The sequence below is a fragment of the Kamptonema formosum PCC 10802 genome, assembly GCF_000332335.1.
Classification (GTDB): domain Bacteria; phylum Cyanobacteriota; class Cyanobacteriia; order Cyanobacteriales; family Oscillatoriaceae; genus Oscillatoria.
In genome coordinates, this window is record NZ_KB235948.1 from 4580835 (window position 1) to 4637214 (window position 56380).

Consider the following 56380-nt stretch of genomic DNA (forward strand, 5'->3'; position numbering starts at 1 on the left):
ACCATGAATGTTCTGCAAGCCTGTCGTCAAGCAGGTGTGCGTCGGCTAATTGTAACTTCTACGAGTGAGGTTTATGGTACTGCTCGTTACACCCCTATAAATGAAGTTCATCCGTTGCAAGCGCAATCTCCATATGCTGCGAGCAAAATAGCAGCGGATAAGCTAGCTGAATCTTATTTCTGTAGCTATGGTCTACCTGTCGTAACCCTCCGTCCATTCAACACCTATGGGCCTCGTCAATCTGCCCGTGCTATCATTCCAACGGTGTTGACTCAGGCTCTCGCCGGAGTTGAAAAAATCCGCCTCGGAAATCTAGAACCTAAGCGTGACCTAACCTTTGTTTCGGATACTGTGCGGGCGTTCTTGCTAGCAGCTGAAACGCCAGGGATTGAAGGAGAAACAATTCACTTTGGGCAAGGCACAGCAGTGAGTGTGGCAGAGATTGCTCAACGGTGTCTGAGCGTGGTTGGCAGCAAGGCTGAAATTGTGAGTGTGACTGAACGACAGCGACCCCAACAGAGTGAAGTTGAACTACTCTTGTGCGATGCGTCTAAGGCCCAACGAATATTGGGATGGAAACCGACAGTCTCACTAGAGGAAGGATTGTCTCGAGTAGCTAATTATGTGCGAAGCTACTCTGAGCAATATCGCTATACAGACTATGTAGTATGACTGCAGAATATCTAATCAATAAATCTAATAACACTGCAACAGGTTTAAGAGCTGTCATATTAGCAGGCGGTAAGGGAACGCGACTGAGACCCTTTACCGTAAACTTTCCTAAGCCTCTCGTACCTCTAGGGGATACACCGGTACTGGAAGTTTTAATCCGTCGCCTTATCCGCTACGGGATCACTGATATTACTCTTACCTTGGGGCATTTGGCTGAGTTGGTTAAAGCCTACTTTGACCATCGGCAGAAGCTAGTTGAACAAATCACACTCCATTTTGTTGAAGAGGAAGAGCCAACTGGAACAGCGGGATCACTATCATTCGTCCCCAATCTTGAGGACACATTTTTAGTTATGAATGGAGATTTGTTGACTAATCTAAATTTCCATGACCTAGTGCAGTTTCATCGAGAACAGAAAGCGGTACTTACAATCGCAACCCATACTCGCACAGTCAAAATAGATCTGGGTGTTCTGAAATTCGACGATACCTATCAGATTGTTGATTACCTGGAGAAGCCAGAAACAACATATCAAGTCAGCATGGGCATCTATGTCTACGAACCGAGCGTACTTAAACATATTGAGTACGGAAAGTATCTTGACCTGCCCGATCTGGTATTGCGGCTTTTGGCAAAAGGTGAACGGATTTGTGCGTATCCGGTAGATTGCCTTTGGTTAGATATTGGCAGACCGGATGATTACGCCAAAGCCCAGGAACTGTTCTTGGAAAAGAGGGAGGAGTTTGATTTTGTGTAAAATAATCCACAGCTAGAATCCGTAGGCTTTCAACAGGCTTGCTCTAATTTTTAAGCTTGTAAAACACCATTGATAACCCTCAATCAAGTTTACAGATGCCGCTCCTGCAACTGAAATCAAAGATTGAAAAGTCGCTGTGGTTTTATTTCCAAGGAGTGTCAACGTCCAGTCACCTGGCGATACCAGTTGATTGTCTGCTTCAGTCCGGTTTCAAAATCTACTTTGGGCTTGTAATTCAGTAGCTTCTGAGCTTTGGTCAAATCAACTAAGCGAATAGGAATGGTTGTTGGCTTAGACGGATCGTAAGTGGGAAGAACGGTGTGCCCAGTCAGCTTCAGAATTAGTTCTACCGATTCTTGAATAGTTACAGGTTGACCGGAGCCGATGTTGACTGGATCGCAGGTAGCACAATGTTCCATTGCTGCCAAAATTCCTGTTACTAGATCGGTGGCATAAACAAAATCTCGCACTGTCGAACCATCCCCCCAGACCTCAAAAGGATTCTGCTTCTCCAATGCTCTACGAATTAGTGCAGGCAGCACATGGGACGTTTCAAAGTCAAATTTGTCGTAAGGTCCATAGACATTGGTGGGACGCACCAGAGCGACTTTGAAGCCATAGCGTTGGTAGTAAAATTGGGCCAATTTTTCAATGTAACGCTTCATCCAGCCCACCCCCAGATAGCTGGGATATGGATCACCTGTAAAGGCTTCGGCTTCTTTAATCGGGTAATCCGCTGGGGGATAGATAGTGGTGCTGCTGACAAACAGCAGGCGATCGACCTTGGACAGACAGGCGGCTTCAAACATTTGGGAATTGAGCAGAAGATTGGTTGTGACATGTACGACTGGATTGTTAGCCATAACGGCAGCACCGGAAGTATTTGCGGCACAGAGAAACACATGGTTCATGCCTCTCACCACTTCATAACAGTCATCCCGCTGGGTCAAGTCACACTGGATATACTCGATACGCTCGTCCTGGATGAGCGCAGGCTTTTTGTGAAGTGTAGCTCGTACCAATGCCCCACGATTCAGCAATTCCTGGATCAGATGGGTGCCAATTAACCCTGTTCCTCCAGCAACTAAAACCTTTTTATCCTTGTAAAACATAGGCGCTCCATAATTTGCACCATCGCGGTTTCACGTCCACAAATGGCAGTCAGCATTGATCATAACTTTGATTAGCCAGGATTACCCAGTATTATTTCATCCACTGTGTGACCTGGGGATATTTAAAAATTGACAAAATCTTGTGGATAAGCCAACAATATGTGCTAAAATATTCAAAACCTTTCTAAGGATTGCGCATGCTAAGTTTTGATACTGTCGAACTCAAGCCGGAGCAACAAACTTACCCCTCTCCTCACTGTAGCGAGTATCCCAAAGCCCTTTATATCGAGTTGACCGATCGCTGCAATCTTCTATGTCCTATGTGCCGCCAGTCTGCCGTTGCAGGCGATGTGCTGCCCCTGGAAACCTTCAAGGAGATTGCAGACACCCTGTTTCCCCATGCCGTATTCGTAGATCTCCGGGGGTGGGGCGAAAGTACAATGCTCCCCAACTTTGCTGACTATCTCGACTATTCCCTGAAATTTCCCCTGAAGAAAAAGCTGATTACTAATGCCACCGTAAACAAGCCATCTGTTTGGCAACGACTGGGTGAAACTGGGGTGGTAGTCGGTGTATCTATTGATGCAGCAGACAGAGACTTGTATGAACAGCTGCGCGTTGGTGGCAAGTTAGAGAAAACTCTTTCAAATGTGCGGCATTTAGTGCGAGCCGCTGAGGCGGCAGGATATGACCCAAAACAACAAGTGTACTTTTGTCTTACTGCCAGTGGTTCCAATATTTTTGAGATGAAAAATATCGTTCGCCTAGGACTCGATTTGGGGATTGACCGTTTCAAGTTAGAACCCATCAAAACCTCCGAACTAGACCCCGCTCACCTCAAGAATTTCACCAAAGAGGTGCGAGAGGAAATGGAAACACTGCGCGACCTCGCTAGGGAAACAGGGGCACGCATTGAACTTTCGGCATCAATGATTGAGGAGGATGTACACCTTCCGGCGACGCGAAAGCTGTGCATCCATCCTTGGCAATATCTCTATGTTAATGCCCGGGGTCGGATGGGATTTTGCGACCATCTCAATGGTGTAGAGGAATTTACTTTTGCCCGCTGGGGCGAGGTTGATTTCGATACCTTCTGGAATGGAGAACAAATGGTGGGACTGCGACAGGAACACTTGGCTCGCTTCCACCAAGAGCAGCAAATCTCGATTTGTGGCGACTGCAATTGGTGTTACGAGCGACGCTACATGGATTTGGAAGACTGGGTAGAACCCGGTTGGTCAGCCTATCGCGTGCAACTTTGAAGTACAAGAGAAGAATACAATGGTCAGCGAAGAACTGTGTTGCCCCTGGGAGCATCTTTTTTATGAGCCAGCGCTGCTCGATTCTGCTTCCGGCGATGCTGATAGCGGTGAAACCGTAGAGTATTACCGTTCAATTCTTAAACAAGGGGAAATCCGGGTACTTGATGTTGGTTGTGGAACGGGCCGGTTAGCTATTCCGCTGGCGGCTGATGGCTGCGAAGTATATGCCATAGATAGTTCCAGTGATATGGTCTATTTTTTTCAGCAGAAACTCGCCCGCCTTGACAGTGAAATTCAACGCCGCATCCATCTGCATCATCTGAATATTCAGGCGCAATTTTATGAGGGCACTGTCGATGTCGCTATAGCTGTAGACGATTTTCTCACGCATTTTTTGGAGGATTCAAGTTTGCGTTACACCCTCAAAAATATTTGCCACAGTCTTAAACCAGGCGGTCGTTTCCTCACGGACTTACGAGGAAGGAGTCAACAGCGCATAGCAACAGCCACCCAGCCTTTTCCCAAACCCATGTATTTTTTCGGTATTGTTCACCAAGTGCCAACGCCATCTGGAAAGAGATCGGCTGCTATGCGCTCTGTAGAAAACTATGACGAAAATAAGCGCATCCTGACCAGCACTCAGATTTTTGAATGGATCTTACCTGATGGCACTGTTGAGAAAACAATCTACCGCACCCTACGCCAGCGATTGCATCGTTTAGAAGAACTCGCTGCTGCTGCGGAGGATGTGGGCTTGAAGTTGGGATTAGCACACCAACGTCTGAACCCGTTAAACGAGGCTAGCTACGAGGGGGGAATGTCTTTGGAATTTTATAAGATGTAACGATAGGAAGATGGGATGATGGAAACTTGGGACGGTCAGATATCTGGTAGATACTTCCAGATTTTCTCCTACGATGCCGATTACTATCGGATGTTGAAGGAGTGGGCATCAAGTGAGCAATACGAAAGGGAGGCGGCAATTTTTTTGCAGTTGCTCAAGCCTTGTCCGATCCGACACTTCTGCGGTACATTTCCAAGGATGCACTCAAAAAGGATTTAGCGAACATGAAGTTCAGAGTCACTGCTGAAAAGGAATACGGCAATGTCTCCCCTGGAGGCACTACCAAGGAACTCTATGCTGTTATCGGTCAGAAATTAGCAAGAGACGGTGAGGAGTGAAACAATGAATTTACTCCTTTCCGCCCATGCCGACGATATTGCCTATTCCCTGGGTGGTGCCCTGCTAAAGGGATATATCAGTCAAACTACAGCTACTTTAGTCACCGTGTTTCAGCGCGGTTTATATGTCCCCTACGCCCGACCGGGAGCTTCGGTAGAGGAAGCCAGCGCCATTCGGAATGCTGAGGATCTTGCCTACGCCGCCAAAATAGGTCTCAAGCACCAGGGGGTGGGGTTAAGGGATGTCACTCTGCGGGGATACCCAGATTTGGACTCCATTTTCACAGTGACAGATTACCGCCAAGACCCCGGTGCAGTGGAGAGTATCGAGACAATTCAGTCATTCTTAGATAAACAAACGGATATAACGCGCCTGTGGGTACCTTTGGCGATCGGCAATCATATCGATCATGTATTGCTGCTGAAGGCGGTTCTAGGATGGAAAGCAAAACCCGAACTGGAAGTGATTTTTTATGAAGATATTCCCTATGCTGGCTTTGAAGAGCTAGACAGTATTGAAACCTGGGTGCAGCTAGCCATTGGCCCGGCAGAAGCAGAGATTATTGACATCAGCAAACAGTTTGAGAAAAAACTGAAAAATTTGGAAATTTATGCTTCCCAGGTCAGCCAGGATGACATCGAGTTGGTAAAATTGCATGCCCGACGCATTGTACCGGGTTTGGCAGTGGAACGTGTGTGGCGCAGAAAAAAAGGTTAAGAGAATGAAAGTCGCGATCGCAACTCAGTGGTTAACACATATGGGAGGCTCTGAAGTCCTAACGGTAGCGACTGCTTTGTCTCTGGCACTCCTGGGACATCAGGTGGAGGTAATCGTAGCTGAAGGGACGATTCATCCCAAATTTGAGCGTCAATTAGAACATCAAGGAATCAAGCTAGTTTCTCTAGCTTCCTACAACAATATGACGGAGAAAGTTGCTGCTCTAACAGAGCTGCTGCGACGAGAGCAACCCACTCTAGTCCACTTTATTCCCCTTGAATCCTTGGCTTGTGCCTGGATAGAAAAGGAAACCGCTCGGACAGTCCCTGTAGTAGTCACAGAAACTACTAATGCTTCCCCTTCCGTTTGGTGGGTTGGCGATCGCGAACACCATGCTCTTAAAGCAGCCGATGGCACCATCGCTATGTCCCGTCAGGCAGCAGCGAACATTCAACGTTTTAGGGGAACAGAAAAACCTCTGCAAATAATACCACCCTCCTTGCCTCCCTTAGACAATAGGTGGGACCCGCCTTTGATGGACATTACAGATACTGCCCTCAATAACATTGGTTGCATCAGCCGACTGTCTGAAGAAAAGGGGCTGGAATTCCTTCTAGCTGCTATGACTATGATTGATAGAAAAGCTAACAAGATAACGCTGCACATATTTGGTGAAGGACAGGAGCGCTATCGAGTGGAATCTCTGATTCGGGCTTTTGATTTGGATGATGCGGTTGTGCTACACGGATATGTCGAGGACATGTATGTATCTATAGAAAGCTGTGCGCTGTTTGTTCTCCCTTCTTTATTGGAAGGATTGCCTCTGTCTTTAATTGAGATTATTGCTTCTGGACGGCCTTTCATTGCTACGAATGTAGGAGGCATTCCAGAGCTGGTTGATGGCGAAGACTGGGCCGATTTAGTGCCTATTGGAGATTCCAGAGCGCTAGCAGAAGCTATTGAGCGGCGGATGGGAAATCCAGCGCAGTTACGCAGTGATGGGAGACGCGCTCGCGCCGCTTATGACCGTTGCTGGCATTCCCAACTACGAGCAGAACAACTCGTTCAATTTTATCAGCGGGTCTTGGCTTGAGAAATCAGGCTCCCAACCGGAGTTTAAACTATCCACTTGCAGCGCCCATAGTCAAATGTGTTGCCAAAATGCAGATCACCTCAACGAAATTTAAGTCAGAGCTTCTCTCAGAAGCTCTAGAAAGCCTGCGACTGGTAGTTCCCTTAGTAATTACTCAACTATGTGACACTGCTATCAATGCCGTGGATGTAGTAATGATGGGCTTACTTGGCACTCAAAGTTTAGCGGCTGGTGCCCTAGGTGCAATCACCTTTTCTACCTCATTGTATGTTGTCTATGGAATTACCTCGGGAGTAGGAGCAATGGCAGCCGAGGCTTTTGGGGCGGGCAAAACAGACCAAATAGGTCGTGTCGCCTGTCAGGGACTATGGCTAGTAGCTGCCATGTCCATACCCGTGATGCTTTTTACTTGCCATTGTGACTCCATCCTGCTTCTATTGGGTCAAGAAGAAAGCAATGCACTCTTAGCAAAAACCTATTCACGGGCCCTTGTTTGGGGCTTTCCTGCTGCTGCCGGCGTTTTGGTTTTAAAAGACATTGCCTCTGCTATCAAGCAACCCCGATTTGTCACCATAATTATGGTTGCAGGATTGTTATTAAATGTACCTGCTAATTACGTGCTGATGTTCGGAAAACTTGGGTTTCCCCCCCTTGGTTTAGCCGGGATAGGCTGGACAAGTAGCCTCATTTTTTGGGTTAATTTCTTAGCCGCATCTGCTTTCCTTGCTTTTCACACAAACTTTAAGCATTACCAGCTTTTTCGCTATTTGCATCAGTTTGATAGGGATATGTTTGTAAAAATTTTCCAAACTGGATGGCCTATGGGAATTCACTTTGGAGCCGAAATAGCACTGTTGAATGTCACAGCTTGGCTGATGGGGTATTTGGGAACAGTGATGTTAGCAGCCCATCAAATTGCTATCCAGACAGCAGAAATTTTTCTGGTGATTCCAGCCGCCATTACCTGTGCTACTGTGGCGAGAGTGGGGCAGAGGCTGGGAGAGGAAAATCCTTTTGGTGCCAGAATATCTGCATCTGTCAGTATTGCTTTTGGTGCGATGTTTACGTTCGCTGTTGCACTAATTTTATGGCTGTTTTCTGACCGCCTTGTGGCCATTTATTTGGACATCAATAATCCAGATAATACTGAGGCGGTTAAGACGGCAATTTCTTTTCTCAACTTGGCGGCGCTCTACCAAATTACTTATGGTATTCAAATGATTGCTGTTGGGGCTTTGCTAGGAGTACAGGATACCCGCATACCCATGTTGGTTAACCTCTTGGCTTTTTGGATTGTTGGCTTGGGGGGAAGCTATTTAATGGGACTAACTTTGGGTTGGGGAGGTATCGGCTTATGGTGGGGTTTAATTCTAGGCCCAGCAATCTCTGCGGTGATTTTAATTTGGCGTTTTTATTTTATAATTTCTGAAAAGCTTGCCAGCCTTGAGAATGTTGAAGATCGCGCTCGCACCAATCGCGCTCGCACCATTAGTAGCCAACCTTTAGACGACGCTCAAGCATCCATTAGTTGAGAATGCTATAGCAGTATTGGCCAGTGCTATATATAGCACTAGCCACATGGGTTAGGACATTAGAGGGTCGGAGGGAACGCCTGCCCTGCTGCTATACCTGCCACCGGCAGCAAGATTTGACCCTCTACCTAGGAGCCGGATTCCCCTGACAGCACCTCCCCTTCAAAAACATAAGCCGCCCCAGCACGGGATTTGCCAGAGGTGCGGGCGTAACCGGCTCCCACCACCGCCCGCGAGCCACTGATGGCCACCGCAGAGCCGAAACGGTCGTCCGCCTGCAACTCCTCCGGTTGCAGCTTGCGCTTTTGCTCCCAAACGCCATTTTCACACTGGAAAAGATAAGCCGCCCCAGCATATTCTTTGCCGGCAGCACCGGCTCGCTCCACCCCGACAATCGCCCAGCCGTCACAAACACTAACCGAATAACCGAAGCGCTCGCCACCCTGCAAATCAGCCGGTTGCAGTTTCTGCTTTTGCAGCCAAAGCCCACTTTCGCAGTGGAAAATATAAGCCGCCCCAGCCTTTTCTTGGCCCGGAACACCGGCACCAGACGCGCCGACAATCGCCCAGTCGCCACTAATCGCCACCGAAATGCCAAATTTCTCATCGGTTTGCAACTCAGCCGCTTTCAGCTTGTGCTTTTGCTGCCAGACGCCACTTTCGCACTGGAAAATGTACGCCGCTCCAGCACTGTCAAAGCCTGCGGCGTCGGTGTAAATCGCCCCAACAATCGCCCTGCCGCCACTGATAGCCACAGAGGAGCCGAAACAGTCGCCGCGCTGCAAGTGAGCCGGCTGCAGTTTCTGCTTTTCCTCCCAAACCCCGTTTGAACACTGGAAAATATAAGCCGCCCCAACATTTTCTTTGCCAGGGGCGTCGGCGTCAGACGCCCCGACAATTGCCCAGCCCTCACTAATCGCAACTGCCGATCCAAAAAAGTCGTTCCGTTGCAAGTCAGCCGGTTGCAGTTTCTGCTTTTGCTGCCAAGAACCGCTTTCGTATTGAAAAATATACGCCGCTCCCGCACGTTTCGATCCCGGAGCACCGGCGCAAGACGCCCCAACAATCGCCCAGTCGCCACTGATAGCCACCGAGGAGCCAAACCAGTCGCCGCCAAGCAACTCAGCCGGCTGCAGTTTGTGCTTTTGCTCCCAAGCGCCGTTTGAGTGCTGAAAGATATAAGCCGCCCCAGCATATTCTTTGCTCTGGGCACTCGCCCAAGACGCCCCGGCAATCGCCCAGCCGCCACTGATGGCCACTGAATGGCTGAATTTGCTGTTGCCCTTCAAGTCTGCCGGTTGCAACTTGTGCGCTAGCGCTATCTCTTTTGGGGCACCGGCAATAGGATTTTCCTCCACCGGCACTGCTGGGGAAGCTGGAATCTCATCCGCCGGCACTGCCGGTGGTGCCGGTGCTGCCGGTGGTGCCGGTGCTGCCGGTGGAATCCAGAATGTCACCGCCACGGGTTCACTACCCCAGTAAATGCCTTGATTGCTGAGATTTTCAACCGTCACCCCGCCAGCAGCACCTTTGCGCCCGACAATCGCCCACTCGCCCCGGAATGCCAGCTGGCGAATCAGCCGGCTGCCAATCGCCTCGCAGGCTTTTTTCGCCGCCTCCGAAAGATTGAAGCTCGCTTCGTCGCAAGCGGCAATGGCCACAATCCGCCCATCGGGCAAGCTTTCAATCAGTTCAGCCAGGGTGTCGGCACTGTTGGGGTTGGCCCACAGGTCAAACGTCCCTCCTGCGAGCACGGTGCCTTGCCTTTCATCAAAGACTGCCACGTTCAGCCCTCGCTGGCACTTTCCCTCAACCGTCACAGGTGCGCCATTGAGCGTAATTTGAGTTCGGTCAGCCCGATCGCCCCCTCCCGATGTCACGCAAATCACGCCCAGACTGGGGGCTGCCTCCGCAACGCTCAGGGTGTGCCTCTGGATCGCCGGCCCATAGGAGACTTCTTCTGTGGCGCTTCCCGGCGCATTTCCCTTTTTGCCAATCATCGCCCAAGAGCCTTGGGTGGCCAGTTGGTGAACTTTGATGCTGCCCAAGGCTTCGCAGGCTTTTTTGGCCGCGTCTGAAAAGCTGTAGTTGGCCTCTTCTTTAACCGCTAAGGCGACAAGAATACCCGCTGGCAGCGGTTCGATAAATTGAATCAATACTTCAGAAGTTTCTGCAGCAAAGGTGTCGAAGGTGGTGGCTATCAGCGGCTGTCCCCTTTCCGGGTCAATCGCGGCGACATTGATGCCGCGCGAGTAGTTTGCATACCCGATTTCTATGCCGTTGATGCTAATGCGAGCCAGATTGCCGCCGTAAAATCCGCCAGATTCGACTTTTATGCTGATGTTGTTCACGTTAACTTTTCTATGAATTTGAACAGCAATTGAATAAAGTCGATATTATAGCATCTTTCCAAGGCCCGCCGGCACCCCCTCTCCCTCCAGACCTTGCGCTCTGGGTACAGCCTCCCACTCTCCAGCAGTTCCAAATGCCTCTAAATGATGTGTGAAACTCTCTCTCTTCTTCCCTTGGCGCTCTTGCCGTCTTGGCGGTTTTTCAAACAAAGAATTCCCCCAAATCAATTCTAACCTCACTTCAAAAGCCCAAATCCGCCATCATATCCTCTGTCATAGCGAAGACTTGTTCGTCGCTCAGGATGCTGTAATCATGTTTCAGATATTGTTCGAGCGAACCCCATCCCGCCGCCTGCAGGTACAGGTGAGTCGCAATGCGGTGCTTGCAGATAGCGGTGCGATATTTCCCGTCTTCGCAATTGCATCCCCTTTCAGTCACTCGGGCGGACGTTTTCGTGCTGGGATTCTTCACCAGTGTGCCGGAGGCGAACGTTGTGACTTTCAACCCTTCTAGCCCAACTCGGTTGTATCGCTCCAGAAACATCCGCGTTTCGCTCTCCGCAACGAAATGCTTGCCGGCTTCTGTGTTAAAATTAATGCCCAATCGCTCAATCTCAAAACCCAGTATCTTCCCAGACGGACGCTTCTGGATGCCAAGCAAGGTCTGCATTACTTCGTGGAATTTGCTGTGGGACACAAAGGTGCAGCACCGGCCTTTAGCGGTCACATAGACAATGTAGGGGGTGTTTCCGCGCTTGGTCAGCCCAACCCTCTCAATCCGGATGTCGCAGGGAACCAAGGGATGGGCCAGTGGGACGATGGGGCTGCCGGTGCTGCCGGTGCTGTTGGTGCTGCCGGTTGTCGGATTCTTTGCCATTATGATAAGATCCTCTCGATACTTTGCTTTACTTTGATGAGCTTTTTGTATCTTTTCGGGCGCTCTGTCCTGCCGGCAAGCAGTGGGAGCGCCCTTTCCATTTTCAGGATAGCAAACCTGCTTCCAACTGTCAAGCGACTTAATAATTTATTTTTGAGTGTGGGTTCATTACCGTAAAGGGAGGCATTGACAGTGAAAGCTGCGGACTTACGGGAGTTGAGGGAGCGCAAGAAGCTCTCGCTGAGGGATGTGGCGCTCGCCCTGGACATATCAGAGACAACCGTGCGCAACTGGGAGCACGGGCGAACCATCCCAAAACTCAGGCTCGACCAGCACGCCAAATGGTGCCAGCTGTATGGCGCTAGCTCCCAGGAACTCCTGGCGGCGTACCATGACACGATCCGCTACGAGCGGGTTAAACAGGTTTTGGAGAGCATGCCCATTGAGGAGCTCGAGAGGCTCGCCCGGTTGGCAACCCAGGGAAGCGACAGCCCTGAATAATCTTTTCTCGGGGGCGTTGCCCTATGACAAGATGATGCCAGCAAAACTCCTCTCTCTTTCTCCCCGCAAGTGGGGTTGTTCATCCCCAGAATATGCAACGCCTTCCTGGGCCCTCTGTCCAGCCGGCAAGGAGAGGGAGCGCCTTGTCCTTTCCCAGCATACTTAAACATATTCAGGTTTGTCAAGTATTTTAGGTAAATGATTTTGCGAGGCGAATCAATTAACCTAGAAGTGATGGATTGACGGTGAAACCTGTGGACTTAAGGGAGTTGAGGGAGCGGAGGAAGCTGTCGATGCGGGAGGTGGCCATTGCTCTCGACGTAACAGAAACAACTGTGGGCAACTGGGAGCATGGGCGAACCATCCCCAGGATCAGGCTCGACCAACATGTCAAGTGGTGCCAGCTGTATGGAGTGACGTCAGAGCAACTTCTGGCGGCTTACCATGAAACCATTCGCCACGAGCGAGTGAAACAGCTGTTGGACAGCATGCCTATTGAGGAACTGGAGAGGCTGGCCGGCTTGGCCGCCCAACAAAGCGAGATCCCTGAATAATCTCAGCCAGACGGGCTATAGCAGTATGCACTTAGGTTCGTACATTTCGGCCTCTTTTGCACCCCCCCACTCCTGCTCCTATTGTTCTAACCCATATTCCTGCTGGGATATAGACGTAGGCCAGCGTCTGGCTGCCCTGAAGATTGAATGTCCTAATCTAAGTGGCTACTGCTATAAATCCCAGAGTGCGCACACCGGCACTGCGGCAGTACATTGATTTTGAACAAGCGCCGGCATTCCTCTCTCAGGGCACCGGCGCTCTATGTCACCCTCCCCGCTCGCCGGCGAAAAAATACTTGACTTTTAACGCTTATTATGGTAGTTTCAGAAGCCCCCACAGCCCGAGCCTGAAGATCGAGCTCTATCCCTGATAGAGTCAGCCATCAAGCAATCCCGAGCGGAGGGAGTCAGAGTCAGCCGAGAGCGCCGGCGAATCCTCCCTCAGCCGGTATTCCGAAAACCAGATAAGCCAGAACATTAGCAGCAGCCGGTTCGCCCTCACCGTCACCAGGGGGTTCGGCACCCGCAGCGCAACAGCCCTCACCAGAGAACAGGAACCGGAGGCTGTAGCAGCAGCAATTCGGCCCTCAGAAGACCTCGCCCGCATCGTCCCAGAAGATTCGGAGTGGGTTCCCCTGCAGGAACCGCAAGAGTGCGACCGGCGCACACCGGCATTGCGCACACCGGCATTCGACGACGCCACCGCCCAACTCCCCCCCTGGTGAGGGGAGAAATCGTACAGCGCGTCGGCGCACTGCTACGGCGACAGCCTAGTTTCTGGCGTGCGAGTGCGAGCCTTCAACTTCAGCAGCATCGCCGGCAGCGTTTGATTTTCCAAAAAACAGCGCAAAAAAATCCTCCTTCCTCCCCCTCTTTCCTTGGCGTTCCTTCACGAGGGCGGTTTAAAGTATTGAATTATCCCAGTTGAGCTGAGCCATATATGAAACGAATTTTGCAAATCATAATTCTAGTTTTACTGTTCTTGGCGATTGTTCTAGCAAAACCGGCACTCGCCCAAACCGCTGACATCACCCTATTGCAATTCAACGATTTCTGCGAAATCACCCCGGTTGCCGGTGGCTTGCGCCGGCGGGCTAGCTCGCTCAGGCACCCGGCGCAAGCAACTGCTGCAGAAAAACCCCCGCACCCACACCATCCTCGCGGGCGACTTCTTGAGCCCCTCCGCCTTGGGAACCGCCAAAGTGAATGGCGAGCCGCTCGCCGGCAAGCATTTCGTTGCAGTCTTAAATGTAATGGGGCTGGACTGGGCGACCTTTGGCAATCACGAGTTTGACCTGAACGAAAAGCCGTTGAAGGCGCGACTCAAAGAATGCCGGTTTAAAATGTTTTCCAGTAACGTATTCAACGCCGCCGGCAAGCCGTTTGAGGGCATTCCCCCGTATGAGATATAGCAGCAGTCATATTGTTCTAACCAATATGACTGCTGCTATAGATAGTCTTTGGACTCTGGGTGAAAAGGCGTTCCAGCCCTTTTTTTCCATCCAAAATCCAAAATCTAAAATCTAAAATAGGTATAAACTTCCAGTAGGAAGCAAGACCGCAAACGCCATCTGGGCAGCTTGGGGGAAGCCGCAGCGCGGCTGCACCGGCGTGCGGAAAGCGGTTGCGGGCGTGCGAGAGGGATTAGGCGCTGGCCAATTCGGGCTGCGGCTCGGCAGGGGGCGCTTCGGTTGCCGGTGGCTGGGGTTGAGACTCAGCCGGCGGGTGCTGGTGGCCAAAAGGCAGGCCGTTTTCGTCGAGACCGTAGAGGGAGTTATACATTTTAACGTACTCGCGGGCGGATTTCGTCCAGCTGAAGTCCTGGATCATGCCGCGCTTTTGCAGCTCCCGCCACTGGGGCTTGAAGCGGTAGGCTTCCCAGGCGCGGATCATGGAGGTGTACAGGTCGAGGGGCTCGTAGCGGTCGAAGCAGTAGCCGGTGCCGGCGTCGTTCATCGGGTCGTAGTGGGAGACGGTATCCACCAAACCGCCGGTGCGGCGGACAATGGGCACGCAGCCGTAGCGCAGGGCCATCATTTGGGCGATGCCGCAGGGCTCAAACCGGCTGGGCATCAGGAAAGCGTCAGTGCCGGCGTAGATGCGGCGGGAGAGGGCGTCGCTTTGCAGGATGTAGGCTGACATCCGCCCCCGGTAGCGGGAGGCAATCTGCCACATTTGGTTTTCGTAGTAGGGGTCGCCCAATCCCAGCAGGATGAATTGAGCGTCGGTATAGGCCATGAAGCGGTCGAGGATTTGAATTACCTGATCGATGCCTTTCTGCTCGACGAGGCGACTCACCATGCCAACCAAAAAGGCATTGGCGTTGACTTCCAAGCCCACTTCTTCTTGCAGGGAGACTTTGTTGGCGCGGCGCAAGTCGATGGTCTCAGCGGTGTAGTTTTGAGTGATGTATTTGTCGGTGGCAGGGTTGTAGCTGTCGGTGTCGATGCCGTTGAGGATACCGCGCAATTTGCCGCTGATAAAGGAGAGCAAGCCTTCGAGGTGCTCGCCGTAGGCGGGCGTTTTGATCTGGTCGGCGTAGGTGGGGGAGACGGTGTTGACCAGATCGGCAAAGTGAATGGCAGCTGCCATCGTGTTGTGACCCTGCATGTACCAGGGGCACCAAGCGAACTGCTCCAAGCGCCAGCGCCACGGACCCTGATAGGCCAGGTTGTGGATGGTGAAGACGGTTTTGACGTCGGGATCTTGGTGCATCCACACCGGAATCATGCCGGTGTGCCAGTCGTGACAGTGGATGATGTCCGGCTTCCAGTAGTTCCAGGCAAACTCAGCTGCGCCGTTGGAGAACAGGGTGAACCGCCAGTCTTCGTCATCCCCATAGTAGATGCGCCGGGGCGTAAAGCTGGGATGGCCCAACAGGTAGAGCGGCACGTCCGTGTTCGGGAACTGGGTTTCGTAAACCGCAAACTTCTGGTACATGGCATTTCCCCACCAAATAGGCTCGGAGGGAATGTCGATTTTGTCGGGGAGAAAGCCGTAGTAGGGCATGAAGACGCGAACGTCGTGGCCCATTTTTCGCAGGAATTTGGGCAGAGCGCCGACGACATCCCCCATGCCCCCTACTTTGGCCAGAGGAGCGGCTTCTGCGGCAACAAATAAAATTCGCATGATTCGGTTTTGGGTTCCCTCAGGTGATGGGTGAGCGATACGCTTTAAAATTTTGTTAAGCCCATCATACCTGTAGGGGTGCACTGCCGTGCGACTGAACGAGCGGGACAGGAGCGCAAAAAACTGCCGCTGCTGGCGGGCCCGCTTGAAGCCCCCCCGTGCGGGCGCGGGTTACTTTTGTTCGGGGTGAGCCGACTCTGGCGAGCCGGCACCGAGCTGGTTAATCGCAGCAATCAGCTGGTACAAGCGCCCCAAGTCTCTCTGGTTGAAGTGCAAAACCAGGCGGGGCAAATCAGCGGTTTCATCCCCGGCTTCTTCGGGTAGCGCCTGAGTTTTTTCAATCCGCCCCTTGACGAGGATGTCGCTGAAATTCTCGCTCAAGCGAGCGACCGCCGTATCTGAGATTTCTGTCTTTAGACGGATGACAAATTTGTTTTTAACGTAGCGGCTGGAGTGGTAGACGCGATAGAAACTTGTGATGGCGGCGCAAGCCACCTCTACGTTGTCGGCGATCGTGTAGAGATGGATATCCTCTGGACTGATTAGCCCCCGCCGCACCAGCTGCTTGTGAATGAAGGCATTCCAGTCGTGCCAGTAGTCCCCACCGGGGATGTCAATTAAAATCACCGGCACTGGGCCGAATCTGCCGGTCTGGCTCAAGGTGATGCACTCAAACGCTTCGTCAAGGGTGCCAAACCCGCCAGGGAACAGAGCCACAGCGTCACTCTCCCGCAGGAAGAACAGCTTGCGGGTGAAGAAATACTTAAAATTAATCAGTTTGCTCGAACCGGCAATAAAAGGGTTGGCTCCCTGCTCGAAGGGCAGATGGATATTCAGCCCAAAAGACCGATCCGCACCGGCCCCTTCGTTGCCGGCTTGCATGATTCCCCCACCCGCGCCGGTCATCACCACGAATCCCAGGTCGGCGACGCAGCGAGCGAAATCAGCGGCCATCCGGTATTCCCGGCTGTCTGGCGAGATGCGAGCCGAGCCAAAGATGGTGATTTTGCGAACGTGCCGGTAGGGATAAAAGACCTGGAAGCCTCGCTCCATATCTTCCAGGCAAGCCGTGACAATTTTCCAGTCCAGACGGTCGATTTCCTCACCGGCAAGACGCATGATGGCCGTCAGAGAGCGCTCAATAAACTTGCTGTATTTCGCGTTAGGGAGCCGGTCGATTAGGTCAGCGATGTCCGTATGAAGCGACTCAAAAGGCTGAGAAAAGGAGGAAGATAGGGGAGCCATGAATGCTTTTTAACTGGCGGTATTTCTATACTACCCAGACTCAGGCGCTCGGTCGCTCGCTGCCGGCACAGTTTGTCCTGCCTTGAAGGTCGGGCGAAGGGTGATATTAACTCCGGTTAATTGCCCGTTATTAATTTTTCTCTCCCTCTTTTGCCTCTCCTCCCCTTCCCCTCTCCCCCATGAGCAGGTATGAGACAAATCTCCCACCCTAGCTTGAGCCAGAGAGGGGTAACATACAATCCGCTTACAGCCCTTGCGTGGATCTCAGGTTGCGAATGCGCCATTTCCCCCCGCCATTCCCGGACATCCGCCCGGTAAGGCGGGGAAAACAGTTTTGGGGAGCGCAGGCGCTGTTGCTGCGGGCTCAGATATAGCAGCAGTCATATTGGTTTGGACACGCTATGGCCTAATATGACCTGCTGCTATATCAGAGGTTAGGGGCGGGTTTATCGGTGTTGTAGCTGTGTGGCACTCTTTGTCGGTGTTCCCGCCCCTACATCATGTTAAACTCCAAGTCCTTTCCCTAAGTGCCTACTGCTATACCTACAAGTCTAATCCTCTAGATCCCCCCTAGTGTCTAATTGTATATGTTTTTCCAGCGTAGCCGCCAGTGTGGTTTTGGGAACTGCACCGACCACCATATCAACCCGCTGCCCCCCTTTAAAAATCATCAGTGTGGGAATGCTGCGGATGCCATACTGGGTTGCGACAGTGGGATTCTCGTCTGTATTGACTTTGACCACCTTCAACTGGCCGTCGTACTGTTGGGCGATTTCATCCACGACGGGAGCCACCATCCGGCAGGGCCCGCACCAGGGGGCCCAAAAATCGACTAAAACCGGCACTGAACTATCGAGCACTTCTTGCTTAAACGTGGAGTCTGTAACTTCTGCGGCTGCTGACATGCGTGACAAGACCTCTATACGTTGTCTTTTAGTAGGATAGCCATTGTAGCATCTAGGCTGGCTCTAGGCTGCTGCCCAATGGAAATTAGAATGTCTCTTCTTAAGGAACCGCCCGAACAGAGTCCGGGCGGAGTGTGGTGTGAGGAGTGAACGGAAACATGCGTCTCCGCTTCTTTTCTATTGTAAGCTACTCAATGCCCTGATGCCCTCACCTGGCGGGAAATTTTTCCCCGTCCCGGTGGCTGGGAGCATATCTACTTACCCATACCCAGCTGCTGGGCTTTCTGGTAGACTTTGCCTTCCGTCAGCAGGGAGGGAGCGATCACCACCTCAACCTGCTGCATTTCCCTGATATCCTTGGCTCCCAAGGTTCCCATACTGGTTTTGAGCGCCCCCAGGAGGTTGTGGGTGCCGTCATCGAGCTGTGCGGGCCCGCGCAGGATTTGCTCCAGGGTGCCGGTGGTGCCGACGCGAATGCGGGTGCCTCGGGGCAGGACCGGGCTCGGGGTGGCCATGCCCCAGTGATAGCCGCGTCCGGGCGCTTCTGCCGCTCGGGCAAAGGGCGAGCCAATCATCACGCCGTCCGCACCGCAGGCGATGCACTTGCAGATGTCCCCGCCGGTGATTAACCCGCCGTCAGCTATCACCGGCACATAGGTGCCGGTCTGGCGGTAGTAGTCGTCGCGAGCGGCGGCACAGTCCGCTACAGCCGTCGCTTGGGGTACGCCGACGCCGAGAACCCCCCGAGAGGTACAAGCCGCACCTGGCCCGATGCCCACCAGCACGCCCGCCGCACCGGCTTTCATCAAGTTGAGGGCGACCGAGTAGGTGACGCAGTTGCCCAAAATCACCGGCACCGGCATTTCTTGGCAGAATTTCTCTAAATCCAGCGGCGTCACCGACTCCGGAGACAGGTGCGCCGTTGACACCACCGTCGCCTGCACGAAAAATAAATCCGCACCCGCTTTGGCGACGGCTTCCCCATATTTGCTCGCCCCTGCCGGTGTGGCGCTGACTCCGGCAATCCCTCCCTGGCTCTTAATTTCTTGAATCCGCTGCTCGATGAGTTCTGGTTTAATTGGTTCGGCGTACAGCTGCTGCATCAGGGTAACGAACTCGTCCTTACCCACAGACGCGATCTTGTCCAGCACCGGCTCCGGGTCAGCGTAGCGCGTTTGGATGCCTTCCAAGTTGAGCACCCCCAGCGCCCCCAATTTGGATAACCCCACTGCCATACGCACATCTACCACCCCGTCCATTGCGCTGGCAATGATGGGGATTTCCCGCTCAATGCCCCCAATGCGCCAGCGGGTGTCTGCCAAACTCGGATCGAGGGTCCTAGTCCCTGGGGCTAGGGCGATTTCATCAATTCCATAAGCTCGGCGAGCTGTCTTGCCCCGCCCAATTTGAATATCCACTCTGACTCGTTCTCAAGACTATATCTAAGCTAGGGTATCAAATTTTGCGGACAGCTTTCTTTTTACTTTGTTACATCTTCTCTCACTTGCGGGAGGAAAGCCCGCTCAACGCGCTCGCCAGGCAAACCGTCAAGATGTGTGAGGCTCGCTGGAGAGCACCGGGAGCCGGCAGTCGGGTTCGAGAGCGCCGGTGAGGCGGTAGTTGGGGTCGAGCGCCGGCACGCCCTCGCCCTTGTGAAGTCAAACCTCACCCCCCAACCCCTTTCCCCGCAAGAGAAGCGGCAGACATTCCCCGCTCAGGGGGGCTACTGTTTACACACATCTTGGGTATGTTACCACACTAAGCCCCTCACGCCCCCAGCCCGCCTCTCCCACAAGGGGAGAGGGGGGAGAAAGAGGTTCTTCCAACTTCATAGAAAATTGGCATGACTGGGGATTTGTGTGTAAAGCCTAGCGCAGGGGAAAGAGGGTGCGGTGAGTCTCGGAGTAGCACCGGCAGCTCGCACTATGTCACAATCTCAGAGAAGGAGGTAACTATGCCTGAACAGCAACAAAAGCCCTACTGCACCCCAGAAGAATATTTTGCCCTAGAGTCAAAGGCCGAGTATAAAAGCGAATACCATGCCGGTGAGATAGTCCCGCTAGACCGGGAGGAGGAGGATATGTTCGTACAGACAGACAAACGCTACACCCCAGAGGAATACTTTGCCCTCGAAGAAACGGCTGAGTATAAAAGTGAATACCACAGCGGAGAGATAATCCCCATGACAGGCGGGACAACTAATCACAACAAAATTGCCCTAAATCTTAGCGCCCATTTAAAATTTGCTTTACGGGGTAAAGATTACGAAATATATATGGGCGATGTGCGCTTGTCGCTTCCGCGCTATGGCCGCTACGTCTATCCAGATATCATGGTCATTCAGGGGAAGCCGGTGTATGAGGGAGCCGGCACCACTACAGTCACCAATCCGCTACTGATTGTTGAGGTCCTGTCCAAATCCACGAGCAACTACGACAAAGGGGATAAGTTCCTCTATTATCGCTCGCTCCCTGATTTGAGGGAATATGTTATGATTGACCAATACACCTATCATGTTGAGCAGTTCGCTAAAACTTCTGAAGGGCAATGGTTCTTGAGTGAGTTTGAATCTGCGGATGCCTTGCTGTCACTCTCTTCGGTTGAGTTCCAAATTCCCTTGAGTGAGATTTATGAGCGGGTGAATTTTGAGGAGAGTGGGGAAGAGTGAGGAACCGCCGCCGTGAAGGAGCGCCAAGGAATAAGAGAGGGGAGAGCGCCTGATATATCAGGTTATTTTTGCCTTCTTATGAAGTGCCGGCAGGCTCGATGATTTTGCCATTTTCACAGGTGGCGGTGCGTAAAATAAGAAAATTATGCGCTCCTTAAGGGCCAGTCGGTGGGGCTAAAGCCCTACTACAAACCTGGATACCCAGGGGATAACGAGGGGATAAAATAAATTTGCTATAAAAGGATAAGATTTGTGACTTTTTATTTATGAAGTTGAAGCGATTGGGCCACGTTGCCATCTGTGTGCGGGACATCGACAAGGCGGCTGAATTCTACCGCAACTTGGGCATGGAGGTGGTGTGGAAGGATGCCGACTGGGCTTACCTGAAGGCCGGTGAGGATGGGCTGGCCCTATTGGGGCCCGGTTACAAGCAGGCAGGACCGCACTTTGGGTTTATCTTCAGCGATCGCGCTGAGATGGAAAGCGGTTACCAGCAGCTGAAGGCAGAGGGGGTGGAAGTCACCCGCATTCACGATCACCGGGATGGCACTGCTTCTTTTTACGGTCGCGATCCCGACGGCAATTGGTTTGAGTATCTTTACGAACCGGCACCGGCAATGGTTGCCAGTAAAAGCGCTTAACGCTGCCGGTGCGGAGAGCAAAGATGAAGGAACAGTAAAGGAGGGGTCGCTCCCCGTGAGGGTGCCGCCCTTCGGGTTTCCCGCGCCCCACACAGCCGTGGGGCGTGAGGATTTTCTCCCTCCTCCGACCTATTCTCTTTACAGAAATATTATCTTTAAGTTGGGTGGATTAACTGATGTCAAGCAGGCGGCGCTTGTCTTAGGCTGAAAGAAGCCTACAAAAGCAAAGTTAACGCCTTCTCCTATGCGCACCCTAACCGCCCCTTCAGAAGCATCTGCTATCCCCCTGACTAAGCAAGACTGTCAAGCGCTAGACGACATGTTTAACAGCGTTGACCTCCAGCAGCTGACCTGTCTTGAAGCTTTTTTCAAAGGCGCGTTTGTCCCTCAGCTCGATCCTCTGGAAAAACCAGCATGGATGGCCGGCAGCTCCAGTTCTGTCATGGGGAACTTTATAGATTGCGGTTATTAAAGGAAATTTTAGATGAGTGTGCTCTACAGCTCCCGCGCGCACTGGTACGCTATAGCCGGTCTAATTGAGCTGTGAGAGGTATGTTTTTTAGAAACTGCTATAGACGCGCTTTCTCGGCGTACCCGTTGGGCAGACGCCAAGAATGCCAAGGGAAGAAAAGAGAGAGGCTCTCAAAAATTATTTAGAACTGCTATATATCTTCAGGGTTTATCGCGGGAACGGCTACTAAAGCTCGCGCCGGTATTTTTCACCGGCACATCAGCGGCTGAGTTGAAAAAAGTTCAGCTTTTTATGGCAAGTTGAGACAGATGGCTTTTGTTCCTCTGGCTGAAAAGGCTTTCCTGCCCAAGAGTGGGGTGCGCCGGCAATAGGGCGCTTTCTCATTGAAGCTAAGCTGCCTGTTTCTCCAGAAAAGATTTCCCGCAATCAAAAGCTGGCACTTGGAGCCGACATGACTTACGGACAGTTCGATTCCTTCACTTGGGAAGCTGCCTCAACATCATAAAAACGCCCAGACTTATCCTAGCGGTAGCCGAATCTCAATTGATATCTATATTAATGATAACTCCTGGCTTTGTTTCTAAAGCGGAGATAATTTCAAAGTTGGTGTCTGGCGAGTTCGACGCATGCTAGCTGGGGGAGACACACTCCCCCAGCGCAGCGATGTTTCGCGCTTCAAACCTTTCTTTTAAAGCTTCTTACGCTTTTTTTGACCGCTTTTTTTTGTTCAGCCAAGCTCCAAACATCATTGTCATTCCTAAACCAGAACCCATCACAGTGGTGGGTTCTGGAACCACCTCATTTTTCCAACCCCACGAAATACCGTTATAAATCGTGACTTGCTTTGGCGCAGTTGGCTCAACCAGGTAGAGTTCAGCAGACCAGTAATGGTTATACTGAGGATACTGTCGCAATGGACCGTCTACAAACTCATTTTCAGCTAAGTTCAGAGCAACAATAGTTGGAATAAGGTCGTAGAACGGGTTATCCTGTGTCGGGGGTACATCAATCCTATCCTCTAGATCGCCATATGTATTAGTTAGGCTGCTGTGATTATTGACTATCCGCTGAATCCAGTGAAGTTCGCTGTTTTCAGATGTTAGATCGCCATCACTGGGACGGAAAAAAGTTGCAAATTTGCCCCTATTTTTATTCCAAAATTATGGAATTGGTTTATAATAGCCTCGTACTTTTTAATCTCAAAACTCCCATTTAAGTCGCTAGTAACTGAATTAAAAGTCCAGCTAGGAAAAGCATAACGCAGCCTTTCTAGGAATATTGGCGTACCACCTACAGGGGTTTTAGTAATTGACGAAGGAGCCAGATCCACAGAAGCTTTGTATCCGCTTACCGTGTAGGCATCCGAGGGAATGTATGAAACACTTGCTCCGGGTTGAGAGGGTGTAATATTGAAGGCAAAACTAGACCGACTCGTCAACGCGACTAACAAGGTCGTCGTCAAAAAAACTAGGGGATATTGTCGCGATTACATTTTTCCTATTTCCTTTATGCAACAGGTTTCAAAAAAAGATATCCGTGTTTTTTCAAATCCGTCCTAAATGGCAATTGGAAGGCTGTTTCGGTTCAGGGATGGACTAGGCGGATTTCCCTAAAGGGAGTAATTGCCGCACCTGTCCAGATACCTTCTAAGGTCGCGGGGTTTCCTGTTTTAGGGGCTCTCAGTTCCCGATCATAGATGTATGCTGTTGCTTTAGAGTTGACATATCTCAACCGAACCTGATAACTGCCTGGAGCGAGATCCTTAACATCCCAAACGCCGCCATATCCGTCAGATCCTCCCAACCGAAGCTGGTTATTCTGCCAGAACAGTTTTGCGTCTCGAATGAAAGTCACACTTTCCCCCGGTTGAGCTAGCGGAAAATCAACTTTTGTCGGCGGAACAGTCCAATTTATGGCTGCACTCAGTTCTAGTATTTTACCATTCGGTCCCACAATTTCTGCGTCGGGGGTGTCATAACCGCTGAAGCGAAGCGGGGTTTGCGTATTGTTAGTAATCCTCAGAGCAAGTAGCGCAGAGGTATTAGCACCAGGCTGGTTTTCTGGAATCGGCAAAATCGCCTCCGGCAACAGCGTTTTAAACCGGAGTCCATCCGCTTCTACCGCACTGCTGTCAGTCAATACGGGAGAAACTAGGTGAAGTTTTGCGAGCTTCGTAGCTACCTGAAGAGGCGAAATTTATTCTACTTTTTTTACTTGCCTCGTTTTAGAATCATAGCATCTTCCCACCCCACCCCGGCTGTGATATGTGAGCCGCAGCTGATATGTACTGGGAGCTATATTGTCAAAAAACCACAAGTAGCCCAGTTTGTCACTCGTTTTGAGTTTAAGCTTGCTATTCTCCCAAAAAAGACTTGCCACCACAGCTAAATTCATCCTCTCTTTTGGCTGGAGTAACCAGCAATCATCTTTTCCAGTCTTGCTTTGCCTGTCTCTCTTTCGTTGGGGCTGTAGGGGATGACTGTTCGAGCCGATGAGTTCTGGTGCAAGACTGTTAAACAGGGTTAAGGGAAAGGGCGTTTGCCTGTTGTTGGCAAGCACCGCCCAGACCATTATATCAGTGTTGGCACCGGGCCTTTTTTCCGGTATGGGCAATACAAAGTATGGCAACATTTCCAGACGGATGCCATCCACTTCCACCGCAGTGCTGTCAGCCGATTCTCCATAAATCAAAGCTGATCCCCTCTCAATTGGCAAATCTGCCGGCGCATTAGAGCCTCTCGGAAAGGCAACAGGTGCCACTCCCCCCAACAGAGCTAAAGCGAATAAAAATAGTACAAAATGCTTCATATTTCCCCCTCGCTTTTTACTTCCGCCACCAGGAAGGCGAGCGCAACAGGAGAGGGAGGGAAATAGCTTAAGGAAAGCCCCTGCTCTGTCAGGTTGCCCAACAACCAAAACCGCTCCACTGACGCACCTCACACTTTTCGTTCAAACCCAGATAATAACGCTCAGACAGATCCCAGCAGGAGCGGAATCTAGATTGAATATAGATTAATTATAACTTCAGGCTCCTGACGCCGGTGAGTCTAGGTAATTTTTTGATTTTTATGTCGAAATTGCCGCAGACCTCCGCCCTGGCCTCAAATCCGCACCGGCCAGTAAATTCTCACTCCGGGCAGTTGACAAAAAAAGAGAGTCGAGCTATAATAAATAGCCATTTTTAGGGGCGGTGGGGCTAAAGCCTAACTACAAACGGTGGGGCTAAAGCCCAACTACAAACGGTGGGGCTAAAGCCCAACTACAAACGGCTGCCGGCCCTGACAGTACATCAACCGTGCCAGGTTTCAGCCGGCAAGCTAAAATAGAGTCTGGGTTTCGCCTGCAACCGGCGCACTGCCATCTTAAAATTACTTAATAACACCCTTAAATTGAAAGTCAGCCTTCAAAATTTGATTGAATCGGAAACTCTAGAACTTCTCGAATGGCCCCGCCTGTGCCAGCACCTGTCCACCTTTGCTGCCACCAAGCTGGGCGCAATGGCTTGCCGCAATTTGCCCATACCGGCAGCCCTCGATGAAACCCAGCAGCTGCTAGCGCAAACTCGAGAAGTTTACCTGCTCGAAAGTCGCCTCAGCGGAGGATTGACATTCGAGGGAATCAGTGATATTGGCGACTCCCTGGAGCGGGCGGTGCTGCAAGGCATCCTGTCTGGGGACGAGCTGCTGGCCATCGCGACCACCCTAGCCGGCGCGAGACAGCTGCGCCGCACCATCGACGCCCACGAAGACTTGCCGGCGCTCAACGCCCTGGTGGCGGACTTGCGCACCTATCCAGAAATCGAGCAGGAAATTCACCGCTGCATAGACGAGCGGGGACGAGTGGCCGACCGGGCCAGCCCCAAACTGGGGGGCATTCGCATGCAGATGCGCCAGATCAGGGACAGGATCTATCAAATCTTGCAGGGCATCATGCAGCGACAGGCGAATGCGATTCAGGAACAGCTGATCTCCCAGCGCGGAGATCGCTTCGTCATTCCCGTGAAAGCGGGGCAAAAAGAATCGGTTCCCGGCATTGTCCACGACACCTCGATGAGCGGTGCCACCTTTTATATTGAACCCCACGCCATCGTGGATTTAAACAACCAGATGCGCCTGCAGGTCCGCCAGGAGCAAGCTGAGGAAGAAGCCATCCGCCGCGCCCTCAGCCAGCAAGTGGCTGCTGCCGGGGCGGACTTGGAGCGGTTGCTGGCTACGGTGACTATCCTCGATATCGCTACCGCCCGCGCCCGCTACAGCCTGTGGCTGGAAGCCAACCCGCCGCGATTTATAGATCGCGGCACCGGCACGGAAAGCCAGAAAGGCGAGACGATCGTCCTGCGCCACCTGCGCCACCCGCTGCTGGTGTGGCAGCAGCAGCACGAACAGGGCTCGCCGGTGGTGCCCACTGACTTGCTGGTCGGGCCCCACATCAGGATTGTGGCCATCACCGGCCCCAACACCGGCGGCAAAACCGTCACCCTGAAAACCCTGGGGCTGGCCGCACTGATGGCCAAAGCCGGCCTGTTCGTGCCCGCAAAAGAGCCGGTGGAACTCCCCTGGTTCGACCGCGTTCTGGCGGATATCGGCGACGAGCAGTCCATTGAGCAAAGCCTCTCCACCTTCTCCGGGCACATCCGCCGCATCACCCGCATTCTCGACGCGCTGACGGAAAATTCCCTGGTGCTGCTCGATGAAGTCGGTGCCGGCACTGACCCCACTGAGGGCAGCGCTCTGGCCATTGCCCTGCTCCAGCACCTGGCCGGCAGCGCCAGCTTGACCGTCGCCACCACCCACTTCGGCGAGCTCAAAGCCCTGAAATATCAGGATGACCGCTTTGAAAACGCTTCCGTGGAATTTGATGATGTCAGCATGCAGCCCACCTACCGCCTCCTGTGGGGGATTCCGGGGCGCTCCAACGCCCTCACCATCGCCAGCCGGCTCGGAATGCCTGCCGAAATTGTCGAACAAGCTCGCTCCCTCACCGGCACCGGCGCGACGGAAGAAATCAATCAGGTGATTGCCGGTTTGGAAGACCAGCGCCGGCGTCAGGAAACCCGGGCCAAAGAAGCCGCTGAGCTCGTCAAGCAGTCCGAGCGCTTGCACCGCGAGCTCTCCCAAAAAGCCGCCCAACTGCAAGAGCGCGAGCAGCAGCTCAAACTCTCCCAAGAACAGGCGGTGCGAGACGCAATTCTAGCTGCAAAAGCGGAAATTGCCGCTGTCATCCGCCGGCTGCAGCAAGGTCCCGCCACCGCAGCAGACGCCCAGCAAGCCACCGAGGCGCTGGGTGACATTGCTGACCGGCACTTGCCCTCCCGCTCCTATCCTGAACCCAAACCCAAACCCGGGTTCCGCCCCCAAGTCGGAGATCGGGTCCGCATCCCCCGCCTCGGACAGACGGCTGAGGTGCTCAGCGCCCCCAATTCCGACGGCGAGCTCAGCGTGCGGTTCGGGCTGATGAAAATGACGGTATCCCTGACCGATATCGAATCCCTCGAAGGGGAGTTTCCGGAGATGCCGGTGAAACCCAAACCCGCACCGGCACCGGCACCCGCACCCGCCGCCCTCCCCACCGTCCGCACCTCCTACAACACCCTCGACCTGCGAGGCAGTCGCGTCGCGGATGCGGAAATTGAACTCGAACGCGCTATTGCCCAAGCGATTCCCACCAGCGGCGCTGTCTGGGTGATCCACGGCAAAGGCACCGGCAAGCTGCGCCAGGGCGTCCACGATTTCCTGGAGCAGCACCCCCACGTCGATCGTTACGAACTCGCCCGCGCCGAAGATGGAGGTGCCGGTGTCACCGTTGCCTACCTCCGCTAACCCCACCAGGGGAGAGGGGTATAACCCACCTCCCCTCTCATCGTCTTTCTTGGCGTCCTTGGCGTCTTGGCGGTTCATTCCTATTATTTCCCATCACCGCAGGTAGAGGGGGAGACACCACACCCCTCTCCTGTCTTGGCGTCCCCACACGGGGGCGGTTCATTCATTCCTGTATGAGGTATTCTCGTGACCGAAGAACTCTATCCCCCCATCGAATTGATTAAAGCAGTTGGCAGCGGGGGGATTAATAATTTTAAGGAAATCGGAGAGGAGTTCTTGCGGTATTTTGTGGGACTTGCCGGCTTGCAACCCCAGGACAGGGTTATGGAAATTGGCTGCGGTGCCGGTCGTATGGCTCTGCCCCTGATAAAGTATTTGAAGGATGGGGGGAGCTATGATGGATTTGATATCGAGCCGGCGGGAGTGAGTTGGTGCCAGGAGAATATTACTCCGAAACACCCCAACTTTCGGTTTCACAGGGCTGACGTTTACAATAAGCAATACAATCCGGCGGGGGAGATTAGAGCGGCTGAGTACAAGTTTCCCTATCCGGATGCGAGCTTTGATTTTGTGTTTCTCGCCTCGGTGTTCACGCACATGCTGCCTGAGGATATGGAAAATTACTTTTCTGAGGTGGCGCGGGTTTTGAAAAAAGATGGCCGGTGTTTGAGCAGCTATTTCCTGCTCAATGCGGAATCGCTGGCGGCGCTTGAGGCGAAAAAGCTGCGGTTTGATTTTAAAGATGTTGGGGGCGGGGTGTGCCGCGTGGCTGAGCCGCTTGTGCCGGAAGCGGCTGTGGCTTATGATGAGGGCTACATTCGCGGGCTTTATGAAAAAAATGGCCTGCGAGTGGTGGAGCCGGTGTATTACGGCAGGTGGCCAAAGCGGGAACAATTTTTGAGCGGACAAGACATTATTATTGCTCTCAGGCTGGCTTGAAGGGCACTGGGCACTGGGCATTGAGGATTTTGGATGCAAGGATTTTGGATGCAAGGATTTTGGATGCAAGGATTGGGGATTGATTGCTGCGCGCCATGCCCCATGCCCCATGCGCCATGCCCTCTGCCCCATGCCCTCTGCCCCATGCCCCATGCGCCATGCCCTCTGCCCCATGCCCCATGCCCCATGCCCCATTCCCATATATAATAGAATTTGCCCCTTGTTTAGTCCAATGGGGGAGAGTGGTGGTAAACTGCTGCCAGCCCTGAGGAATTTGGTATCAAAAGTTGTAACAGGGATGCCAGTGCTATTTCTATGGCCTATTTTGAAGCTATGCGCCAAAGCGTGAAACCCACCGCGCCAACCCCTAAGTCGCAACCCAAGTTGCAGGAGTTGGCGATTGCTGATGCGCCGGCACCGGCGCAACTGGACAGCATCAAAGCCCACATAGATTTAGTCCTGCTCGCCCTGGAAACGCTCACCGGCATCAGTACGTCCGCGATGCTGAGGGCGGCGGCGGAGCTGAAAATCGAGTCGATGGTGTCGGATAGGGTGGCGCTGTGGCGGTTGCGCCAGTCTTCCCCTTTGCGCAAGGGGGAAGGGGGGCGGAAAAAGCTGGATGTGGAGGAAGCTCGGGGTTTGGTTTTAATCTGCTGTCACCTGGCAAAAGAGCACCAGGAATTAATCCGCCGCGCCGTGGCGCTGCTAGAACAGCTGGCGGAGCAAAACCGCCCGCCCCACGAAGCAGCTTTGCTAGGAGACTATATCGATAATTTTTGCAACACCTATCAGCAGCGTATGGAAGAGGGAGACAGTGTGTCTCCTGATACGCTCTCGCATCTAGCTCTCAAACTTCTGATAGATTTATTGTTTTATAGCGGCCCCAGCGGTTCCCGCCGGCTCTGGCTAGCCCTCCACGATCGGGCGCGGTAAGTCAATCCAACTTCTAACATCTAAACTGTAATATTGAAATGGTTCTCCGACGGTACACGCCCCCCACTTGCACGCTGGAAATTGTGGCGAAAGGTTCGTCTCGCTTCCGGTGGGCTGGCATTTCGGCTTTTAAAGATCTGCAATTTGAGCTTCACTTTGACGCGCCCCAGCTGCCGGAAGAACAGCAAGTTACGATTCGGGGCGACAGGGCTCAACTCGACGCCCTGCAAGAGGCGGTGAGCGCCTATGTGCGGCAATTCCTCAGTGACTCACCGGCAGGAGAAAAAGCGGTTGAGGGGCTGACAAAAGCGGAGGAAAATGGTAAGGAGCCGCCACGCGCGGCGCAGCCGGCAAGCCGAGTGGAGGTGGAGCTGGAGCCTACCGCTTGGGAGCTTGACGCGCTAGGGGCGGCAGCGCCGGTGGAAGTTGTGGCTGAGGGGAGTGGGGAGGATTTGCCGCCGGCGGAGCCGCCGGCGGAGCCGCCAGAAGCGCCGGCGGCGGAGGTGGGAAGGAGTGAGATAGCACAGAGGGAAGCCACCGGCATCTATCTGGTGCGGCGGAGTTTGGTGGTCCATGAGCTGTTTTTGGGCTCGCTGGCGACGGAGGGAACCGGACCGGCAATTAACCTGAGTTCGCTACAGCTGTTTGATTTGGCGACGGCGCTCGATGAGTATACGGCAGATGTGGTGGGAGCGCCCAGGGAGAGGGTTTTCAACTGGCTGAAGCAACCGCCGCTGTGGGCGAAAACGGTGGCGGTGGTGGCGGTAACGTTGGGGGTGGCAACTGCGGGGCTGAAGCTGGTTGAGCGCCAGTACGCCCAGATGGCGGCACCGGCAGCCCCGCCACAGCCGGTGGCGCAGCAACCGCCGCCGGCTCCCGCACCGGCAGCACCGCCGGCACCGCCGCAGGATCTGCTCGGCGATGCTGTGCTGAAGTTGCCGAAGGATGGGGCAATGCCCCCCACTCCGCCGGCAGCTGGGGCAGTGGCGTCGAAACTGCCTGCCCTTCCCGTGCCGGCAACCTCTGTACCGCCTCCGCTAAAGCTGCCGGCAGGCACCGTCGCCCTGACGCCGGGCTCTTCACCACCGGCACCGGCGAGGGTGGCAGTTGCGCCCCCACCGGCTGGGCTCAGGAGAGCCATGCCGGTCCCACCGCCAACGTCTATACACGTTCCCGCCCCAGCACTGCCCGCGCCGGCGGCTGAAAGTGCCCTCCACGAAGAGATTCCGCCGCTGGCTGAAGGGGAGGGGGGGGCGCTCCCCAGTCTGGGCGCGCCTGCACCGCCGGTGGGCGAGCCCGAGGTGGCGCTCTCTCCCAGCGCCCCGCCGCCCAGTGCAAGGGCAAGTAGCGCCAGCGATCCCGCACCGGCACTGCCCCCGATTCCGGGATTGCCTGACGGAGAGGGGGCAGTGCGGGGCAAATCCCCGGAAGTGAGCCCGCCGGCACCTGGGGCGGTGCCGGTGCCGGCAGTTGGGGAGATGCCGGTGCCGGCACCCCACAGCGCTTCCCCGCCAAGGAGTGCGTCTGGGGTGACGCCCCAGCAGGCACCGCAGAGCGCATTACCGGAAGTGAGGGAGCCCAGTGCTGGAGAGGCGAGCAAGTTGCCTGAGTCACAAACCGGCACGACTTCTCTGGAGATGCCGCAACTGGCAGAGGCGAGGAATTATTTCGCGCAGCGGTGGAGACCGCCGCTGGGGTTGAAGCAACCTTTGGAGTATACTATTTCAGTGAATGCCGATGGGTCTGTGGGGAAAATTAGTCCCCGGGGGCAAGCGTCTCATCAGTTTGTGGAAAGCACCGGCATGCCGGTGATGAACCAGCCGTTTGTTTCGCCGGTGAGGGGAGGCGAGCCGGTGAGAATTCGCGTGTTGCTCAAGCCTGATGGCGCGGTGCAGACGCTCGTTGAGCCGTGATAGCAAGGGCTATAATTAGTAGGGTGCGTTAGGGAGAGTGCGGCACCCTAAAAGTTTTATGGTTCGAGTTCTGAGCTCCATCGTTCGAGTTCTGAGCTCCATCGTTCGAGTTCTGAGCTCCATCGTTCGAGTTCTGAGCTCCATCGTTCGAGTTCTGAGCTCCATCGTTCGAGTTCTGAGCTCCATCGTTCGAGTTCTGAGCTCCATCGTTCGAGTTTTGAGCTCCATCGTTCGAGTTTTGAGCTCCATCAGTCGAGCTCTGAGCTCCATCGTTCGAGCTCTGAGCTCCATCGTTCGAGCTTGGAGCTCCATCGTTCGGGAGCATCCCGTTTTTGCTATGGTAAATGGGCCCTGGCGATTAGAAATCGCGGCTATACAGACAAAGCCCGCCTACGCGGGCTAAAGTCGGGTGGGATCAGCACGACGAGTGCCGGCGACGTGAGGGCAAACTCGATTGCTGGTTGATTCCAGTCATGGCGTGTGCTATAATAATTCTGTCTGCGGATAGATGCAACCGGCACCATGAACAGCCCACGCCAGCAAGCCTACCACCAGCTCATCCACGACTTGCTCACCTGCGAGAGCCGGCAAGAACAAGCCATAGTGAGCGCTCACCCCGACTTGATTGATGCCGAGTTGGCGAGGTTAATGGAAATCGAGGCGGCAAATCTGGAACAGCGGGGCGAGGGAGAAGCCGCCAGCCGGTTGCGAAATCTTGCCGGTCAGTTGTTTACTCCCCCTAACCCCTCCGTCAGCGGCGAGGAACAAGAAATCGGAGTTCTCTTTTTGATGGAGCTATTGCGGGCAACGGCGGAGAGTGACGCGAATCCCGAAGTAGTCTATCCTATTTTAGTACAAAACTTAGATAAAGTCAATGATAATTTAGCCCAAATTTTGCGGGAATGGGCAACAGACACCCTGGCAGAGGCAGACGGGCAATGGGCCAGAAATAAAGCCGTTGATATTGTCAATTTCAGTAACTTGATGCAGCGGTTCCCCCTGGGAAGCATTGCCAGCAACAGGGAAATTGCGATTGCCGGCTACGAGGTGGCGCTGAGAGTTTTGACCCGAGAGGCATTTCCCCAAGGCTGGGCAATGACGCAAAATAATCTGGGGGCTGCTTACCGCAACAGAATCACCGGAGATAGGGCGGAGAATCTGGAAACGGCGATTGCGGCTTATCAGGCGGCTTTGCAAGTTTACACCCGAGAGGCATTTCCCCAAGACTGGGCAATGACGCAAAATAATCTGGGGAATGCTTACAGCGACAGAATCACCGGAGATAGGGCGGAGAATCTGGAAAGGGCGATTGCGGCTTATCAGGCGGCTTTGCAAGTTTACACCCGAGAGGCATTTCCCCAAGACTGGGCAACGACGCAAAATAATCTGGGGGCTGCTTACAGCGACAGAATCACCGGAGATAGGGCGGAGAATCTGGAAACGGCGATTGCGGCTTATCAGGCGGCTTTGCAAGTTTACACCCGAGAGGCATTTCCCAAGACTGGGCAACGACGCAAAATAATCTGGGGGCTGCTTACAGCGACAGAATCACCGGAGATAGGGCGGAGAATCTGGAAACGGCGATTGCGGCTTATCAGGCGGCTTTGCAAGTTTACACCCGAGAGGCATTTCCCCAAGACTGGGCAGCGACGCAAAATAATCTGGGGATTGCTTACAGCGACAGAATCACCGGAGATAGGGCGGAGAATCTGGAAAGGGCGATTGCGGCTTATCAGGCGGCTTTGCAAGTTTACACCCGAGAGGCATTTCCCCAAAACTGGGCAACGACGCAAAATAATCTGGGGATTGCTTACTGGAACAGAATCACCGGAGATAGGGCGGAGAATCTGGAAAGGGCGATTGCGGCTTATCAGGCGGCTTTGCAAGTTCGCACCCGAGAGGCATTTCCCCAAAACTGGGCAATGACGCAAAATAATCTGGGGGCTGCTTACCGCAACAGAATCACCGGAGATAGGGCGGAGAATCTGGAAAGGGCGATTGCGGCTTATCAGGCGGCTTTGCAAGTTTACACCCGAGAGGCATTTCCCCAAAACTGGGCAACGACGCAAAATAATCTGGGGAATGCTTACCGCGGCAGAATCACCGGAGATAGGGCGGAGAATCTGGAAAGGGCGATTGCGGCTTATCAGGCGGCTTTGCAAGTTTACACCCGAGAGGCATTTCCCCAAGACTGGGCAACGACGCAAAATAATCTGGGGACTGCTTACAGCAACAGAATCACCGGAGATAGGGCGGAGAATCTGGAAACGGCGATTGCGGCTTATCAGGCGGCTTTGCAAGTTTACACCCGAGAGGCATTTCCCCAAAACTGGGCAACGACGCAAAATAATCTGGGGATTGCTTACTGGAACAGAATCACCGGAGATAGGGCGGAGAATCTGGAAAGGGCGATTGCGGCTTATCAGGCGGCTTTGCAAGTTCGCACCCGAGAGGCATTTCCCCAAAACTGGGCAATGACGCAAAATAATCTGGGGGCGTGCTTACCGCAACAGAATCACCGGAGATAGGGCGGAGAATCTGGAAAGGGCGATTGCGGCTTATCAGGCGGCTTTGCAAGTTTACACCCGAGAGGCATTTCCCCAAGACTGGGCAACGACGCAAAATAATCTGGGGACTGCTTACTGGAACAGAATCACCGGAGATAGGGCGGAGAATCTGGAAACGGCGATTGCGGCTTATGAGGCGGCTTTGCAAGTTTACACCCCCACCGCAGATCCGATAGAATGCCTGAGAAGTGGGCGCAACCTCGGCAACTTAGCGTTTGCTGAGAGCTGGTGGGAACTTGCTATGCGCGGTTACGATGCAGCGATTCAAGCGGTGGAACAAAGTCGGGAATGGGTGACATCGCCGCGACGCAAGCGGGAGATACTGGAAGACGCCCTCGATGTTTATGAGAAAATGGTGCGAGCCTGCATTAGCGCCGGGGAGTTGGAATGCGCCCTAGAAACTGTCGAGCGCAGCAAATCCCGCCAACTGGTGGAACTCCTGGCGAATGCTGAGCTCTACCCCAAAGGCGCACCGGCACAACTCACGCAGGAATTAAACCAACTGCGCCGGCGCATTTCCGCCGCCCAGCAATTTTTGGCAGAAGTAGCGGGGGAGGAGAAAGCTGCCGGCACCTCTGGCAATCTCACCACGGAGTACATCCAACAGCAGCGGCAAATCCTGGAAGAATCCCAGCCCCAGCTAGACAAACTCCTCAACCAGATTAAGGAATTCGATCCGCAATTCGCCCTCACCCAGCGAGTCGAACCCATCACCTTTAAGGAAATCCGCCCGCTGATTGACTCCGAGACAGCCATTCTAGAGTGGCACATCGGCACACAGGGCTTCCAAACCTTCATCATCACCGGCAACACCTTGGAAGTGGTGCAGTTTGCCGGCGAAGAGTTGCAGCAGCTACAGGCGTGGAAGGATACATATCTCGGTGACTACAACCCGCCTCGAAACGAAGACGAATCTGAAAAAGACTGGAAGAATCGGAAAAAGAAGAGACTGGACGATTGGATAAACCAGTTAGAACCCCGTCTCAGCCAGCTTGCCAGCATTCTTCACCTGGATCGGATTATTGCCAAAATTCCCCCAACCTGTAGCCGGCTAATTCTGATTCCCCACCGCTATTTGCACCTATTTCCCCTGCACGCACTGCCGGTATCCCCAACCTGCAGGGGCAACGCCCAGCCGGCGACAAACTTGGAGACGGGGGTTACTAACACCCAGGGCGAAGCATTCGCGGCGACAAACTCGGGTGGGGAGACGGAGGTTACTAGCGCGAATGCTTCGCCCCTACAGGGGTATTGCCTTCTCGACGAATTCCCCGCCGGCGTGCGCTATGCGCCCAGCTGCCAACTCCTGCAGCTAGTGCGAAACCGCAAGCGATCCGCAGGGGTTCCGCGTTTTCTGTTTGCCATCCAGAACCCCACCAAAAACTTGAAGTATGCTGAGAGAGAAGTAGAAGTTATTAAACGGGATTTTGACCCCCACACCCGCATCCTGACGGGAGAACAAGCCACCAAAACCGAGCTCCAGAAAAACCTGGACATCCTGCGGCGCACCGACACCGCCCACTTTTCTTGTCACGGCAAATTTGAGGTGGGGTTTCCCCTATCCTCCTCCCTGATTCTGGCAGACTCCCTCTTGCCCACTGGGGGGGAGGCGGAGCCTCCCGCAGAGCATTCCCAGGCGGAGCCTGGGAACGAGGAGAAAGTGGAAGAGGGAGATAAGCGGTATCTCACCTTGCGCGATGGGCGAAAAGTCAACCCAGAAAGATGCCTCACCCTGCAGGATATCTTTGCCTCCCTGGAATTGCCCCAGTGCCGGCTTGTCACCCTTTCCGCTTGCGAAACCGGCTTGACAGGTGCGGCGCAAGGGATTGATGAATACATTGGATTGCCCAGCGGCTTTTTGTATGCCGGCAGTCTCAGCGTCGTCAGCAGTCTTTGGCGCGTAGACGACTTTGCCACGGCGGTTTTGATGATAAAATTTTATGAGTGCTTGCGGGGCGGCGACTCTGGCGAGTCTGGCGTGCCGGTGGCGCTCAACACAGCCCAGACGTGGCTGCGCAATGTCACCAAGGAGGACTTTCTCAACTGGGTAACAGGTTTGGGCTTACCTAAAAGATATAATGAGGAAGCGCAACTGTGGGTTGACTGCTCCCCTGATGACAAACCTTTCCACAAACCGCAGTATTGGGCTGCCTTCGGCGCGATTGGGCACTAAAAACACTCCCTCTTACTCCCCCTCCCCGCGTGCGGGGAGGGGGCTGGGGGTTGGGGTTCACCCGGCAAATGTGCCACGCCGGATTTTTAAGTCCTAACCCGCAAACAATCTACCAGAAAACCCGGAGAATGCCCTTATGGAACCCGCAATAACCATCGCTGTTTTTCTGAAATGGCTGCAAGACAACCCAGCCATCTTTCTGCCAAACGCTTGGAAAAACTTGCCGCAGCTAGAGTCAAACCTTACCGACTTTGCCAATGACCCACTTTTCTCGACAGCCCAGAGCATTACCAAGTGGTGCGCCCAGAATGGGCTAGGAGAAAAGCTCAGACATACGGTTGCTCGTGGGCGCACGGATATTGAGGATCTGCCAGAATTTGATACCAGCGATACAGGCGTAATAGAAAATATCGTACCGACACTGCGCTCAAGCATTCAAGAAGCCTACGAAACCCTCCAGAAAGAAGCTGAACAGCAACAACCGGGCAGTCAAAATGACTAACAAAATCTGGGCACCTAATGCCCACTTGTTTGCCTACCACCTCCACAAAACCCTAGGATCTGAGGTAGAGAATCCCCACTCCCTCTGGGAGAGATGCAACAGCATTCTACAGCAACTGGGCATTACAGCGCAACTCGACGCCTCCAACTTATCCAGCTACCAAAAAAAAGAACCCCCCGGCAATCGGGTAAACCTGCTGCAGAAAGCAGCCGTTGGCAACCGGCGCTCACTCCCCTTCGAGAAAGAATCCCAACAGGGTGTCAAAATCAAAGGATTTGTCTCTCCCCTGCGCATCCGTGACAGCTATGCCCTCGCTTTTAATATCCGCATTCCCGAAGAAGACGCCGGCAAGCCAACCGAGCCGGTAAATACTGCCATCTTCCAGGAGTTTAACCCCAATAACTGTTTACTTCCCACGCCCACGCCGGTTAAAAATTCCCTAGGGCAAACCCTGCTGATTACCGCCTCGCTCACCGTCGCCCAAAAGCAAGAAGCGCGGGGAAAAGATAGCCAATTCCTGCGAAAGCTAGCAAGCGAGTGCCTGGAAAAGCTCATCCCAGAACCCGAAAACCGGCCCGCCTTCTCGCGCCAGGGGGAATTGTTCGGCAGTCCTATATTTGAGTATAGCAGCAGTCAGGGGGATTCATCCTGCCACATCCTCGTCTGGCTGTTCTCCCATCCAGCCACGAGCGAAAAGTTCGCCGCGTGCTATAATGAGTTACTCGATTTGTTCTTCTACCGCAATAAGATTGTCTATGTCTATCAGGAGAGCCGCAAGATTTCTCGGGTAACGCGGAGTGAGTACGAGAAGATAGAGGAGCGGATTGAGACGATTTTTCGAGGCTTGCCCCAATCCAATTATAGCAACAAAGGCCGGTTGAGTCAAGAAAACCTGGAATCTCTCAACAGTGAACTCATCGAGATGCCGGTGCGTGCGGTGGAGTACGCACGCTTGCTGAGAGATTTGCAATTCCGGCACCACACCATTGAAATCAACGCTGGCAATTACGCCGAGAAAGTTGCTACAATAAAGGAAAGTCTCGCCTCCGATTCCAAGTATCCGTTTGAGCCGACAGTCCCCTTCTTGGAAACCTTCGGCCAAGAAACCTGCACGTCTTATCAACAGCAGATAGTTGCCGATTTGGGATATTACGGGCACGGCTCAGACTTGCTGGACAAAGCGATTGCCTCCATCCGGGGCATCGTGGAAATTGAACAGGCTCGCCTCGACCGCGAAAAAGAAGACAGGTTGCAAGAGAAAGAAGAGCGTGATAAGATAGAAAAGGAAAAAGAGGAAGACCGCGAAAAGGAACGGGAGCGCAATTTCCAAATCGCCTTAGCAGCTGCCGGCTTTGGCGTCGGTGTTGGGGGCATCGTTTCCTCCTGCTATCAGCAGATCAGCCCGGAGAAACCGATTCTGTTGCCGGTGACTTTTCCCCAGATTAAATTGCCTTTTTCTTTCCCGCCACCCCATCCGTTCACCGTATCCGTCACCCTCAGCATCGCAGCCGGTTTATTAGCAGCGGGAGTTGCGGCGTGGGTGACTCAATTCTGGCAGAATAGGAGCGAAAAGCAGGCACAAAAGAAACAGAGCGATTCTACTGCCGGCAGTAAATAAACAAAGCGATTGGCGTCGCACCCACACGCCGGAGGAAGAACCCGGCAACTCCAAACCCCTGCGCACGGCTGCCGTTTACACACATCTTGGGTATGGCACGCTTCGCCCCTCACCCCCCCAGCCCCCCTCTCCCACAAGGGGAGAGGGGGGAGAAAGAGGTTCTTCCAACTGCATGGAAAATTGAGTTCAGAGGGATTTGTGTGTAAACAGAAGCGCGCACGGAGAGGGGAAGCAAGAGGGGATTTTCGCTGGCGTGGAAATCTTGCCGGTGCCAATCGCGGGAAGTGGGGAGTGCCGGCACCGGCTCTGCAAGCCCAGCGTTCTTGTCCTAAACTGGACTGTCCATTGCTATAATGACACACAGCCTGTAGGGGCTCGCTTCCGTGCCAGCGCCGGTTTCGGGCTGTTTGGCGTTTTCTTTGCAAACACTCTCAGAGACAAACGTTTGCCGAGAAGCGACTTGTGGCGTGCCGGTGGCGCTCAACACCGCGCCGGCTGGCGCAATGCCACCCAGGAGGAGTCTCTCAACTGGGGAACAGCTTTGAGCTTAGCTACAGTATACGATCCGCCAGCGCAACGGCCTGAAAAAGTGCCGTTGAAGTCATGTTTGTAACAGACAGCAGATATTTAAGCAGTACGAAACAAGGAATGAAATCTCCCCCCTAACTCAACTTCCTCTTCTCCTCCCTCTGCGCCCTAGCCGTAGTGCAGCTTATAAAAATCGCTCCTAAACTCGCTCCTCACACACAACAGTATTTTAACGCTCTAACCAGCAACAGAGCCCCCAGAATCCCGGAGAATCCCCCTTATGGAACCCACAAAAATTATAGCAGTTTTTCTGCACTGGCTGCAATACAACCCAGTCATCTTTCTCCCCCAAAGTTGGAAAAACTTGCTACAGCTAGAGGAAAGCCTCGCCGACTTTGCCGATGACGAACTCTTCCCGGTAGCCCACACCCTCAGCAAGTGGTGCGCCAAACATGGACTTGAAGAACAGCTTAGAGAGGCGGCTGAGCACACAGAACTCGACCAGATGCTAGAAGTCGATCTCACCGGTGCCACGGAGATAGAAAATCTCGTGCCGGCGCTCCGCCAAAGCATTATGGAATGCTACGTCGCCATCCAGACAGACGTTGAGCACTAACGGACGAAAATTCTGCTATAGAAATAGACAGTCAGTTTAGGACAAGGCATCTGACTTGCTAGTAGGGATAGGGACAGGCGAGACGCCTGTCCTACGTCCTAATAAGAGCTGAAAAACCGCCCCGCCGGCACCCCGCCAACCCGCAAGCCGGTGGGGAACAGCCCAGACGCAATTAATCAACTCTCTACAATAGGCTGCCGGCACCTCCCCAGCGCACCGGCACTGTGCCAGTTTCAAAAAGTGTCTGCATAACGGGAATCCAGCCGAGAGGCAATGCCTATGATTTAAATGAAATATATTTGCGCTGCACAAATACAGCGGGAGGGTGGGGAGGCTATGCAAAATATAACACCGGCTTCTCAACAAACACACAGCGCCGCTTGGGTATTTCAGGCTTGGGCGTCATTTATCATTTCCCTTACTGGCACCACAGCCGGGATCTTCTACTTACCTGTAGATGGCTGGGTCAAAGGCTATATGGGCATGGGTTTGGTGTTCACCGTTGGCTCGACAATGAGCTTGGCGAAAACTGTCAGAGACGAGCATGAAGCTAAGAAAATTGCCGCTCGCATTGATGAAGCCAGAGTCGAGAAGTTGCTTGTCGAGCACCATCCGCTGAAATAATCCCCCAACAGAGGACAAGAAACCCGGTTTCTTAAAGAAACCGGGTTTCTAAAGATTTGGCGAGCAACTTTTGTGGGTGGCGCAGCGCAGGCCAGAGCGCCTGTGCCCTACTTGCCCTGTTTGCTCTCTTTTTGCCGGCGGCGGTTAACCGAAACCACAGAATGATCTATCGGAAATCCCGCCACAGGAATCACCTGATACTTGCGCTCCTCTTCCAAGCGTTTGAGTTCCGTGTAATCGATCCAGTGGATGCAATCAACCGGACAGGTATCAATCGCTTCTTGGATTAGCTCTTCCGGATCGCCATCTTGGCGGATCGCGCGGGAGCGACCGTAGTCGGGCTCAATGTAGAAAGTGTTGCGGGCGACGTGAGCGCAGTGCTTGCAGCCAATGCAAGTCACCTCATCCACATAGACCCCTTTTTGGCGCAACGCACCCCCCAGTTCCGGCTCAAAGCCAGAACGATCTGGCGCATTGCGCAAAGCACCTCCTAACTCCGGTTCAAAACCCGACCGTTGCGGATCGTCTTCAGAAGCCGGTGGAGTGAAGTCAGACATTAAGCACTCCAGCGTTGCAGCACTAGGCGGATGGAGCCGTCGGCGTTCTTTTGCTGTTCAGCCAGCTGGAAGCCTTGCTTGGAACTCTCACCCACCACAGTGTGGTAAGCGTAGCGCTGGGTCACCATGTTCAGGAAGCGATCCACAGAGGGGGCTTGCTGCCAGAATTGCAGGTCAGCCACCAATTCGTACTCAGCGCCATTCCAGCGGAAGCCGACATCGTAACCGTTTTCCTGCTCAATGACAACCTCAGCGGAGTGGGTTTGACCGCGATAGCCTCTCACCTCTTTTGGGCCGGCTTTCCAGTCAATCCCTAAATCACTGAGAGCGGCTTGCAAGGAGGTGAGATTGCGGATTTGAGTTTTGATTTGGCTAAAGTGGGACATAGTTGCTTCCTAAGTAACAGAGTGAATTAAACGGGACAAAACAAAAAGCTCACCACTCGCTAAAAGTCGCTCGGGCTGCAGCCGTCGCTGACTGGTGAGCCGCTCTGGCAAAAAATTCAGAGGTCTGCTCCTGCTTGAGGACTTGCCCGAGTTGGGCTTCAATCGCTGCAGTCACCTCCGCGCAGGATGCGCCGACAATGCCGGTCACTTTTTCCTGCACTCGGCCATCTGGATAAATGACAAACTCTAGCGTTTCCATGCTTCTGGCTGACCTCTCCGCAAGTTGGCAACTGGACGCTGGCACCCGGCACGACACCGGCACTGCCGTCTCAAGTTATGTTTGGCTTGCTGACCGGCTGCTCGGTTAGTCAATTTTGACTAATTGTATTACAGCGAGTCAAAAGTTTACAAAAATTCGTAAAGGAATAGTATCATACATCAGTCTCTGCTAAGTTTCGCTTAACTCTTCCCAGCAGTCAAGAGGCGCTTAACTCAGAAAGTGCGTCAAACCCACGCCGCGTCTGGCTTACAGGAATTTCGCCGCCCGCTCGTGCCGGTGTGAGGCCGGCGGGCGGAACGCCCCGCTCCCCCCGCTCCCCAGGGCTCCCGGTCCTGACCCTGAGAGTGTGTCCGATTGATTAATCAAATTAGAATTGAGGGGAAAGGCGGAGAGGGAGAGAGGGGAAGAAACATTAATTGTAGGCAATCAACCGGAGATGAGAGGGCAGAGGGCGAGAGGAGCGACTTATAGAAAATTGTTAAGCATTTGCATAAGTTCTAGCGGGGATAAAGGCAGGGGATAATTAAAATCTGTCCAAGTTAGAGAAATGCGTGATGAGTGCAGAGCAAGTCACAAGTGGAATCAGTGCCGGTGCGGTGCCTTCCGCGATGCCGGTGCGCGTGGGGGTGCTGGGTTTTGGAGGTTTGGGGCAAGCAGCCGCCCGAGTCCTCGCGCCCAAACGCGAGATGATCTGGGTAGCAGCTGCCGATAAAAAAGGCTACGCTTGCCACCGGCAGGGGTTAAATCCAGACGCCTGCATTGCGGCGTACAGCGCCGGCGGCTCCCTCGGCTATCTGGAGCCAATGGGCGCACTGAGCAGCAACAGCATCGCGGACTTAATCGAGCGAGCCGAAGTCGATGGCTATTTCCTGGCACTGCCCAACCTGCCAAATACCTTTATGGCTTCCGTGGCCAAGCAGTTTATCGAAGCCGGCTGGCGAGGGGTGCTCGTCGATGCCATCAAACGCACCAGCGCCGTCGAGCAGCTGCTGGCGATGAAAGAAGAACTGCTCGCCGCCGGCATCACCTACCTCACCGGCTGTGGCGCAACCCCCGGTTTGCTAACCGCAGCAGCCGCCCTCGCCGCTCAGAGCTACGCCGAAATCCACAGTGTGAAAATTACTTTTGGGGTGGGGATAGCCAACTGGGAAGCCTACCGAGCCACCATCCGGGAGGATATCGCCCACATGCCCGGGTACAGCGTCGAGCGGGCGATGGCCATGACCGATGCCGAAGTAGAAGCCCTGCTGGACAAGACCGGCGGGCTGCTGGCGCTGGAGAACATGGAACACGCCGATGACATCATGCTGGAGCTGGCCGGCATCTGTCCGCGAGATCGGGTGACGGTGGGGGGGGTGGTGGATACCCGCAATCCCAAAAAGCCCCTGAGCACCAATGTCCAAATCGCCGGTCGCACCTTCGAGGGCAAGATATCCACCCACACCTTTACCTTAGGGGATGAAACCAGCATGGCCGCTAATGTCTGCGGGCCCGCCTTTGGATATATGAAAGCCGGTGTGGCGCTGCACCGCAGAGGCATCTGCGGTTTATTCACCGCCGCCGAAGTCATGCCCCAGTTTGTCCGGTAAGCAGAAGTAGGGTGCGTTCCGCTTTCAGAGAACTCACCCTACTGCTCACCTAGAAGCTGAGCGCTCGCAGCGCTCAGTATGACATTGTAAGCATTTGGTACTGAGGGAGGCGTTTAGTGCATGAAGGTGCGCGATGTGATTAGGAGGCTGGAAGACGATGGCTGGTATCTCGCCAGAACCAGAGGCAGTCACCGACAATTCAAACATCCAACCAAAACCGGGACTGTCACGGTGTCTGGGAAGCTAAGCGTTGATGTGCCAATTGGTACACTAAAGAATATCTGGCAACAGGCTCAATTTGAGGAAGGATAGAGTCAATGCGTTACGCCATTGTAATTGAAAAAGGCGAGACTAGCTACGGAGCTTATGTTCCCGATTTACCCGGATGTGTGGCTGTCGGCGAAACCTTGGAAGAGGTTAAAGCCCTGATTCAAGAAGCGATTCAATTCCATTTGGAAGGAATGCGTGAAGACGGCTTGCCAATTCCTGAACCGAGATCCCTGTGTGAGTATGTGGAGGCATGAGATGCAGGGTGCGTTCCGCTTTCAGAGAACTTCCTAGAAGCACCACAAGCCGGCAGAAAAACCCTCCAATCTTGGCGATATCGGCGTCTTGGCGGTTCATTATTTCAGTTAATCACATGTAGGGTGCGTTCCGCGCTGACAAAACTTCCCAGAAGCCGCACTATTGCCGGCGGAACGCCCCCTACGAACTGCCCTTTTTTTCAATCCAAAATCCACGCATCCAAAATCCACGCATCCAAAATTGGTATTACAGCCTCACCCCCCTCTACAATCCCCGTCTCAGGAAAACCAGCCGGCTGTAGAATTCAAAAGCCGGGTCCCAGTTGCTCTCTGTCCGGCGGAACACATCGACATAAGATTTAACTGGGCGCAGCAAGTCAGCGCGGTTGAGCACCGCTTCCGCAAATGGGGTAAAATCAGACCAGACTTTCGCCTGAGGCAACTGCCGGTTGAGGAAGTCGAGCAAGCTGTTCCAGTTGGAACTGAAACTGGAGCCGTGAGAGATGGCGCTTTTACCCGGTTTGGGAATTTGCTGAGCCGGCGTCAGGGGAACTCCCTGCTGAAACTCGTAGGTTTGGTCAAGCAGCCGCAGAATGCAGCGCCGGCGAGGTAAGTGCAGGTCGCAAATGTGCGCGTAATTGTGGGTTTGCTCTTTATATTCTACCTCACCGTGCAGGATATCGAACTCTGCGTAGTTTTTAAAGATTGGCAGCAGTCCTTCCACTCGCTGGGCGACTTCTGACCAGTTAAAATTTATCTGACCGCTCTCGTCAGATTCGTCTTTACAAACAGCGCTAGCGCCGGCAGCGGCGGAGTGAAAATAGCTGACTCGGAAGACTCGAATCTGCTGGCTTTTGGTGAGGGAAACGCAAAAAGCGGGAATCCCCGCCTGCTGCAATTCAGCGACATAAACGGTTAGCTCCGCCATTGTGCCAGTGCGGTACAGCCGCCAATTCCGAGTGGGGAGCTGCAGGCGTGCGGTATAAGGATCTAGCTCCATGATGCGGGCCAAATGTTTCGCAGTTTCAGCTTTTGTTTCAGCGCTCACCGGCTCTATAATTAGGACGCCCGGTTCCGCATTTTTGGGGTCGGCTTTCGCTTGGGCGATAGCTTTTTCGCGCTGCTGTTTGACCCGGACTTCCAAGCGCTGCAATCCCTGACGCGCTTGATCCGCAATTTTGGGGTTGAGCGCGTTGCGCAGCAGCTGCCGGTAGACACTTTCTGCAGCCTCCAGTTTGCCAGACACTTCATGCAAGCGTCCCAGATAAACCTGCCCCCACGGATTCTGGGGGGATTGATTGAGTAATGCCGATACTAACTGTGCTGCTTCTCGATAGTCTTTGCGGTCAAATGCCGCTGCAATTTTTTCAATCGCGTTCATTATTTTACCTGGAATTTGGTTTTATACTGGAGGTCGCACACTCTTTTATGATATAGCAGTATGCACTTAGGTTAGAACATTAGACCTTCAGGGGGGGCGGGACGCCTGCCCTACGTCTATATAGCAGTAAGCATTTAGGGAACGTACATTTCGGCCTCCCTTGCTCCCCCGCTCCCGAAGCTTCTATTGTTCTAATTTATATGACTGCTGCTATAGGATAAAATTAAAACGGTTTAAAATTTTCTACCTTTTTCCTTTCAGCCGGCAAGGCATTCCTCTCACTCGCTCCCGGCAGCTATAGCAGTAGGCATTTAGGTTAGTACATTCCGGCCACCCTTGCTCTCCTGCTCCTCGGCTCCTATTGTCCTAACCAATAGGACTGCTGCTATACAAGGGCTACCGACTCACCGGCATGGGGGGAAAGTAATACGTTACAGGCAGAGAGACGCGAAATTTCGCGCCTCTAAATTTTTGACCGGCTGGAATTATACCAACTAGAGATAGATAGTAGTTTTGACTGGGGCTGAAAAGGCTGTCCTGCCGGTTTTTCAATCCCGGAATCCCGGCATCTGGGCATCCGGGCATTGGTAGTAATTCGCCCGGATAGTTGACAGATATCCTGTCAGGCAAAAGGAAGCAAGCAAACAAGTAAGGCTATTGCTGCCCGGTGAAAATCTCTTCTGATGGCTCTTGTTCAAGAGACGAACCCAGAGTCTGGACGACGAACGGCAGAGCAGCTCCCTTCAAGCCCCGTTTAATGCGTTCTGGGGTTTCAGCAAAGACAACAAACAGGGGATAGATTTGCTCCGCACCCTCACTGAGAATGTACTTGTACCTGTGCGGCATCAGCCAATCGTAGTTTTTGCTGAGGAAAATTTCCGTTTGCCGCCAGCGACGGAGGAGATCGGAGAAATCTTCGTGCGGGCGGTGAATGAAAATCATAATTTCGGCCCCAGTTTTGATTTTCCATTCTGGATCGCACATCAAAATGACCACATCGCAGGGCAACTCAATGACTTCCACCGTTCCCGCTTGGATGCTGGTTGAGTTCGAGACTTCGTGGCGGATGCGCACATTGGGCAAGGGAATCGCGATCACGCTCTCATCAGGGCGGCGCAGACTCGGAATCATCTCCAAATAGGGCCGGTACTGCTTGAGTAGCGCGATCGCTGACAGGGAATTGCTGTACTCTGCCAGCAATTCTTCGTAATGACAACTTTTAACAAACATGATAATTTAGAAGTAAATGTTTGAGAGAGTAGAGGCTTTATTTGAGATTTTATATCAGAAATAAATTCTCAAATAATTGCCTCTGAAAAATTTTAGCCCATCTTTTCAAATACCGCAAACATCGGCAGATACATGGACATCAGAATGCAGCCCACCAATCCGGCGATGCCCACCATCATGATCGGCTCCAGCGTACTGGTCAGACCTTTAACCGCTTGCTCCACTTCATCCTCATAGAAATCGGCCACTTTCGACATCATTTTGTCGATTTCGCCCGTTTCTTCCCCAATCGCCATCATGCTAATCGCCATGTTGGGAAAGATGTTCTCTCTGGCAAAAGCAGCAGTTAAACTGCCGCCCTGTTCCACTTCTCTTTTCGCCCCCAGAATCGCATTGGCGATCACCTGATTTCCTGCAGTTCTCGCTACAATTTCAAAGCAACTGAGCATCGGCACCCCTGCCCCGGTGAGCATACCGAAGGTGCCGCAGAAGCGAGCCACTGCTGTTTTTTTCAGCAGGTCGCCAATCATCGGCATATTCAGCATGGCGCGGTCCACTTGCAATTTTCCCGCTGGAGTTTTGTAGTACGTCTTGAAGGCAAACATGAAAACATTAATCCCAACGATCAGGGAGCCGAGTTTCCAAGGCGTTCGGAAAAATTCACTGCACGCCAGCATGAATACGGTCAGTAAAGGCAGTTTAGCCCCCATTTCTGAGAAAATCTTGGCAAAGGTGGGCAGCAGAAACGTCGTCATCCCGAAAAACACCAGAACGGCGATGGTTCCCACGGCTTTCGGGTAAGACGACGCTGACTTAATCTGGTTCTGCAGCTTCGCCGACTTTTCCAGCATAACGGCTAGTTTGTTGAGCACCATGTCGAGAACCCCCCCGATTTCCCCCGACTGGATCATGGCGCAATAGAGATCGTCAAAGCAATCGGGGTTTTTGGCCATAGACTCCGCGAGCGTAACCCCCGATTCTATATCGGCTTTAATGTCCCCCAGAGCCTTTTTCAGCTTGGGATTTTCGCACTGAGCGTGCAAAACGCCGATGGCTTTGACCAAGGGCAGACCGGCATTGAACATCACCGACAGCTGGCGCGAAAAGACGGCTTTATCTTTCACCGTCAGCTTGGCAAACATCGCCTCCAAGTTTTTGAGGTCAAAACCTTTAGCTTTGCCCCCGCTGTCTTTTACACCCGGGCCGGCACTGGCGACAGACATAGTTTACCTCCCATCCAAAAAGAATTAAAAATGAAGGCTTAAAAATGAAAAATGAAAACTAATTCATTCTGTTTTCATTTTTCATTTTTTCCTCTTCTCAGTGAGCTGCGGCTTTTTCCCCGGCAGGGCGCGGTCCGATCAAGCGCTCCAGCTCATCGGCTTTACTCGCCTTGCTGATGGCGGCGTCCCAAGTGACTTTGCCATCTCTGTAGTGCTTGGCGAGGGCCATTTCCATCGTCTGCATGCCCAACTTCATGCCGGTCTGAATGGCCGAGTAAATCTGCGACGTTTTAGACTCTTTAACCAAGTTGCCAATGGCTGGAGTGTTCACCAGAATTTCCTGGGCGCACACCCGTCCGCCGCCAATCTTGGGCACCAAGTTTTGGCTGCAGATCCCCACCAAAGAGTTGCCCAGCTGGGCTCGGACTTGGGATTGCTGTTGCGGGGGGAACACGTCGAGGAGCCGGTCGATTGTCCCAGCCGCCGAGTTGGTGTGCAGCGTCCCAAACACCATGTGCCCCGTTTCTGCCGCTGACACCGCCAGTGAAATCGTCTCGAAGTCCCGCATTTCCCCCACCAGAATAATGTCAGGGTCTTGGCGGAGGGCACCTTTGAGCGCATTGGAAAAGCTCTTCGTGTCTTCTCCCTTTTGCCGCTGGTGAATCAAGCACTTGATGTTCGGGTAGACGTATTCAATCGGATCTTCCACCGTCAGGATGTGTTCCGCTCGCGTCCGGTTGATCAGGTCGATGAGAGCGGCCATTGTCGTGGTCTTCCCGGAGCCGGTTTGGCCGGTCACCAAGAACATTCCTCTCGGTCTTTCGATTAGCTCCCGCAGAATCATCGGCACGCCCAGGGCGTCGGCGTTGGGAATCTTAGACGCCAGAGCTCGCAAGCAAGCCGCCCAGCACCCCCGCTCCCGGTAGACATTCACCCGGAAGCGAGACAGCCCCTTCACCCCGTAGGCGCTGTCCAGCTCCCAGTTCTGCTCCAAGTCTTTTCGCTGGTTGTTGTTGAGCATGCTGAAGATCAGCCGCTGGCAGTCTTGGGGTTCGAGGATTTCCCCGAATTGCAGCTGGGGGGTGAGTTTGCCCGATATGCGGAAAAAGATGGGCGCACCCGCCTGGATGTGCATGTCTGACCCGCCCTGCTCAACCAGGGATTCCATGACGTCTTCAATTACGTATGACTTTTTTTGTTCCATCGTCTTCCCCAATGCGTTCGATAGTTATAGATCAATTTAGCTAAAGTTCTCTGGTCTAGAAAGACTAACTTGTGAGTCAGAGCTGGAAACTGGAGATTGTCTTGGGAGTGAGGAGCCCGAAGTCACGAAGAACCAGCAGACGCGACGCCCCCAAAGAAAGCGCTCCCTCAGTCTTGGAATCGAGGCGTCATGCAGTACGGGCAGTCCAGCCACTCCTGCAGCAGGCCGGCACTGCAAACTTTACAAGTCAGGCCAATCTTGCGCTTCGCTTTCAGTTCCGCTTCTATGCCGGAATCGGTAAAGGTCACCCGGTCCACTTCTTCAAAGGTGGTGTACCCCTGGCGCACCAAGTTTAAGCTGTACCCCAGCAGCGTCACCATGCCTTCTTCGATCGCCGCTTCCCGGATCTGCTCGGTGGGAGCGCCTTGAGAGATCAAGATTTGCAGCCGCTCGGTATTTCGCAGCACTTCATAAACCCCGACGCGCCCCTTGTATCCCCCGCCGTTGCATTTGGGGCACAAACTGCCAGCTTCCTTACGCGCCGCCCTTTCTGATGGGGGAACGGTGCCTGCTTTATAGAATGTCACCCCAGAACTCAGCTCGCGAGAAGCGGACAGCCCGTACCGGCCCAGCTCCTCAGGGGTGGGCGTGTAGGGAACCCGGCACTCCGAGCAAACCCGGCGCATCAAGCGCTGCGCCAGCACGCCAATCAGAGCCCCCGCCACCATGAAAGGCTCGATGCCCATTTCGTCCAAGCGAGCGATCGCGCCGGCAGCGTCATTAGTGTGCAGCGTTGTCAGCACCAAGTGGCCCGTGAGCGCCGCTTCAATCGCCGTTTTCGCCGTTTCCTTGTCCCGCGTTTCCCCCACCAGAATCACGTCCGGGTCTTGCCGCATGAAAGCTCGCAGCAAAGCGGTAAAGTCCAGCCCCTTGGCCCGAATCACCTGACACTGGGTAATCCCCGGCAGAGCGTATTCGATGGGGTCTTCTGCCGTGCTGATATTTACCCCCGGATCGTTCCGTTCCGCCAGCACCGAGTACAGGGAAGTTGACTTGCCCGAGCCGGTTGGCCCCGTCACCAAAATCAGCCCGAAGGGACGGCTGGCCATTTCTCGGACGTTCGCCAGGGCGTCCTGATCTGTAATTAACTTGTCCAAACCCAGCTGGGTGGAGGAGTTGTCCAAGATCCGCATGCATATCTTCTCGCCGTAGCGGCTGGGCAAGCAGTTCACCCGGAAGTCCACTGTGCGCCCCTGGAAGATACGCCGGATGCGACCGTCTTGGGCGTTGCGCCGCTCCGCAATGTCCAGGTCTGCCAGAATTTTGAAGCGCGACACCAGCGGGTTGACAATCTTCTTGGGCAGTCTCAGATATTCCTGCAGCACCCCATCCTTGCGCATGCGAATCCGCAGGAACTCTTCTTGCGGCTCGATATGGATGTCCGACACGGCGTCAGTCAGCGCTCGCGCCAGGATTTGGTTTACCGTCTTGACAATCGGAGCCGAATCCGCTTCCGCTAGGGCCTTGTTCAGGTCCAGGTCCGAGTCGTCACCGGCAGCCGCCTCACTGATCTCTACATCATCTAGGGCGTTGGGGTCGAAGGTCAGATCCAGATCGCTGGTTTTCGCCGCCACTGCCGCTTTCTCTTTTACCTGAGCGTCCAAGTATTGGTTGAGCAGGTGTTCGTAGTCTTCCGGGGCAATCACCCGCTTCTGCAGCCCCAGTTTCTGAGGTTGCAAAATCCGGTTGAGATCGTCCAAGGCCGTTAGATTGTCCGGCTCGACCATCGCCACTAGCACGGATGGCGGAGCGGTTTCTAGCTGGGCCAGCGCCAGCAAGCGGTGCCGCCGGCAGATATCCACTGAAATCAGCGTCTCAATCAGGTTGGCTACCCCCTCGGCAGAAATTTGCTCCAGTTCTGGATCGATCGCTTCAATGCCGTAGAGAACTTTCAGCTCAAACAGCTGCTGTTTTTTGTACTGGCGCTGTAACTCAGGGGGCAGTGCCTTCCCTGTAATCTCCTCCAGAATCGAGGTCAGGGGTTTGCCCGACTTCCGGCTTTCGTTCTGGGCTTGCTGCATCTGGTTGCGATCGACGTAGCCCGCCTGAATCAATTTGTTGCCGAACGGAGAAAAATTACTCTGGAGGGTAACCAGAGCCCGCCGCTCTTTCGGTGAATAGTTGGTTGTCATAGCCGATGTTCTAGTTCCTTTGTGATTATTCCCAAAATTCTGCTGGCAATCTTCAAGGCATAGCAGGTTCTAGAAAACTCTCGCCACATTGCTCCGAAACGGAGCGAGTGCGGGCTGCCGGCCCCGCACGCGCCCTCGATTGGGCCTGCGGCTCCCAGCCCCAGCCCCAAAGCTCCCCGCCCGGGATCTGTCACTGGCACGGACTTGTTGCTTCCCTGCCCCCAGGGAACGCACAGCGACGAAATTACCCGCTCCCCAACAAGCATTGGGCCAGCCTGACCGCTGTTTGAGTCTTGAGGGGGTTGAGAGCTTTGCGCTGCGCCAGCTCCACACCCGAGCGCTGTTTGCCCACAGAGCGCTCCGATGCTTCCTTGAGAGCCGTTGCGTTGCCAGCGGTTGGATATCCCTGTCCGATCGAGTTCGCACAGCCGCTGTTTCCAGTCCTCCCTGCTGGCGGGTGAGGGTATTTCTCCCTTCTGTTTTGTTTTTATGCTCTCGCAATTTTATACGATTTCTTCTGCAACCGCACGCTAGTCTGCCAGCCCCTGCCCCTGCCATTCCGGGCGATTCCTTGGATTCCAAGGAGCCGCACCGTCCGCCAGACCGTTAATTGCCCCCAAAGCCGGCGCACCGGCTCGGGGTCGCTGACTTGACGCCACAGACGGCTCGTTCCCCCCCTGCAGGAAACTATTGCTGGCGGAGGCGGTAATTCCACAGGGTATAGAGATTCTTTAACCGGCTCGCCCCACACTCTCTTTCTTGACAATATCGTTGGGGTATGTTAAGGTCATTTCGCTCAACTCCCAACTTTTTTCTTTCACCGGCTCGCCCCACACTCTCTTTCTTGACAATATCGCTGGAGTATGTTAATATCGTTTCGCTCAACTCCCAACATTTTTCTTTAACCGGCTCGCCCCACACTCTCTTTCTTGACAATATCGTTGGGGTATGTTAAGGTCATTTCGCTCAACTCCCAACATTTTCGATCGCGGTTTAACCGGCCAACTCGACAGCGGCCCAGGCCCATTCAGGTTTCATTCAGTTTCGCTTTTATGGGACTCTCCCGCTAGTGGGGAGTTTAATATATCCTTTGGCGAACTGCCTCTCAACTCAACCGGAGCCGGCAACAATAGCTCGCCGCTCGCAGGCCGTTTCACTGGGGGTAAATGTGCGCTGAGCTTGCAGAGGGCTCCCGCCATGACATCTGTTGCGTTTCCCTCGGGAAATGGCTGTATTCCGCCGGAGTGAAAAGCGCATTAACGGAATTAAAAATGTTCGCGCAAAGCCCCAGATGCCGCCTTCCCTTACCTGTTAGCGCCGTTAAATTGGGCCCTAGAGTTCGGTTCCGTCACGCTTTGCCATTGCGGCAAAGAGAGTGTCAAAATGGTGAGAGCCGGCCCAACGAGCAGCAAGCCGCACCCAACCGAACCGCCCAAAACGCGATTTTCGCTCTGGGAGAGGTGAAATCGGCCATCCGCTTTTGCCACAGGTGCCGGCAGCACGCTGCCGGCACCGCAACAGCCCCGACTCACCCGACTCATGAAGGCCCGAACCTCCGCCTGGGGGTTGGGGGTTGGCAACAGCAAGTGATTTATACTTTACTCAAGACAGTAACCCAAACCTGAAAACCAAAGGCGGGTGGCTGCTCTGAAAAGCTCAAGACAGTCATCTGAACCTGAGAACCTTTGGCGGGTGGCTGTCCTGGAAACTGCCACAAAGCCTGAATCTCTAAAGGATGAGTGGCCTTCAAGCTAGTTCAAGTGACTCCTTCTTAAAAGAAGGTGGCCAATATCATGAACTTGGCTGTTGTGCTCGCGGGATTTTCCTGTGGGCATTGGTTGATACGCCTTGGTTGAGAGCTAAAGTAGGGGCGGGTTTACCAGCATCTGATAGCGTAGCGGCTCCGTCAGGAGCTACTTCCGAGCAGACTTCTTGGATAAACCCGCCCCTACAGTATTTGCTGGCAACTGTTAAAGGTTGTTAGCAAAAATGTATCGGTTAGCGTTTTTATGGCAAACTTGTGGTATGGGCTTTTTGCGTGTGGCTGGAGCCTGCCGGCCTTGCAGCGCGGGCCGGCAAGCCCGGTGCCGGCTCGCGGGCGTCCTAGTTGGGGCGTGAAAGCTGGCCATCAGGCGTGAAACGCCAATTGTTGGCCCGGAAGCGGCGCTCAACGCCCGCTTTCCCCTCACCGCGCTCCCCCATTTGGCTGTGACTCCTTTGTGTGAGGCGAGGAGCGGGCGGCTTTGTCAGCGGGATCTGAAACTCCCAGATATTCCTCACTCAAACCGCCCAAGCCGACTGAGCGGCACGAGCCCAGCAATGGGACCGGGTTTTGCGGGTTCCCCGATTCAAAAACCCGCACCTGATTGAGGAGAGGCGCATACCCTGCCCGGCCTCTCCTCCTGCCGCGTTTTTCCTTGAGGGAAAACGCGGGATTCTGGGCGGGAAAACAGATGATGGACGAAGAAAAGCAGCTAGATAACACCCAAAGCCCAAAAGATAAGGCGACCGAAGGTTCAGAGTCAGTGGCGGGCGCTAGCGCCACTGTCGCGGACGCTGTGCCTGGGGATTCTCAACCGCAAACAATGGGAGGAGCAGCCGATCTCGAAGCCTATGCCGCCGCCTACGCAGCGAGCGAGCCCACCGCCACTTCCGGCTCACCCGATCAGTTTGCGCCAGCAGCCGATCCAGCCGTAGTGGAAGCTCTTCTCCAGGAGATTGAGGGGCTGAAAGCTCAGCTGGAAGACTTTAGAAGTCAATATGCCCGGCTGGCCGCAGATTTCGACAATTTCCGCAAGCGCACCGCCAAAGAAAAGGACGACATCGAGCTGCAGGTCAAGTGCTCTACCCTCAAGGAACTGCTGCCGGTGGTCGATAATTTTGAGCGGGCTCGGGCGCAGATCAAGCCTCAAACTGACGGGGAAATGAATATTCACAAAAGCTACCAGAGCGTATACAAGCAAATGGTAGATTGCCTCAAACGCATCGGAGTGGCTCCCATGCGCCCGAAAGGCCTTGAATTCGACCCCAATCTCCACGAGGCGGTGATGCGCGAAGCCACAGACGAACATCCTGAAGGCACTGTCCTCGAAGAGCTAGTGCCCGGTTACACTCTAGGCGAGCGCGTCCTGCGTCACGCCATGGTGAAAGTGGCTGCGCCTGTTGAAGCGCCGGCTGCGCCGGTGGAGAGCAGCCCGGAGGAGGTGGCGCAAAGCTGAGGGGTGCCGCCCCCCCCCGACGCCCAAATTGTAAAGATTTCGCCTTCCGGCGATCGGAATTCGCATTCATTGCGGAATACTCCCAATAGACGGATTCCAAAGACATTCAATTTTGTTGAAATTCACCGCCACAAGCTATGGGAAAAGTCATTGGCATTGACCTGGGCACAACCAACAGTTGTGTTGCTGTTTTAGAAGGCGGTAAACCCATCGTCATTACCAACTCGGAGGGGGGGCGAACCACCCCGAGCGTGGTGGGGTTTGGCAAGGGTGACGAGCGCTTAATCGGTCAGACGGCCAAGCGGCAGGCCGTTACGAATGCTGAAAATACGGTTTACAGCATCAAGCGATTTATAGGCCGGCGCTGGGAAGATACCGAAGAAGAGCGGGCGCGGGTTCCCTATACCTGTGTCCCCGGCAGAGACACCACCGTTGACGTTCAAATTCGCGACCGCACCTACACCCCCCAAGAAATATCCGCCATGCTCCTGCAAAAACTCAAGCAGGATGCAGAAAATTATCTGGGCGAGCCGGTGCATCAAGCTGTGATTACGGTGCCGGCCTACTTCACTGACGCCCAGCGGCAAGCCACTAAAGACGCAGGCACGATCGCCGGCTTGGAAGTGCTGCGCATCGTCAATGAACCCACGGCAGCCTCTCTGTCCTACGGCTTGGACAAGCAAGACCAAGAGCAAACCGTACTGGTGTTTGACTTGGGCGGCGGCACCTTCGATGTCTCCGTGCTGCAACTGGGCGATGGCGTGTTTGAAGTCAAATCCACCTCCGGCAACAACCACCTGGGCGGAGATGACTTTGACAACTATTTGGTTCACTGGATGGCTTACAACTTCTACCAAATAGAGGGCATTGACCTGTCGCAAGACAAAATGGCCCTCCAGCGCATCCGGGAAGCAGCCGAAAAGGCAAAAATTGAACTCTCCTCCGCCACCTCCACCACGGTGAACCTGCCGTTCATCAGCGCTGACGAAACCGGCCCCAAACATCTGGAAATGGAGGTGACTCGCTACCAGTTTGAAGAACTGGTGAAACCTCTGGTGGACTGCACCATCGAGCCGGTCTCTCTGGCTCTCAAGGATGCCGGTCTCGCGCCTGACGACATTGACCGGATTATTTTGGTGGGCGGATCGACCCGCATCCCGGCAGTGCAAGCGGCTATTAGTAAGTATTTTGGCGGCAAAACGCCCGACCGCTCGGTCAATCCTGATGAAGCTGTGGCCCTCGGAGCCGCGATTCAAGCCGGTGTGCTCGGCGGTGAGGTGCAGGACTTGCTGCTGCTCGACGTGACTCCCCTGTCTCTGGGCATCGAAACTTTAGGCGAGGTGTTCACGAAAATCATCGAGCGCAATACCACTATCCCCACCAGCAAGTCCCAGATGTTTTCTACGGCAACCGACGGGCAGCGAACCGTGGAAATCCACGTCCTCCAAGGCGAGCGGGCAATGGCCTCGGACAATAAGAGTCTCGGCAAGTTCCTGCTCCAAGGCATCCCCCCCGCACCGCGCGGCGTCCCCCAAATTGAAGTGGTCTTTGAAATCGACGCCAATGGCATCCTCAAAGTCTCCGCTCAAGATAAAGGCACCGGTCGGGAGCAAAGTATCCAAATTACCAACACCGGCGGGCTGAGCGAATCCGAAGTCGAGCAAATGCGGCGCGAGGCAGAACTGTTCTCAGAAGAAGACCGCAAGCGCCGGCAGGTCGCGGAACTCAAAAACCAAGCGGATAGCCTATTCTATAATTATGAAGCTACTCTAAAAGAGAATGCCGAACTGGTCAGTGACGAACTCCAGGCTGCCCTCTCCCAGCAAGCTGAAGAGTTACGGGCGGCGCTCCGGGCCGAGTCTCTGACGGTGGAGGAAATGAGGCAGTACATTGATGCCTTCCAAACAACCCTTTTCTCCATTGGCACTTCGGTGTATCAGGGAGCGAGCAGCTCTGCCGACGAGCTGGCAGAGTCTGCCGGTGGCGGCTGACCGGCACACAATATTTATTTTTTGGCCCGGCACCTCAACCGCTCGCAGCCCTCAACACCTGCCCCGATCGCCCCAGTTGCCCCTCCCCCCGAACGGGCGAAGGGCAACAATAAAACTGCATAATATACAAAAGCAGTAAACTGATTGCATTTCCCCAAAACGTGATTTGTGGCTCTTCTGGCAGAAGGGTGAAAAGGAAAACTTATAGAGGGAGGGATGGCGGGGGAAGGCATTTCCCACACTCAATGTCCCATGCCCCATGCCCCACGCCCCACGCCCCACGCCCCACGCCCAAAAAAGCCAGTTTTCCACCCCTTGTAAGGGAGAGCCGATTTGTCCAGTTCCTGTTGTTTATCCCTACCAAAAGCGCTCTATGGCCCGCGACTACTATGAAATTCTCGGTGTCTCTCGCGACGCGGACAAGGAGGAAATTAAGCGCGTCTTCCGTCGCTTAGCCCGCAAGTATCACCCTGATGTCAATAAGGAAGAAGGGGCAGAAGACCGGTTTAAGGAAATCAATCGCGCCTACGAGGTTCTCTCAGACCCAGAGTTGCGCAGCCGCTATGACCGCTTTGGTGAGGCCGGCGTGTCCGCAGGCGCAGGTGTCGGCGCTGCCGGCTTCCAAGATTTCAGTGAGGGCTTCGCCGATATCTTTGAAAGCTTCTTCAGCGGCTTCGCCGGCGGGGTTGGCCAGCAGGGCC

56 protein-coding genes and 1 pseudogene (2 of these 57 only partly in view) are annotated in these 56380 nt (G+C 53.9%); 33 read left to right on the forward strand and 24 right to left on the reverse strand.

Annotated elements, in window-relative coordinates; all coding sequences use genetic code 11:
* Positions 1 to 672, forward strand: the 3' portion of a protein-coding gene (locus OSC10802_RS0119895) for an SDR family NAD(P)-dependent oxidoreductase (protein WP_017718526.1). The gene continues 306 nt to the left of window position 1, outside the view; only the last 672 of its 978 coding nucleotides appear in the window; the start codon falls outside the window, past its left edge; the stop codon is at positions 670 to 672.
* The gene (locus OSC10802_RS0119900) at positions 669 to 1430 is read left to right on the forward strand and encodes a sugar phosphate nucleotidyltransferase (protein ID WP_017718527.1); all 762 of its coding nucleotides are present in this window, start codon (positions 669 to 671) and stop codon (positions 1428 to 1430) included. The genes OSC10802_RS0119895 and OSC10802_RS0119900 overlap by 4 nt, the downstream gene beginning before the upstream one ends.
* Positions 1431 to 1588: 158 nt before the next feature.
* Here the strand turns inward: OSC10802_RS0119900 and OSC10802_RS0119905 are convergent, their stop codons facing one another.
* Positions 1589 to 2542, reverse strand: a complete 954-nt coding sequence (locus OSC10802_RS0119905) for an NAD-dependent epimerase/dehydratase family protein (protein WP_017718528.1) — start codon at positions 2540 to 2542, stop codon at positions 1589 to 1591.
* 197 nt (positions 2543 to 2739) lie between these two features.
* Between OSC10802_RS0119905 and OSC10802_RS0119910 the strand changes: the two genes are divergently transcribed.
* The 5 genes from OSC10802_RS0119910 to OSC10802_RS40970 all read left to right on the forward strand — a co-directional run bounded on the left by OSC10802_RS0119910 (position 2740) and on the right by OSC10802_RS40970 (position 8329).
* Complete coding sequence (locus tag OSC10802_RS0119910) at positions 2740 to 3804, forward strand: radical SAM protein (RefSeq protein WP_017718529.1); 1065 nt, start codon at positions 2740 to 2742, stop codon at positions 3802 to 3804.
* 19 nt (positions 3805 to 3823) lie between these two features.
* On the forward strand, positions 3824 to 4648 hold the full coding sequence (locus OSC10802_RS0119915) for a class I SAM-dependent methyltransferase (protein ID WP_017718530.1): 825 nt from the start codon (positions 3824 to 3826) through the stop codon (positions 4646 to 4648).
* Positions 4649 to 4990: 342 nt separating this feature from the next.
* Positions 4991 to 5704 carry a PIG-L deacetylase family protein gene (locus OSC10802_RS0119930; RefSeq protein WP_017718532.1) on the forward strand — a complete coding sequence of 238 codons (714 nt, stop codon included), beginning with the start codon at positions 4991 to 4993 and terminating at the stop codon, positions 5702 to 5704.
* Positions 5705 to 5708: 4 nt separating this feature from the next.
* Positions 5709 to 6797 (forward strand): glycosyltransferase family 4 protein, encoded by a 1089-nt coding sequence (locus tag OSC10802_RS0119935; protein ID WP_198525153.1) that lies wholly within the window; start codon positions 5709 to 5711, stop codon positions 6795 to 6797.
* A 68-nt stretch (positions 6798 to 6865) separates the two neighbouring features.
* Complete coding sequence (locus tag OSC10802_RS40970) at positions 6866 to 8329, forward strand: MATE family efflux transporter (RefSeq protein WP_044170175.1); 1464 nt, start codon at positions 6866 to 6868, stop codon at positions 8327 to 8329.
* A 128-nt stretch (positions 8330 to 8457) separates the two neighbouring features.
* Here OSC10802_RS40970 and OSC10802_RS0119945 read toward each other — a convergent pair whose 3' ends face one another.
* Together OSC10802_RS0119945 and OSC10802_RS44610 are read right to left on the reverse strand one after the other, a co-directional pair.
* The gene (locus OSC10802_RS0119945; protein WP_017718535.1) at positions 8458 to 10680 is read right to left on the reverse strand and encodes an interleukin-like EMT inducer domain-containing protein; all 2223 of its coding nucleotides are present in this window, start codon (positions 10678 to 10680) and stop codon (positions 8458 to 8460) included.
* A 241-nt stretch (positions 10681 to 10921) separates the two neighbouring features.
* A complete protein-coding gene (locus tag OSC10802_RS44610) occupies positions 10922 to 11557 on the reverse strand; it encodes a hypothetical protein (protein ID WP_017718536.1) in 636 nt (211 codons plus the stop codon).
* 192 nt (positions 11558 to 11749) lie between these two features.
* Here OSC10802_RS44610 and OSC10802_RS40980 point away from each other — a divergent pair, with 192 nt between their 5' ends.
* From OSC10802_RS40980 to OSC10802_RS50385, 3 genes are all read left to right on the forward strand, one after another.
* Entirely contained in the window at positions 11750 to 12058 is a 309-nt protein-coding gene (locus OSC10802_RS40980; protein ID WP_017718538.1) for a helix-turn-helix transcriptional regulator, read from the forward strand.
* Positions 12059 to 12303: 245 nt separating this feature from the next.
* Entirely contained in the window at positions 12304 to 12612 is a 309-nt protein-coding gene (locus OSC10802_RS40985) for a helix-turn-helix domain-containing protein (protein ID WP_082218320.1), read from the forward strand.
* A 161-nt stretch (positions 12613 to 12773) separates the two neighbouring features.
* On the forward strand, positions 12774 to 12983 hold the full coding sequence (locus tag OSC10802_RS50385) for a hypothetical protein (RefSeq protein WP_155968107.1): 210 nt from the start codon (positions 12774 to 12776) through the stop codon (positions 12981 to 12983).
* 5 nt (positions 12984 to 12988) lie between these two features.
* Here OSC10802_RS50385 and OSC10802_RS54655 read toward each other — a convergent pair whose 3' ends face one another.
* Positions 12989 to 13315 (reverse strand): hypothetical protein, encoded by a 327-nt coding sequence (locus OSC10802_RS54655; protein WP_155968109.1) that lies wholly within the window; start codon positions 13313 to 13315, stop codon positions 12989 to 12991.
* A gap of 373 nt (positions 13316 to 13688) precedes the next feature.
* Between OSC10802_RS54655 and OSC10802_RS0119975 the strand changes: the two genes are divergently transcribed.
* The gene (locus OSC10802_RS0119975; RefSeq protein ID WP_017718541.1) at positions 13689 to 14024 is read left to right on the forward strand and encodes a metallophosphoesterase family protein; all 336 of its coding nucleotides are present in this window, start codon (positions 13689 to 13691) and stop codon (positions 14022 to 14024) included.
* Between the two features lie 232 nt (positions 14025 to 14256).
* Here the strand turns inward: OSC10802_RS0119975 and glgA are convergent, their stop codons facing one another.
* The 5 genes from glgA to OSC10802_RS50390 form a co-directional block, all read right to left on the reverse strand.
* Positions 14257 to 15741, reverse strand: a complete 1485-nt coding sequence (glgA, locus tag OSC10802_RS0119980; protein WP_017718542.1) for a glycogen synthase GlgA — start codon at positions 15739 to 15741, stop codon at positions 14257 to 14259.
* 171 nt (positions 15742 to 15912) lie between these two features.
* Positions 15913 to 16986 carry an LOG family protein gene (locus OSC10802_RS0119985; RefSeq protein WP_017718543.1) on the reverse strand — a complete coding sequence of 358 codons (1074 nt, stop codon included), beginning with the start codon at positions 16984 to 16986 and terminating at the stop codon, positions 15913 to 15915.
* A 551-nt stretch (positions 16987 to 17537) separates the two neighbouring features.
* Positions 17538 to 17891, reverse strand: coding sequence for a thioredoxin (gene trxA / locus OSC10802_RS0119990; RefSeq protein ID WP_017718544.1), 354 nt, complete (start codon positions 17889 to 17891; stop codon positions 17538 to 17540).
* A gap of 254 nt (positions 17892 to 18145) precedes the next feature.
* Positions 18146 to 19309, reverse strand: a complete 1164-nt coding sequence (locus OSC10802_RS0119995; RefSeq protein WP_017718545.1) for a GuaB3 family IMP dehydrogenase-related protein — start codon at positions 19307 to 19309, stop codon at positions 18146 to 18148.
* Between the two features lie 62 nt (positions 19310 to 19371).
* Positions 19372 to 19560 (reverse strand): hypothetical protein, encoded by a 189-nt coding sequence (locus OSC10802_RS50390; protein WP_155968111.1) that lies wholly within the window; start codon positions 19558 to 19560, stop codon positions 19372 to 19374.
* A gap of 285 nt (positions 19561 to 19845) precedes the next feature.
* Between OSC10802_RS50390 and OSC10802_RS0120000 the strand changes: the two genes are divergently transcribed.
* The 3 genes from OSC10802_RS0120000 (at position 19846) to OSC10802_RS0120010 (ending at position 21672) form a co-directional block, all read left to right on the forward strand.
* The gene (locus OSC10802_RS0120000; RefSeq protein WP_017718546.1) at positions 19846 to 20559 is read left to right on the forward strand and encodes a Uma2 family endonuclease; all 714 of its coding nucleotides are present in this window, start codon (positions 19846 to 19848) and stop codon (positions 20557 to 20559) included.
* A gap of 266 nt (positions 20560 to 20825) precedes the next feature.
* Positions 20826 to 21200, forward strand: a complete 375-nt coding sequence (locus OSC10802_RS0120005; RefSeq protein ID WP_017718547.1) for a VOC family protein — start codon at positions 20826 to 20828, stop codon at positions 21198 to 21200.
* Between the two features lie 244 nt (positions 21201 to 21444).
* On the forward strand, positions 21445 to 21672 hold the full coding sequence (locus OSC10802_RS0120010) for a hypothetical protein (protein ID WP_017718548.1): 228 nt from the start codon (positions 21445 to 21447) through the stop codon (positions 21670 to 21672).
* Between the two features lie 698 nt (positions 21673 to 22370).
* On the opposite strand, the gene OSC10802_RS47775 is transcribed toward OSC10802_RS0120010, so the two are convergent.
* From OSC10802_RS47775 to OSC10802_RS55735, 4 genes are all read right to left on the reverse strand, one after another.
* Positions 22371 to 22586, reverse strand: a complete 216-nt coding sequence (locus OSC10802_RS47775) for a PEP-CTERM sorting domain-containing protein (RefSeq protein ID WP_026098655.1) — start codon at positions 22584 to 22586, stop codon at positions 22371 to 22373.
* Between the two features lie 670 nt (positions 22587 to 23256).
* The gene (locus tag OSC10802_RS44615; protein ID WP_017718551.1) at positions 23257 to 23811 is read right to left on the reverse strand and encodes a hypothetical protein; all 555 of its coding nucleotides are present in this window, start codon (positions 23809 to 23811) and stop codon (positions 23257 to 23259) included.
* Between the two features lie 57 nt (positions 23812 to 23868).
* Complete coding sequence (locus OSC10802_RS0120030; RefSeq protein WP_017718552.1) at positions 23869 to 24480, reverse strand: hypothetical protein; 612 nt, start codon at positions 24478 to 24480, stop codon at positions 23869 to 23871.
* A complete protein-coding gene (locus OSC10802_RS55735; RefSeq protein ID WP_017718553.1) occupies positions 24477 to 24599 on the reverse strand; it encodes a hypothetical protein in 123 nt (40 codons plus the stop codon). Before OSC10802_RS55735 ends, OSC10802_RS0120030 begins: the two co-directional genes overlap by 4 nt.
* A 483-nt stretch (positions 24600 to 25082) precedes the next feature.
* On the opposite strand from OSC10802_RS55735, the gene OSC10802_RS0120040 reads away from it, so the two are divergent.
* The 11 genes and pseudogenes from OSC10802_RS0120040 to OSC10802_RS0120095 all read left to right on the forward strand — a co-directional run bounded on the left by OSC10802_RS0120040 (position 25083) and on the right by OSC10802_RS0120095 (position 39904).
* A complete protein-coding gene (locus tag OSC10802_RS0120040) occupies positions 25083 to 27491 on the forward strand; it encodes an endonuclease MutS2 (RefSeq protein WP_026098656.1) in 2409 nt (802 codons plus the stop codon).
* A gap of 186 nt (positions 27492 to 27677) precedes the next feature.
* A complete protein-coding gene (locus tag OSC10802_RS0120045) occupies positions 27678 to 28430 on the forward strand; it encodes a class I SAM-dependent methyltransferase (protein WP_017718555.1) in 753 nt (250 codons plus the stop codon).
* A 315-nt stretch (positions 28431 to 28745) separates the two neighbouring features.
* The gene (locus OSC10802_RS0120055) at positions 28746 to 29363 is read left to right on the forward strand and encodes a DUF3038 domain-containing protein (RefSeq protein WP_017718557.1); all 618 of its coding nucleotides are present in this window, start codon (positions 28746 to 28748) and stop codon (positions 29361 to 29363) included.
* Positions 29364 to 29401: 38 nt separating this feature from the next.
* Positions 29402 to 31276: a DUF4335 domain-containing protein gene (locus tag OSC10802_RS53100; RefSeq protein ID WP_017718558.1), complete on the forward strand. Its 1875-nt coding sequence runs from the start codon at positions 29402 to 29404 to the stop codon at positions 31274 to 31276.
* Positions 31277 to 31798: 522 nt separating this feature from the next.
* Positions 31799 to 34006 (forward strand): annotated as a pseudogene (locus OSC10802_RS44620) (tetratricopeptide repeat protein); the annotation flags it as partial.
* Between the two features lie 189 nt (positions 34007 to 34195).
* Positions 34196 to 36016 (forward strand): CHAT domain-containing protein, encoded by a 1821-nt coding sequence (locus OSC10802_RS41000; RefSeq protein ID WP_369797125.1) that lies wholly within the window; start codon positions 34196 to 34198, stop codon positions 36014 to 36016.
* A 136-nt stretch (positions 36017 to 36152) separates the two neighbouring features.
* Entirely contained in the window at positions 36153 to 36518 is a 366-nt protein-coding gene (locus OSC10802_RS0120075) for a hypothetical protein (protein ID WP_017718561.1), read from the forward strand.
* On the forward strand, positions 36511 to 38136 hold the full coding sequence (locus OSC10802_RS0120080; RefSeq protein ID WP_017718562.1) for a tudor domain-containing protein: 1626 nt from the start codon (positions 36511 to 36513) through the stop codon (positions 38134 to 38136). Before OSC10802_RS0120075 ends, OSC10802_RS0120080 begins: the two co-directional genes overlap by 8 nt.
* Before the next feature lie 196 nt (positions 38137 to 38332).
* The gene (locus OSC10802_RS0120085) at positions 38333 to 38749 is read left to right on the forward strand and encodes a hypothetical protein (protein WP_017718563.1); all 417 of its coding nucleotides are present in this window, start codon (positions 38333 to 38335) and stop codon (positions 38747 to 38749) included.
* Between the two features lie 195 nt (positions 38750 to 38944).
* On the forward strand, positions 38945 to 39280 hold the full coding sequence (locus tag OSC10802_RS0120090) for a hypothetical protein (RefSeq protein WP_017718564.1): 336 nt from the start codon (positions 38945 to 38947) through the stop codon (positions 39278 to 39280).
* A 336-nt stretch (positions 39281 to 39616) separates the two neighbouring features.
* Entirely contained in the window at positions 39617 to 39904 is a 288-nt protein-coding gene (locus OSC10802_RS0120095) for a YiaA/YiaB family inner membrane protein (RefSeq protein ID WP_026098658.1), read from the forward strand.
* A gap of 107 nt (positions 39905 to 40011) precedes the next feature.
* Here the strand turns inward: OSC10802_RS0120095 and OSC10802_RS0120100 are convergent, their stop codons facing one another.
* The 3 genes from OSC10802_RS0120100 to OSC10802_RS0120110 are packed head-to-tail and all read right to left on the reverse strand — an operon-like array spanning position 40012 to position 41106.
* Positions 40012 to 40461 carry a ferredoxin gene (locus OSC10802_RS0120100; protein ID WP_017718566.1) on the reverse strand — a complete coding sequence of 150 codons (450 nt, stop codon included), beginning with the start codon at positions 40459 to 40461 and terminating at the stop codon, positions 40012 to 40014.
* Positions 40461 to 40847, reverse strand: coding sequence for a DUF1257 domain-containing protein (locus OSC10802_RS0120105; protein WP_017718567.1), 387 nt, complete (start codon positions 40845 to 40847; stop codon positions 40461 to 40463). The genes OSC10802_RS0120100 and OSC10802_RS0120105 overlap by 1 nt, the downstream gene beginning before the upstream one ends.
* 49 nt (positions 40848 to 40896) lie before the next feature.
* Positions 40897 to 41106: a DUF2997 domain-containing protein gene (locus OSC10802_RS0120110; protein WP_017718568.1), complete on the reverse strand. Its 210-nt coding sequence runs from the start codon at positions 41104 to 41106 to the stop codon at positions 40897 to 40899.
* On the opposite strand from OSC10802_RS0120110, the gene OSC10802_RS55740 reads away from it, so the two are divergent.
* The 4 genes from OSC10802_RS55740 to OSC10802_RS0120125 all read left to right on the forward strand — a co-directional run bounded on the left by OSC10802_RS55740 (position 41084) and on the right by OSC10802_RS0120125 (position 43240).
* The gene (locus OSC10802_RS55740) at positions 41084 to 41215 is read left to right on the forward strand and encodes a hypothetical protein (RefSeq protein ID WP_255349154.1); all 132 of its coding nucleotides are present in this window, start codon (positions 41084 to 41086) and stop codon (positions 41213 to 41215) included. The two genes, OSC10802_RS0120110 and OSC10802_RS55740, sit on opposite strands and share 23 nt — an antisense overlap.
* A gap of 466 nt (positions 41216 to 41681) precedes the next feature.
* Complete coding sequence (bioU, locus tag OSC10802_RS0120120; RefSeq protein ID WP_017718570.1) at positions 41682 to 42716, forward strand: (S)-8-amino-7-oxononanoate synthase BioU; 1035 nt, start codon at positions 41682 to 41684, stop codon at positions 42714 to 42716.
* A gap of 120 nt (positions 42717 to 42836) precedes the next feature.
* Positions 42837 to 43028, forward strand: a complete 192-nt coding sequence (locus OSC10802_RS46405) for a type II toxin-antitoxin system HicA family toxin (protein ID WP_017718571.1) — start codon at positions 42837 to 42839, stop codon at positions 43026 to 43028.
* 5 nt (positions 43029 to 43033) lie between these two features.
* A complete protein-coding gene (locus OSC10802_RS0120125) occupies positions 43034 to 43240 on the forward strand; it encodes a type II toxin-antitoxin system HicB family antitoxin (RefSeq protein ID WP_017718572.1) in 207 nt (68 codons plus the stop codon).
* Positions 43241 to 43505: 265 nt separating this feature from the next.
* Here OSC10802_RS0120125 and OSC10802_RS0120130 read toward each other — a convergent pair whose 3' ends face one another.
* The 8 genes from OSC10802_RS0120130 to OSC10802_RS55750 all read right to left on the reverse strand — a co-directional run bounded on the left by OSC10802_RS0120130 (position 43506) and on the right by OSC10802_RS55750 (position 51497).
* Positions 43506 to 44621: a tetratricopeptide repeat protein gene (locus tag OSC10802_RS0120130; RefSeq protein ID WP_017718573.1), complete on the reverse strand. Its 1116-nt coding sequence runs from the start codon at positions 44619 to 44621 to the stop codon at positions 43506 to 43508.
* 396 nt (positions 44622 to 45017) lie between these two features.
* Positions 45018 to 45206, reverse strand: a complete 189-nt coding sequence (locus OSC10802_RS50400; protein ID WP_155968115.1) for a hypothetical protein — start codon at positions 45204 to 45206, stop codon at positions 45018 to 45020.
* Positions 45207 to 45275: 69 nt separating this feature from the next.
* Positions 45276 to 45851: a hypothetical protein gene (locus tag OSC10802_RS0120135; RefSeq protein ID WP_017718574.1), complete on the reverse strand. Its 576-nt coding sequence runs from the start codon at positions 45849 to 45851 to the stop codon at positions 45276 to 45278.
* A gap of 92 nt (positions 45852 to 45943) precedes the next feature.
* The gene (locus OSC10802_RS0120140) at positions 45944 to 47074 is read right to left on the reverse strand and encodes a type II secretion system F family protein (protein ID WP_017718575.1); all 1131 of its coding nucleotides are present in this window, start codon (positions 47072 to 47074) and stop codon (positions 45944 to 45946) included.
* Positions 47075 to 47171: 97 nt separating this feature from the next.
* Complete coding sequence (locus OSC10802_RS0120145; protein ID WP_017718576.1) at positions 47172 to 48278, reverse strand: type IV pilus twitching motility protein PilT; 1107 nt, start codon at positions 48276 to 48278, stop codon at positions 47172 to 47174.
* Positions 48279 to 48445: 167 nt separating this feature from the next.
* Positions 48446 to 50470: a GspE/PulE family protein gene (locus OSC10802_RS0120150; RefSeq protein WP_017718577.1), complete on the reverse strand. Its 2025-nt coding sequence runs from the start codon at positions 50468 to 50470 to the stop codon at positions 48446 to 48448.
* Positions 50471 to 51000: 530 nt separating this feature from the next.
* A complete protein-coding gene (locus OSC10802_RS55745; RefSeq protein ID WP_255349155.1) occupies positions 51001 to 51129 on the reverse strand; it encodes a hypothetical protein in 129 nt (42 codons plus the stop codon).
* A gap of 242 nt (positions 51130 to 51371) precedes the next feature.
* A complete protein-coding gene (locus tag OSC10802_RS55750) occupies positions 51372 to 51497 on the reverse strand; it encodes a hypothetical protein (RefSeq protein WP_255349156.1) in 126 nt (41 codons plus the stop codon).
* A 244-nt stretch (positions 51498 to 51741) separates the two neighbouring features.
* Here OSC10802_RS55750 and OSC10802_RS50405 point away from each other — a divergent pair, with 244 nt between their 5' ends.
* The 4 genes from OSC10802_RS50405 to dnaJ all read left to right on the forward strand — a co-directional run.
* The gene (locus tag OSC10802_RS50405; protein WP_155968117.1) at positions 51742 to 52095 is read left to right on the forward strand and encodes a hypothetical protein; all 354 of its coding nucleotides are present in this window, start codon (positions 51742 to 51744) and stop codon (positions 52093 to 52095) included.
* Between the two features lie 828 nt (positions 52096 to 52923).
* A complete protein-coding gene (gene grpE / locus OSC10802_RS0120170) occupies positions 52924 to 53688 on the forward strand; it encodes a nucleotide exchange factor GrpE (protein WP_017718581.1) in 765 nt (254 codons plus the stop codon).
* A 137-nt stretch (positions 53689 to 53825) separates the two neighbouring features.
* Positions 53826 to 55679, forward strand: coding sequence for a molecular chaperone DnaK (gene dnaK / locus OSC10802_RS0120175; RefSeq protein ID WP_017718582.1), 1854 nt, complete (start codon positions 53826 to 53828; stop codon positions 55677 to 55679).
* Between the two features lie 373 nt (positions 55680 to 56052).
* On the forward strand, positions 56053 to 56380 hold the start of the coding sequence (gene dnaJ / locus OSC10802_RS0120180) for a molecular chaperone DnaJ (protein WP_017718583.1). 803 nt of this gene lie beyond the right edge of the window; the window shows 328 of its 1131 coding nt (coding positions 1-328); the start codon lies at positions 56053 to 56055; its stop codon lies beyond the right edge, outside the window.

Excerpts from the sequence above, each read along its gene's own strand:
- OSC10802_RS0119900 (WP_017718527.1), top strand. The coding sequence starts at position 669 with ATGACTGCAGAATATCTAATCAATAAATCTAATAACACTGCAACAGGT.
- OSC10802_RS0119905 (WP_017718528.1), bottom strand. The coding sequence starts at position 2,542 with ATGTTTTACAAGGATAAAAAGGTTTTAGTTGCTGGAGGAACAGGGTTA.
- OSC10802_RS0119910 (WP_017718529.1), top strand. The coding sequence starts at position 2,740 with ATGCTAAGTTTTGATACTGTCGAACTCAAGCCGGAGCAACAAACTTAC.
- OSC10802_RS0119915 (WP_017718530.1), top strand. The coding sequence starts at position 3,824 with ATGGTCAGCGAAGAACTGTGTTGCCCCTGGGAGCATCTTTTTTATGAG.
- OSC10802_RS0119930 (WP_017718532.1), top strand. The coding sequence starts at position 4,991 with ATGAATTTACTCCTTTCCGCCCATGCCGACGATATTGCCTATTCCCTG.
- OSC10802_RS0119935 (WP_198525153.1), top strand. The coding sequence starts at position 5,709 with ATGAAAGTCGCGATCGCAACTCAGTGGTTAACACATATGGGAGGCTCT.
- OSC10802_RS40970 (WP_044170175.1), top strand. The coding sequence starts at position 6,866 with ATGCAGATCACCTCAACGAAATTTAAGTCAGAGCTTCTCTCAGAAGCT.
- OSC10802_RS44610 (WP_017718536.1), bottom strand. The coding sequence starts at position 11,557 with ATGGCAAAGAATCCGACAACCGGCAGCACCAACAGCACCGGCAGCACC.
- glgA (WP_017718542.1), bottom strand. The coding sequence starts at position 15,741 with ATGCGAATTTTATTTGTTGCCGCAGAAGCCGCTCCTCTGGCCAAAGTA.
- OSC10802_RS0119985 (WP_017718543.1), bottom strand. The coding sequence starts at position 16,986 with ATGGCTCCCCTATCTTCCTCCTTTTCTCAGCCTTTTGAGTCGCTTCAT.
- trxA (WP_017718544.1), bottom strand. The coding sequence starts at position 17,891 with ATGTCAGCAGCCGCAGAAGTTACAGACTCCACGTTTAAGCAAGAAGTG.
- OSC10802_RS0120000 (WP_017718546.1), top strand. The coding sequence starts at position 19,846 with ATGCCTGAACAGCAACAAAAGCCCTACTGCACCCCAGAAGAATATTTT.
- OSC10802_RS0120005 (WP_017718547.1), top strand. The coding sequence starts at position 20,826 with ATGAAGTTGAAGCGATTGGGCCACGTTGCCATCTGTGTGCGGGACATC.
- OSC10802_RS0120010 (WP_017718548.1), top strand. The coding sequence starts at position 21,445 with ATGCGCACCCTAACCGCCCCTTCAGAAGCATCTGCTATCCCCCTGACT.
- OSC10802_RS0120030 (WP_017718552.1), bottom strand. The coding sequence starts at position 24,480 with ATGAAGCATTTTGTACTATTTTTATTCGCTTTAGCTCTGTTGGGGGGA.
- OSC10802_RS0120055 (WP_017718557.1), top strand. The coding sequence starts at position 28,746 with ATGGCCTATTTTGAAGCTATGCGCCAAAGCGTGAAACCCACCGCGCCA.
- OSC10802_RS53100 (WP_017718558.1), top strand. The coding sequence starts at position 29,402 with ATGGTTCTCCGACGGTACACGCCCCCCACTTGCACGCTGGAAATTGTG.
- OSC10802_RS41000 (WP_369797125.1), top strand. The coding sequence starts at position 34,196 with ATGGTGCGAGCCTGCATTAGCGCCGGGGAGTTGGAATGCGCCCTAGAA.
- OSC10802_RS0120075 (WP_017718561.1), top strand. The coding sequence starts at position 36,153 with ATGGAACCCGCAATAACCATCGCTGTTTTTCTGAAATGGCTGCAAGAC.
- OSC10802_RS0120080 (WP_017718562.1), top strand. The coding sequence starts at position 36,511 with ATGACTAACAAAATCTGGGCACCTAATGCCCACTTGTTTGCCTACCAC.
- OSC10802_RS0120090 (WP_017718564.1), top strand. The coding sequence starts at position 38,945 with ATGGAACCCACAAAAATTATAGCAGTTTTTCTGCACTGGCTGCAATAC.
- OSC10802_RS0120095 (WP_026098658.1), top strand. The coding sequence starts at position 39,617 with ATGCAAAATATAACACCGGCTTCTCAACAAACACACAGCGCCGCTTGG.
- OSC10802_RS0120100 (WP_017718566.1), bottom strand. The coding sequence starts at position 40,461 with ATGTCTGACTTCACTCCACCGGCTTCTGAAGACGATCCGCAACGGTCG.
- OSC10802_RS0120105 (WP_017718567.1), bottom strand. The coding sequence starts at position 40,847 with ATGTCCCACTTTAGCCAAATCAAAACTCAAATCCGCAATCTCACCTCC.
- OSC10802_RS55740 (WP_255349154.1), top strand. The coding sequence starts at position 41,084 with ATGACAAACTCTAGCGTTTCCATGCTTCTGGCTGACCTCTCCGCAAGT.
- OSC10802_RS0120110 (WP_017718568.1), bottom strand. The coding sequence starts at position 41,106 with ATGGAAACGCTAGAGTTTGTCATTTATCCAGATGGCCGAGTGCAGGAA.
- bioU (WP_017718570.1), top strand. The coding sequence starts at position 41,682 with ATGAGTGCAGAGCAAGTCACAAGTGGAATCAGTGCCGGTGCGGTGCCT.
- OSC10802_RS46405 (WP_017718571.1), top strand. The coding sequence starts at position 42,837 with ATGAAGGTGCGCGATGTGATTAGGAGGCTGGAAGACGATGGCTGGTAT.
- OSC10802_RS0120125 (WP_017718572.1), top strand. The coding sequence starts at position 43,034 with ATGCGTTACGCCATTGTAATTGAAAAAGGCGAGACTAGCTACGGAGCT.
- OSC10802_RS0120130 (WP_017718573.1), bottom strand. The coding sequence starts at position 44,621 with ATGAACGCGATTGAAAAAATTGCAGCGGCATTTGACCGCAAAGACTAT.
- OSC10802_RS50400 (WP_155968115.1), bottom strand. The coding sequence starts at position 45,206 with ATGCCCGGATGCCCAGATGCCGGGATTCCGGGATTGAAAAACCGGCAG.
- OSC10802_RS0120135 (WP_017718574.1), bottom strand. The coding sequence starts at position 45,851 with ATGTTTGTTAAAAGTTGTCATTACGAAGAATTGCTGGCAGAGTACAGC.
- OSC10802_RS0120140 (WP_017718575.1), bottom strand. The coding sequence starts at position 47,074 with ATGTCTGTCGCCAGTGCCGGCCCGGGTGTAAAAGACAGCGGGGGCAAA.
- OSC10802_RS0120145 (WP_017718576.1), bottom strand. The coding sequence starts at position 48,278 with ATGGAACAAAAAAAGTCATACGTAATTGAAGACGTCATGGAATCCCTG.
- OSC10802_RS0120150 (WP_017718577.1), bottom strand. The coding sequence starts at position 50,470 with ATGACAACCAACTATTCACCGAAAGAGCGGCGGGCTCTGGTTACCCTC.
- OSC10802_RS55750 (WP_255349156.1), bottom strand. The coding sequence starts at position 51,497 with ATGGGCCTGGGCCGCTGTCGAGTTGGCCGGTTAAACCGCGATCGAAAA.
- OSC10802_RS50405 (WP_155968117.1), top strand. The coding sequence starts at position 51,742 with ATGTTCGCGCAAAGCCCCAGATGCCGCCTTCCCTTACCTGTTAGCGCC.
- grpE (WP_017718581.1), top strand. The coding sequence starts at position 52,924 with ATGATGGACGAAGAAAAGCAGCTAGATAACACCCAAAGCCCAAAAGAT.
- dnaK (WP_017718582.1), top strand. The coding sequence starts at position 53,826 with ATGGGAAAAGTCATTGGCATTGACCTGGGCACAACCAACAGTTGTGTT.